The following is a 57671-nucleotide window of genomic DNA, read 5'->3' as shown; positions in this document are numbered from 1 at the left end:
ACCGATGCGGCGCTGCGGTCTTATGGTGAGGTCTGCAAGCGCGCGGGCGTCACCACCGTGACCGATCTGTTTGCCACGCTGGGCGATGAGGATGTCGCGCGTTTGGCCGCTGCGACTGCGCGGTCGGATTTCCCCGTGCGTCTTGTCCCTGCGCTGGGGGCGATGGGCGGCACCCCGGCCGAGATTGCGGCACAGGCGCAAGCGATGCGCGACCGGTCGACCGAGAAGCTGCGGCTGGGCGCGGTTAAACTGATGACGGATGGATCCATTCAGGGGTGGACAGCGCGTGTGCGGGCGCCGGGTTACGTGGGCGGGCAGCCGAACGGGCTGTGGAACACCGCGCCCGACCAGATTTTCCAGCTGTGCGAAGAGATGCAGCGCCAGGGGCTGCAAATGCATATTCATGTCAACGGGGATGAGGCGGCCGAGGTGACGCTGGACGCGTTGGAGGCGGCGGCGCGCAAACATCCGTGGCCGGGTGCGCGCCACGTGTTGCAGCATTGCCAGATGATGGATGCCGCCCTGTTTCGCCGCGCGGCTGAGCTGGGCGTTGCCTGCAACATCTTTGCCAATCACCTGTGGTATTTCGGCGATCAGCACACGGCTCTGACCATCGGCCCGGATCGGGCGCAGTCGATGGATGCGGTGCGTGATTGTCTGGATGCGGGGGTGATCACCGCCATTCACTCGGATGCGCCGGTGACGCCTATGGGGCCGCTGTTTACCGCGTGGTGCGCCGTGAACCGCCGCACCATGAGCGGCCAGACGTTGGGCCCGGCGCAGTGTATCTCGGTCGAGGAGGCGCTTTATGCCATCACTCAGGGCGCGGCGCAGACGTTGAAAATGGATGCCGAGATCGGCTCGATCCAAACCGGAAAGCGCGCTGATTTCGTACTGTTGGGCGCGGATCCGACCGCAGTGAATCCGGACGCGTTGAAGGATATTGCCGTCTTGGGCACGGTGCTGGGCGGTGAGGTGCATCGCCTATGACTCCGCTGCCCATGACGGTGATCGGAGGGTATCTGGGAGCGGGCAAGACAACGCTGATCAACCGGATTCTGTCAGGCGATCACGGGTTGCGCATTCTTGTGCTGGTCAATGATTTTGGTGCGATCAACATTGATGCCGACCTGCTGGTTTCGGCCAAAGAGGACACGATAGAGCTAGCCAATGGCTGTGTGTGCTGCACCATGGGTGCTGATCTGTTTCTGGCGGTTGGCGATGTGCTGGACCGTCGCCCAAGGCCCGATCATCTGATCATCGAGGCCAGCGGCATCGCCGACCCCGCGCGGATTGCAAACGTGGCGCAGGCGGAGCCTGATCTGGACTATGCAGGGATCGTGACGGTTGTGGACGGTCAGCAGGTGCAGGCGCTGTGCGCTGATCCTTTGATTGCACCTCAGGTTCTAGGGCAGATCGCCTGCGGCGATATTATTGCCGTCAGCAAATGTGACCTGTCCCCTGCGTTGCGACAAACCCTGTCGGGCCTGAATACCACAGCGGTGCTGACCCGGACGCAGGACCTGAACATCGCGCAAGTGCTGATCGCACCGCAGGGTCCGATTGATCTGCCGCAGACCCCGCATCCAGCCTATACCAAGTGGTCGTTCACCGGCCCGGATCCGGTTGATCGGACGGCGTTGCAAGCCGCCCTGCGTGCCCGCCCCGAGGGGCTATTCCGGGTCAAAGGGCAGGTGAGGGGCCCGGATGGGGCGGGTCTCTTGGTGCAGGTGGCCGGGCGCGACATTGACATTGGCGATATCGAACAACCGGCGCAAAGCCAGTTGGTCGGGATCGGTCTGGCGACCAAATTGTCAGCGAAGGCATGTGACCTTTGGTGGACGAAATCCGCGTTGCGAAAGCAATAGTCGCAAAGGATTGAATATCTCCTCCGAAATACCCGTTGCACGAAAATAATTTGATGAGACAATGCAGTCACCGGCGAGGTTAGGGTGGTTCAGCCGCAGGGGAGGCGACTGAACAGGGGCTTTGTGCCTGGCCGGCATCATTCACAGTCAAAAAGCGCGGCTGCGCGGGGGGAAATTTTGACTAAAGTTCTTTTGGTGGAAGACAACGAGATGAACCGCGATATGCTGTCGCGCCGTTTGCAGCGCAAGGGCTATGAGGTCGTGGTTGCAAAAGACGGGTTAGAGGGTGTGTCGATGGCGGGTTCGGAAAACCCTGACATCATCCTGATGGATATGAGCTTGCCCGAGATCGACGGCTGGGAAGCGACGCGCCGCATCAAGGCCACGCCCGAGACGGCGGCGATTCCGGTTGTTGCCTTGACGGCGCATGCTATGGCCAGCGACCGGGAAAAGGCGCTGGAGGCCGGGTGCGATGATTTCGACACCAAACCGGTCGAGCTAAGCCGACTGCTGGAAAAAATGGACAAGCTGGTGCCTGCCTCCTGACAAGTCCGGCTATTTCGCTGGGGGTTTGCGCCCGGTGACGAAGTGCGTTCTGACCTGACCCTTGCCCTTGATGCGGGTCTCGATGGGATCCGAGACCTGAAACCTGTGTGCGATCCGCCACGCGGTGTCTTCAGACACCTGCACCCGACCGGGTGCACCGGTTGATTCCAGACGGCTGGCGACATTCACCGTGTCGCCCCAGATGTCATAGAGAAACCGGTGCGAGCCGATAATGCCCGCAACCACCGGCCCGCTGTGGATGCCGATCCTGATATGCATTGGATGATCAACCTCGCGATTCAGCGCCTCGACCTGCGCCAGCATCCTGTGGGCCATCTCGACAATCACCTCGGCGTGGTCATCGCGGTGATCGGGGACACCGGCGGCGACCATATAGGCATCTCCGATAGTCTTGATCTTCTCGACGCCCAGTTCTGTCGCGGTCCGGTCAAAGCCCGAGAAGATGCGGTTCAGGTAAGACACCACATGGGCCGGGGGCAGTTTGGCCGACATCTCGGTAAAGCCCACGATGTCGGAAAACAGGACGGTGACATCGCTGTGTCGGTCGGCGATGGTCGCTTCGCCTTGGTTCAGGCGCGTCACGATTTTCTGGGGTAGGATGCTGTGCAGAAGGTCTTTGTATTTCTGCTTTTCCGCCTCCATCTGATCCAGATAGTGGCGTTCGCGTACGCGCCAGCGTTTCTTCTCCAGCGCGGCGTTGATACGCGCTTGCAGCAGAACAGGGTTGAAGGGTTTGGGCAGATAGTCCTCGGCCCCGGCTTCGATACAGCGGGCGACGCTTTCTATTTCGTCCAGCGCCGAGATCATGATGACCGGGATGTCGTGCAGAGCGTCATCCTCTTTCAATCGGGCCAGCACGTCAAACCCGTTGATGTCAGGCATCATCAGGTCCAACAGGACCAGATCGAAGGGTTGCATGGACGCCATTTGCAGCGCCGAAAAACCGCCATCGGCGGTCCAGACCTGATGACCATCGCGCTGAAGCCGTCGGGCCAGCAGCGCCCGGTTGGCCTCGACGTCATCAACCACAAGGATGTTGCCAGTTAAAAGCTCGGTCTCGGCAATCGGGTCGATCGAGCGCATGCTGTCGGCCAAGTTGGCGAACATCGCGGCAGTGTCCTGCGGCGCGTTGGGGATGTCCGCCGAATTGCCTGCCGGATCATCGGACAGGGCGGCAAGATGGTCGATCTGCTGCAAAAGCGCGTCGGTATGGTCCAAAAGGCCCACCAGGTCACCCTGAAGGTGGCTTGCATCCAGATCGTCCAGATCCTCGAGCAGCATTTCACTGTAGCCTTTGATCGCGTTCATGGGCGTGCGCAGGTCGTGGCGCAAACGCTGCACGCTTTCATCGCCACCTACGGTCAGTTTCAGCGCCGTTTCGGGATGCAAAAGCTGATCCACCTGTGTGTTCAGATCGGCGGTGGCCTTCGAGATCCGGTCGAGATCCGAGGCCACGTCCGACAGCGCCTGCCGGTCGACCTCGGATTGAAGCAGCTCGTTGAATCCCACGATGGCGCTGACCGGTGAGATCAGGCTCTGGCGCAGATTGGCCAACCACGCCGCCTTGGCGCGCTGGGTTTCATTGTCGGGCTCGGGGCGCATGATCTAGCGGTTCCCGGTTCGCGCGTTGGGCAGGATGGCGTTCAACTGGGACAAGATGGTTTCAACCTCGTCCCCGTCCTTGCTGATCAGCGTCTGGACCGAACCATTCAGCCGGGCGCGGTCCTCGTTCGACAGGGTTTTTGCAGTCACCACGATGACTGGAATTTCACCCCAATCGGGGTTCTTGCGCATTCCGGCCAGAAATTCGAACCCGTCCATCTCGGGCATCATCAGGTCCAGCAGGATCACATCCGGGGTGGATTTCGACATCTGGTTCAGCGCGTCCAGCCCGTTTATGGCCTGATCAATCTGCCAGCCCTCTTTGGCCAGAACACGACAGATCATCTCGCGCGTGGCGGCTTCGTCCTCGACCACCAGTACGCGGGTGGAGGGTTGGGCGGAGCAATGCTGTTTCAGGGCGTTAAGCAATTCGACCGTGTCGATCGGCTTGCCCAGATACTCGCTTGCGCCCAGCGACAACCCGCGGGACCGGTCATCAGCGAAGGTCAGCATGATCACCGGAATTTCGGCCAGTTCGGGATCGTCCTTGAGTTTGGACAGCACTGCCCAACCGTCGATTTCGGGCATGAACACGTCCAGCGTGATCGCGTCAGGCCGGGTCTTGCGCGCCAATTCCAGCGCATCCTCACCTCTGGTCGAGGCCAGCACCCGGTATCCTTCGCGGCGCAGACGCCGCCCAAGCAGATCATGCACGGTCGGATCATCGTCGACCAGCAATATCAGCGGCGCGGTCGGATCACTGTTCGGATCGCCCTCGGTATAGCCCGGCCCGTGCAGCAGATTGGCCGCGGGATCGCGGCAGACACCTGGCAGGCGGATGGTGAAGGTCGAGCCTTCGCCTAGTGTGCTGGTGCAGTCGATATCGCCGCCCAATTGTTCGCAGAACACCTTGGTGATCGACAGCCCCAGCCCGGTGCCGCCGTAATTCCGGGTGGTCGAGGAATCAGCTTGGGTGAAAGCCTCGAAAACCTTCTCGACTTGCTCGGGTGTCATGCCGATGCCCTGATCGGTGACGGCAAATTCGATCAGATCGGGATCATCCGTGCGCTGCACAGTCAGAGCGATCTTTGCGTCTTCGGTAAATTTGCAGGCATTGGACAGAAGGTTCAGCAGGGCCTGCCGGACCTTGGTCAGATCGCAGACCATCTCGCCGATATCCTCGGGACACGAGATTTCCAGCGCATTGGCGTTTTTCTCGGCCAAAGGTTGCACCGTCGTGCTCACATCCATGACCATCTGGCAAATGTCAAAGGATTCTAGATTGAACTCCATCTTGCCCGCTTCGATCTTGGACAGGTCCAGAACGTCGTTGATCAGGGCCAACAGGTGCTTCCCGGCGGATTGGATCTTGGTCAGATCGCTGAGGTTGGCCTCATCATTCTGGTCAATGGCGTCTTCCAGCATCAACTCGCTGTAGCCGATGATCGCGTTCAGGGGCGTGCGCAGCTCGTGGCTCATATTGGCTAGGAAGGTGCTTTTGGTCTTGTTTGCCGTCTCAGCGATGTCGCGGGCTACGCGCAATTCGCTTTCCACCTGTTTCTGAGTGGTGATGTCGCGCCCGTAGATATTGGCATAGCCACCATCGGGCACGGGCCACAGAAGCAGGGCGTAAATCAAGCCGCCGGCCTCGTACTCGAAATCCTGGCGTTGATCTTCTTGCAAGCCCTTGGCAACGCGCCTGCGCCATCCGGTGCCGACCCGGTCGCCCACCTTGAGCTGAAGCGCCGAGATCAGCGCCGCACTGGCGCGGTTGGCGTAGATCAGTTTGCCGTCGGCGCTGATGCGCATAACGGGGTTGGGGTTTTCCTCGGGGATGCGGGACAGTTCACGCATCCTGTTCTCGGCCTGTTTCAACTGGGTGACATCGCGGCCGTAGAGGTTGACATGTTTGGCATCGGGCAGGGGCCAGAGCAGCAGGGCATAGACCATCCCGCCCGCCTGACATTCGAAATCCTGTCGTTCGTTCTGGCGCAGGCCTGTCTCGACCCGCTTTAGCCAGTCGGGGCCGACCCGCTGGCCGACTTTAAGGTCCAGCGCGTCCAGCAGCGGGTCGCTGGAGCGGTTGGCATAGATCAGCACCCCGTCATTGCTGATGCACATGACCGGGTTGGGGTTTTCCTCGGGGATCTGCGCCAGTTCGGCGTTGCGGGCCTCGACCTTCTTCAGGTCCGAGACATCGCTGTAGATAGCGACAATCCCGTTGTCGCTTGTCTTGCGCTCGCTGATCTTGATCCACCCGCCCGAGGCGCGGCTTTGCATCTGGGTGCCTTCAGGGTTGAAGTGGCGCTTGAGCCGCTTGGTCAGCCATTCCTCTTCACGACCGGCTGCGTCCTGTATCACGCCCAGCGAAAGGGCTTTGCGGACGACCTGCTCAAACTTCATTCCCGGTTTTATTACATCTTCATGGCCCGGATACAGCATCTGGCGGTATGTCTGATTGGCCAGCACCAACCTGTCATCCGCATCGTAAAGGGCAAACCCCTCAGGGATGGTGTTGATCGCATCCACCAGTCGCGCCAGCGTCTGTTCTGCCGCGCCATTTTCGGAGCTAAGGCTAAGACCTGCGCATTGGGTGGTGAGCTGTTGGGTCAGCGCGATCTCATCTTCGCTGAACCCGGCGGCTTGCAGACGTGTGGTCAGTTCGTCGGCGTCCTGCATCCGGGCCGTCAAATCTGCCAAAACCTGCAAGATCTCGGATCGGGTCATTTATGTGCTCTCCCACGTGGCGAGACCAGAAAGCCGGGAAGCCGTCATATTGGTCGCCTGTCTATTCAGCAGTTCAAAGGAAATGCATGCACAAAACAAGGCGTTTTCCGAGAATGAGAGAAACTGATTGGGCCGGGGAAGGCGCGAAAAGCACAGACATAAACATGTTCAAATACAATCTAAGATTAATCATATCTACATGTCACACAACGCCAAATTGTTGACGCAATTCCTTGGCACTCAACTTTCAAAGTGATTTTTTGCAGGAGATTTTCGATGCCGAAGCCAAACAAGGGCGGGGGTGACAGCAACGTCATCTCAGGGAACAAGCGGGACAACACTCTGACCGGAACCAGCGCGGATGAGGTGCTGGACGGCAAAGGTGGTAACGACCGTCTGACAGGCGGCGGCGGCGATGATACGATCCTAGGTGGCAGCGGGACCGACACAGCCGTCTATGCCCATGCGCGCGATGCTTATGAGGTCATACTGCTGGATGACGGGCGCATTCAGATTTCGGGACCCGAGGGGACAGACACCCTTTCTGATGTCGAGCTGTTCGAGTTTGCGGATATGACCCAAACAGCCTCTGATGTGATATTGCCACGTTTTGCCAATCTGAGCGCGCAGGCGGTGCAAGTCGAGGACACCGTGCTGTCGCCGGGTGAGGTGACGGATGTGAGCGTATCGATCGCTTCTGACGGCGTGCTTGATGCAGCCGCGTCCAGTGTTGACCTTGTGATTGCCGCCGCTCCGGACGAAGGGGCGATCATCGACACAATTGACGCGGCGCAATTGGGTGCTTTGGCGACCGGCAGCAGCGACTCGGTTTCCTTCACGCTTGATCCCGGCGCCTTGCAGCCCGGCACCTATTGGGTTGCGGTGCGCGTGGACAGTGGCGATGCCCTGACCGAAGAGGATGAGACCGACAACCTGACCGAATGGATTCAGATCACTGTCGAGGCTCCCAGCACCGATTTGCAACTGCTTTCGGCCTCGGTTGGCGACGGATCGGACCTTGATTTGGACGGCGGCGCGCGGATCGAGATCGACTATGTCATTCAGGACGCCTCGAACATGGATGTGTCGGGGTATACGGTCGCCACCTATATCTCGACCGATGCAACGATTTCCGAAGATGATCAGCGTATTTCAGTGATCACTGGCGGCACCGATCCCGAGATGACGACAAATGTGACTGGAACGCATTGGCTGCCCGAAGGCTTCGCGCCGGGCACCTATCACCTGATAAGCGTCGTCGAATGGGATGACGGATCGACCGATACGCAGCCTGACAACAACACCATTGTGCATACCGTCACCCTGACCCCTCCGCCCGCGCCCGTGGTGGACCTGTCGGTGGGAATGCTCAGCATCGCCGCGTCCTCGGATCTGGATCTGGGACCCGAGGGATATTTGTCTGGCCCGACAGGCGGGCAGCTTGATTTCAGCTTTGACGTCTCGAACTTGGGCTCTGACCCGGCAATCAATACGGGCTTCACGGCCTATCTGTCGACGGACGGTACTGTGTCAGGCGACGATATTGTGATCTGGAGCGGTTCGGCCACTCTGACGGCTGGAGGTTCGACAACTCTCACGGGATCGGCCAGTTTGGATGCGGGTCTTTCCGCCGGGGACTATCAGGTCATTCTGGTGGCGGATGCCCAGAATGAGGTGGACCCGTCTAACAATAGTGGCACCGCAGACGTCGCCCTGATCGGAGGGTCCGCCGTGGGCACCGAAGGAAATGACGTTTGGGTCGGCACTGCGGGCGGGGATAGTATTGATCTGCTGGGCGGCGACGATATCGCGTTTGCCGGGAGCGGGCTGGACACGGTAGATGGTGGCGACGGGGTCGATACGCTGGACTTCTCGGGCAGGGCACAAGGCGTGCAATTGGCTTATGATTTCGTTTTCGATCCCGAGGACCCTCAGTATCTGGTCGAACAGGGCGCGACCGAGGCGCAATACATCAATTTTGAAACCCTCATATTGACCGCGCAGGACGACCATATTGATCTGTCCGCTGGCGCGGCGGCTACGGTCAAAGCTGGCGCAGGCAACGATCTGATCTTTGGAAGTGCCGGGGATGATATCCTTGAGGGCGGCGCCGGGGACGATTTGATTGCTGGCTATATGGGCAATGACACGATCAGTACCGGTGAAGGTAACGATATGGTTGGCGTTGCGCGCAATGCCTCCGCGGACGGGGTCAGCGGATTTGGTCATGATGTGGTGGATGATTTCGACTTCAACTTTGACGCCGTAGTGATCAATGTGGGGTACCAGGACACCTACGACCCCATGGTCGATTTAATCCAGACCAGCGAGGGTGCGCTTTTGCAATATGCCGATGATTCCAGCCTGTTGCTGGAGGGGGTCGATGTTGCCGATCTGGATGCGAACCACTTTATCGTCGTCGAAGACGAGCCCGCTATGATCGGAATCTAGGGTGACGATCCGGGTGCTTGGGTGTCCAGAACCGCTGCGGTGAACCGGCGCAGGCCGGGGATGTCTTGTGACGCGGACAAGGTCGCAATTCGGGTCGGCCAGCTTAGGGGCGATGTCAGGCGCAACGTCGCAACGCCCGCGGTATCCGAGCTGCGCAGGATATTCGCATCGACAATGGCGCACCCGGCCCCTTGCGCCACCATATGGACCAGAGCGGTCTGTGTCTCGGCCTCGGCCCGGACCTGAAACGAGGTGCCGGCACGGTCGAACATCATCTCGACCGCGCGCCGAAAAGGGCTGTGCGGGGTTAGCATGATCAGCGGTCTTGTCGCCATATCAGCCGCCGAAACCTCGGTTCTGTCGGCCAGCGTATCGGTGCGCGGCACGATTGCGACCGGGTCCAGATCGGTCAGGCGGGTGCAGGCGAGGTTGGGGTCTCCGGGGTCCGAGGAGACGACCGCACAATCCACCCGTCCTTCTCGTAGGGCCGCGAGACCAGCCCTTTCATTCAGAACGACCACATCCACGCGCAAGGCCGGAAACTCGGCCATCAACCGTCCGGCTGCAATGGCCACCCGCGTATCGGCCACGGCCGGAACTGTTGCCACGCGCAAATGCCCTCCGGTCCCAAGGGCGATCTGGGTGGCGGTGTCGCGGATGCGATCCAGCCCTTGATAGTGTTTCTGAACCGCCTGCTGCAAACTATGCGCCGCGGCGGTGGGTTCGAATTTTCGTCCGGCGCGGTCAAACAGGGCCACGCCCATCTCAACCTCGAGCTCGGCCACAACGCGGCTGATTGCAGGTTGCGAGATGTGCAGGGCGTCGGCGGCTTTTCGGGTGGACCTGTGGCGGTAGGCCATCTGAAACAGCTCAATCTGGCGGGCGGTAATGCGCATGCAAGTTGATAACATTTGAGCATCAATAAATACAATAAGATGATTTTTCATCATAGTAGATGAGCGCTAGGGTCATCGCTGCGAACCGCAGAAAGGACCTTGCCCCGTGTCGGCTGATTTGCTGATCTTGCTGATTGCCATCGTTTTAGGGGCCGGGCTTCAGGTTGGGGTCGGGATCGGTTTCAGCATCGTGGTGGCCCCGGTGATGATGGTGTTGCTGGGCACGGCGACGGCGGTGCCGGTGCTGTTGATGCTGAACACGCTTGTGTCGCTTGTGGCCACCGACCCGCAGGTCTGGCGGCGCGACCGGGGGCTTGTGCGGGACGCGGTTCTGGCCTGCCTGGCTGGGATCGCGCTGGGGCTGCTGATCTATCCGCTTTTGTCCGAACGCGCGGTTCTGTTTTTGACCGCCGCGCTGCTGCTGATTGGGGTTGCAACTTCGTTGATCCCATTCGGGCAGAACATCGGACCATCAGGATTCCGCACCATTTCGGGTCTGTCCGGCCTGGCAACTGTCTGGGCGGCCACGCCGGGGCCGTTGATGGTGCTTGGTCTGCTGGCGGTGGGCCGGTCGCCGCAAGCTGCCCGCAAACTGGTGCAACCCGTTGCTCTGGTTGCCTATGGCAGCGCCTTTGCGCTGCATTTGGCGCTGGATTGGACGGCCTTTGCTGGTGCGCCGTGGTTGGTGCCTTTTGCCGCCGCGACGGTATTGGGCAGCGTTTTGGGTCGTTTGATTGGCCCGAAGTTACCGCAACGCGTAGTTGGGCAGGCGATCCGGGTGATCTCGGTTCTGGCCTGCGTGGCCCTCATTCGACGGGCCTGGATGATGGGATGACACAGGATGACCATGCACATGCAGATTGACCGAAAACTGACCGAATTTCCCCGCATCCGGTTGATGACCGAGGTCACTCCGGTCGAGCGGCTGAACCGGATGTCGGACCGGTTGGGCATCGACCTGTGGTTAAAGCGCGACGACCTGACCGGGTTGAGTTTTGGCGGCAACAAGACCCGGCAGCTTGAATTCTACTTTGGCGAAGCCCTGCATCAGAAGGCTGACACGGTTTTGATCACGGGCGCGGTGCAGTCCAATTTTGTGCGCACTGCCGCCGCCGCTGCGGCGCGGTTGGGTATGACGTCGGTGCTGCAACTGGAAGAACGCGTACCGGGGATGGGGCCGGCCTATTACCGCTCGGGCAATGTTCTGCTGGCGCAGATTCTGGGGGCCGAGCATATGCACTTTCCGGTGGGCGAGGACGAGGTCGGAGCGGACAATGCGTTGCACGATCGCGCCGCGCGCCTGAGGGCCGAAGGGCGAACACCTTATGTCATTCATCTTGGCGTCGATCACCCACCGCTGGGGGCCTTAGGCTATGTGCAGGGCGGCGCGGAGCTGGCCGATCAGATGGCGGAATTTGATGTGGCGGTGGTGCCTTCCGGCAGTGGCGCGACCCATGGAGGGTTCCTGACCGGGCTGCGCCTGTCAGGTCATGGCGCGCAAGTCTACGGCATCTGCGTCCGCCGCGACCAAACCCAGCAGAAGGCCCGGATGGAGAAAGTTCTTGGCAAGCTGGCAGCGTTGATGGGTTTTGACCCGGCTTTGGTGAAGGAAGACATCCACGTCTGGGACGGTGCGCTTGCCCCCGGCTATGGTCAAATTGGGGACCGGACCCGCACGGCACTGGAGCTTATGGCCCGGACCGAAGGCATATTTCTGGACCCGGTCTACACCGCCAAGACCTTTGCAGGGCTTTTGGGGCTTCTGGACAGCGGCGCGATCCGCAAGGGCCAGAAGGTCGTGATGCTGCACACGGGCGGTTTGCCCGCGCTGTTCGGCTATCAGGACCAGCTTGAACCAACCTGACCAAACGACACTCAAGACAATCTCAAAGGGAGGAAATTATGAATAAGAAACTGATTTTGGCGTCGACCCTGACGCTTGCGCTTAGCACCGTGGCCGCTGAGGCCGAAGAGTTCGTGACCATTGGAACTGGCGGCGTGACCGGTGTGTACTATCCGACCGGTGGCTCAATCTGCCGTCTGATGAACAAGAATCGCAAGGAAACCGGGGTGCGTTGCACGGTCGAATCCACCGGTGGCTCGGTCTATAACATCAATACGATCCGCGAGGGCGAACTGGAATTTGGCGTGGCCCAGTCCGACTGGCAGTTCCACGCGCTGAACGGCACCTCAAAATTTGAAGAGGCCGGGCCATTCGAAGAGTTGCGCGCGGTATTCTCGGTCCATGCCGAGCCGTTCAACGTGATGGTTCGCGCCGATTCCGGGATTGAGCATTTCGATGATCTGGCAGGCAAGCGGGTTAATATCGGCAATCCGGGATCGGGCCAGCGCGGCACGATGGAGGTGCTGATGGACGCCAAAGGGTGGACAAAGGATACGTTTGCACTGGCGGCCGAGCTGAAATCGGCGGAACAGTCCAGGGCCCTGTGCGACAACCAGATTGACGCGTTCATCATCACTGCGGGCCACCCGTCCGGCAACCTGACCGAAGCCGCGACGACCTGCGATGCCAAACTGGTTCCGGTGACCGGTGACGCCGTGACCGGGTTGATCGACAACAACGCCTATTACCGGGCCGCGACCATTCCCGGAGGCATGTATCGCGGCACCGACGGGGATGTGGACACGTTCGGGGTCGGCGCGACGCTTGTGACCTCGGCCAAGGTCTCGGACGAGGCGGTCTATGCGCTGGTGTCGTCGATCTTTGAGAATTTCGACGACTTCCGTACGTTCCACCCGGCATTCGCAAATCTGACCAAAGAAGAAATGGTTTCAGCGGGCCTGTCCGCGCCCATTCATCCCGGAGCGCTCAAATATTACCGCGAGCAGGGTCTGTTGGAATAACGAAAGCGCAATCGCGTGCTTATCTCAGGTGAGGCCCAGGAGGGCCTCACCTTGTTGCAGGACTGCCTGCGCCGGTTGTTTTAGGATCTTCCCGGTCGGGCGGATGCGTCAGGTTTTCGGCAAGAAGGCATCCAGGGTTCATGATGCCTTTTGGGTCGAGCGTGAATTTCAACTGAGCCAACAGATCATGACGTGCAGGAAGAGTTTTTCGGAACCACCCGGCCTTGGTGCGGCCAATGCCATGCTCTGCTGAAAATGAGCCGCCGAGCTCTGTGACAATGTCAAATATGCGCGCTTCGATGGTCTTTCCGACGGCGCGCGCCTCTTCCTCGGACTTGGACTCCGGGGGTAGGGCATTAAAGTGAAGGTTGCCGTCGCCCAAATGGCCGTAGGTCTGCGGTATCCAGCCCGGAAACTCCTCAGCCAGCATGGTTTCGAGCGCGACCGCGGCTTGGGGCACATGCCCCAAGCGAACCGACACATCGCTGCGCACGTGGTAGCCGCGCTTGATCTGTCCTTCGACCAGCCCTTCGCGGATGGACCAGAACCGGGCGGCCTGAGATTGCGATTGCGCGATGACGGCGTCCTGCACCACCCCTTGCTCAAATGCTGAGGCCAGAAGTGTCTCCAGATGGTCTTGCAGCGGTAGGTCCATCGCGGATGAAAACGCGATCAGCACATGGACGGGCGCATCGACCGGCAGGATCATCGAGGGGTCAACGGATTGGGCCAATGGCATACAGCTTTGGGACATCACTTCAAAGGCCGACAGGACCTCGTGCCCGTTGCTGCGAATATGCCGCAGCAGGTCCAGCGCGCCCTGCATCGAGGTGCAGCCGGCATATGCGGTGGCGCTATGTGTCTGGCGGGGAAGAATGCGCAGGCAGGCACGGGTGACCAAGCCAAATACCCCTTCGGCGCCGATAGCAAGCCGCAACGGGTCCGGCCCCCGGTTGTCTTTGTGCAATCCTGTGATCGACGATAGGATCTGCCCTTGGGGCAGCACCATTTCCAACCCCAGAACCTGAGCACCCATCATGCCGTGGCGCAGGACATTCACTCCGCCCGCATTCGTGGATATCAGCCCCCCGATCTGAGCGCTGCCCTGAGAGCCGATGGCAACACCGAACTGGAAACCCTGCTCGCCTAGGGTCGTTTGCACTGTTTCAAGGACGGCGCCCGCCTGCACCGTGCATGTCATGCCGTCGGCGTCGATCTCTTCGATTGCGGTCATGCGTTGGGTGGAAATCAGAATGCAATCGCCCCGATTGCGCTGCGCGCCCCCGACCAGACCGGTATGCCCCCCTTGCGGGATGATACCGATGCCTGTGGCGTGGCTGAGGGCACAGACCTGCGACACCTCGGCTGAAGTGGTGGGTTTGACAACGGCCAGGCATTGTCCGTGCCGGTCTCGGGTCCAGTCTCGGGTGTAGGTCTCGGAAATATCTGAACCGGTCAGGACGGCGGCTTCGCCCAGCGTCGCCCTAAGCGCAGACAGATACGAATGAGTTGTGGCCTGGTCGTGCGAATCTGTTGGGGATGATGGTGTCATGTCGGACCTTTGTCACATCCGCCCCGCAAGTAAACCATTATCGGTCCTTGCGCGTTTGCCTTTTGCCATAGCGTCAGGATCGGCTGGCAAGGATGCTGTTGTGCGGAGCCAAAGGGAAGACGTGATCGGGGTAGCGGGTCAACATGCCAGCAATACGCTCGGATTTGGCCATCCCCTGTTGGGCCAGTCCAAGGCCGCGGTTTCAATGAATGTCAAAGACTGTGCTGCGCTTGCGACAATTGCTTGTGGAAACTGTGGCCCCAGAAATTGCAGGCCCAGATAGTGGTCGGGATGCGGGTGCGTGATCACGATATGGGTCAAAGGTTTGCCGGTTTCGCGGACCAGACGCGCCAGATCCTGCGCCTCGCTCACGTTCAGATTTGCGTCGACCAACACACAGCTCTGAGGGCCTTCGATCAGACAGGCATTGGCGAAAAAGCCGACCTCTGGGGCCGGGTGACGGTCGAGTTGCGGCGCATCGGCCTGCGCCGGACGGGCCAGTGCCGACAGCATGGCACAGCCCGCAACCCGCATCCATTGGCGGCGCGAGATCATGGCGGTCTGTTTACTTGCAACTGCCAACGGACCCAACGGCGCATTGTCGCGCGTCGTTGTAATAGGCCCCGTCAAATCTGGCACCTTCGAAATTGTTGCCCCCCAATTGGGCTTTGGTCATGAAGGCGCCGCGCAGGTCCGCGCCCGCGAAATTGACTTGTTGCAAATCCGCGCCAATCAGGATGGTGCCGGTCAGATCGGCATGGGACAGGTTGGTCCCGCGCAGCTTGGCTGCAGTCAGTTTTGCGCCGCTGAGGTTGGCGTGGCTGAGATCCAAGCCCGAGAAATCCTGACGCGCCAGATCACAGCCGTGCCAGTCCATACGCGGCGCTGGTTGGGCATCGCAGTGATCGACCGCAGCCCCCATCTGCGCCAGAGCGGGGCAGGCTGCAAAACAGGCGACGAGAAAGAGCTTATGTGACACGTGAAGATCCAGAGAGGTTTTTGGGGTGCGAATGTATTGGCCACCTATTGGCCACTGCGCCGACCTGACGCGATGGCATTCAGAGGTCGATCCGCTTAGTTCGCGCTGAGGATCGCGTAAAAGCGGGTGAAAACCATATCCTCGTCTGCATTGTCGATATGGCACGAGGCACAGGCCTCGATTGGGGCGGCGGCGGCGGTTTCCGCATAGGGTGGGGCATGGTGGCCAAAGTTGAAATAGCCCCAGTTGTTACTTTCCGCAAAGCGCGAGGAATCCTTGACCGCGATGTCGATGCCGTTGAACCCGGCCGGGAAATAACCCTGTCCCGACACCTCAAGCCGCGATCCGTCCGCTTCCTCGCCGGGTTGGGTCAGTTGCAGCTCTTTCAACAAGATAGTGCCTTCGGGAAATTCCCCGGTTTCCTTGTACTGAGCATAGGCCGTCGGATGCATGTAAACATTGTGGTATTCCGGGAACCCGGCCTGCCCGCCGTTTAGTGCGTTCGGCGTCAGGGGTGAGCCCAGGAACACCCATTCCCTGTAGCCTGTCGGTAGAACCAGTTGACCATCCTCGGTCCATTGAGGCTGCCAGTCGTCGGACACTTGCGCGTTGACCGATGTGCTGAACTGACTGATCCCAAGCGCTGCAACACCCATCGCTGCGCCCAATGTAAGGATTTTCAATACTCTCATGGCTGATGTCCTCTTGCTTGGAAATTTACGTCGCCCGGAAATTTGGGGCGGGTTTATGTGACACCAGCCTATCCAAGCCGGCCCGGCGTCAAATTGCGTATCATCCGGAAAAAGATGCAGATCGTTCAGCATCACGAGCTTATCAGCAAAAACAGCGGTGATTTGACTGCCCGTGCGCATATTGGCCGCTCGCATTTTTAAGATGCCCGCGTCCATTTGCCCTGACTTGGTTTGAGTGAAAAATATTGCAACCACAAAATTTATCGATAAAAAATGACCGCAATCTCGGGTTACATGAAAGATTATAGATAAAATGCAGAACCAAACTAACTCATGGACTCGTGACGCGGCTCAGGCGCTGTATGATCTGCCGCTGATGGATCTTCTGTTTCGCGCCCAGACAGTGCATCGCGCCAATTTCGATCCCAATAAGGTCCAGACCTCGAAACTTTTGTCGATCAAGACCGGAGGCTGCGCCGAGGACTGCGCCTATTGCTCGCAATCGGCGCGCAATGGGTCCAAGCTGTCGGCCTCGAAACTGATCGAGGTCGAGCGGGTTCTGTCCGAGGCCCGCAAGGCGAAAGAGGGCGGCGCGACCCGGTTCTGCATGGGGGCCGCGTGGCGCGAGCCCAAAGACCGCGACATGGCTGCGCTGGTTGCCATGGTCGAAGGCGTGCGCGACATGGGGATGGAATCCTGCATGACGCTTGGCATGCTGAGTGACACGCAGGTGGTGCAACTGCGTGATGCGGGGCTGGATTACTACAACCACAATATCGACACGTCCGAGCGTTATTATTCCGAAGTGATCACCACCCGGACCTTTGCCGACCGGATCGACACGATGAACCGGGTGCAAGAGGCGGGGATCAAGGTGTGTTCGGGTGGCATTCTGGGCATGGGCGAGGGCGTTCAGGACCGTATGGATATGCTGGTGACGCTGGCCAACATGGCGCCTGCGCCGGATTCGGTTCCGATCAACATGCTGATGCCGCAGCAGGATACACCGCTGGCCGATGCCAAGCCGATTGATCCGATTGACTTTGTGCGGGTGATCGCGGTGGCACGGATCATGATGCCGCAATCCTATGTCCGCTTGTCTGCCGGGCGCAGCGACATGAGCGATGAGCTGCAGGCGATGTGTTTCTTTGCCGGTGCGAACTCGATCTTTGTGGGCGAAACGCTGCTGACGGCGGAAAACCCTGAGGAAGACACAGACGCGGTTCTTTTTGCCAAGCTGGGGCTTCAGGCCGAGGTCGCGGCACAGGACAGCCGGGCTGACGCGGCCGAATGACGGTTACGGCGCGATTGTCCTCGATGCTTGAGGTGCTGGGCAACCGGCATCGTCGGCGGGTGTTGTCACCGCGCCGGGGGTTGGATTTCGCGTCGAACGACTATCTGGGGCTGGCGCCGTCGCCCGAATTGGCCGAGGCCGCGCAGCACGCGCTGTCGCGCGGGGTACCGCTAGGGTCGGGCGGGTCGCGCCTGTTGCGCGGCAACCACCCCGAGCACGAGGCTTTGGAACAGTTCGCCGCAAGTTTTTTCGGGGCCGAGGCCGCGCTTTTCATGGGTGGCGGGTTTCAGGCCAATCAGGCCATCTTTTCCAGCCTCCCCGCCGCGGGGGATCTGATCCTGCATGACGCTTTGGTCCATGCCAGCGCGTTCGAAGGGATGCGCACCGGGCGTGCCGACACACGGGGCTTTGCTCATAATGACTTGGCCGATGCGCGCCGGGTTCTGACGCAATGGCGCACCGAGGGTGGTTCGGGTCAAGTTTGGGTTGCGGTCGAAAGTGTCTATTCGATGGAAGGCGATCTGGCCCCGTTGGTCGATTTCGCAACGCTGGCGCGGGACCACGATGCGGTGCTGGTGGTGGATGAGGCCCACGCAACGGGCGTCTTTGGTCCACAGGGCCGGGGGCTGGCGCATGGGCTGGACGCGGATGTGCTGACCTTGCACACCTGCGGCAAGGGTCTGGGTGTTGCGGGCGGATTGATCTGCGGTCCGCGTGTGATAATCGACACTTTGATAAATCGCGCGCGCCCGTTCATTTTTGCCACCGCCCCGTCGCCCTTTAATGCAGCCCTCGTGCGGGCCGCGCTTGAGCTGCTGAGCAACGACCCGATTTGGACGCAGCAGGCGCAGGACCGGATCGCGCATGCCCATTCGGTGGCGCATAGTGCTGGGATCGCGCCGCAAGCTCTGACCAGTCAGATTATCCCCGTCATTCTAGGTGATGACGCCAGCACCATGGCAACGGCGGCGCGCTTGCAGGAACAAGGTTTTGATATCCGCGGCATCCGCCCGCCGACCGTGCCGAAGGGCACGTCGCGGTTGCGAATCTCGATCACCGGGAATGTCACCAAATCCGAGATCAGCGCCTTGTTCGAAACACTGTCGCGCTACCGGAAGGAGGCCGCATGAGCACTCTGGTCGTCACCGGCACCGATACCGGTGTGGGCAAGACCGTCCTGTCCGCCGGGCTGGCCGCTGCCCTTGGGGCCAGCTATTGGAAGCCGGTCCAGTCCGGGTTGGAAGAGGCGACGGATACCGAAACCGTGCAGGCCCTGTCTGGCGCGCCGATCCTGCCCGAGGCGTATCGGCTGAACCTGCCCGCCTCGCCGCATCTGTCGGCCGAGGATATGGGGGTTGAGATCGACCTTGAGCGACTGACTTTGCCTCAGGTTCCCGGCCCGTTGGTTGTGGAAGGGGCGGGTGGCGTGATGGTGCCTCTGACCCGGCAGCATTTCTTTCTGGACCTGTTTGCCCGTTGGCAGGCGCCGGTCGTTCTGGCGGCGCGCACGGCTTTGGGCACAATCAACCACACCGCGCTGTCCTTGCGCGCCTTGCGCGGCGCGGGTGTCGACGTGGTCGGCGTGGCATTCATCGGAGACGCCGAGCCGGATGTCGAACAAACTATTGTCGAGATGTGCGAGACGCGCCATCTGGGACGGCTGCCGATTCTGGACACCGTGACGCGTGCCAATGTGGCCGATGCGATGGCGGGGGTGGATCTGACCACGATACGGGGTGCGCTGTGACCCCTTTGGATTTTGACGCGCGCCATTTGTGGCATCCTTATACGAATGTTCTGGATCCGGGGCCGATGCACCTGATCTCTTCGGCCGAAGGCGTCTGGCTGACGCGCGAGGACGGCGGTAAGATGATCGACGCCATGTCATCTTGGTGGTGTGCGGTGCACGGCCATCGTCACCCGGCCATCATCGCAGCGATGCAGGCGCAGTTGGATCACTTGCCCCATGTCATGTTCGGCGGCCTGACCCATACGCCTGCGATTGAGCTGGGCAAGCGGCTGACCGACATGCTGCCCGATGGGCTCGATCGGATTTTCTACAGCGACAGCGGCTCGGTCGCGATCGAGGTCGCGTTGAAGATGGCGGTGCAATACCAGATGGCCAAAGGGCATTCGGGTCGGACTGAATTTGCCACGATCCGGGGTGGGTATCACGGCGATACATGGAAAGCGATGAGCGTCTGCGACCCAGTCAATGGAATGCATGGGCTGTTCCGGGGGGCGATGTCGATCCAGCATTTCCTGCCCCGGCCCTCTGTAGCGTTGGGACAGGACTGGCCGGAGGATCCGGCGTTGAATGGGCTTGGCGCTCTGGAAGAGATGCTGGACCGTCAGGGCGACCGGATCGCCGCGCTGATCCTTGAGCCGGTGGTACAGGGTGCGGGCGGGATGTATTTCTATCACCCGTCCTGGCTGAAAGGCGCGCGCGAGCTGTGTTCGGCCCATGGGGTGTTGCTGATCTTTGACGAGATCGCCACCGGGTTTGGGCGGACGGGTCAGCTTTTTGCCATGCAACACGCGGATGTGGTGCCGGATATCCTGTGCGTGGGCAAGGCGCTGACGGGGGGTCATATCACTCTGGCCGCTACAATCGCGACCGAAGCCGTTGCGCGCGGGATTGGTGAAAGCGAGGCCAGCGTGTTGATGCACGGGCCGACCTATATGGCCAACCCGCTGGCGTGCGCGGCGGCCATCGCCAGCCTCGACCAACTGAAACAGCGTGACTGGCATCATGAGGTCAGCGCAATTGCCAAGCAGATGGAGCATGAGCTTGCGCCCGCGTGCGACATACCGGGCGTAGCCGATGTGCGGGTTCTGGGGGCAATTGGCGTGATCGAGATGGAGAGCGTGGTTGACCCTCGGATCGCGCATGCACAAGCGCCAAAGACCGGTGTCTGGCTGCGCCCCTTTGCGCGCAATATCTACTGTATGCCGCCTTTCGTGATCTCGGGCGATGAGTTGAGCCAGGTGACGGCGGCGATGGTTAATCTGGCGCGGGGCGAGGCATGAAGGCGGTCTGGCTGTCCCGCTCTGGTGTTGAAAACCTGACACTGGTGTTCGGTGGTTGGGCGCTGGGGCCTGCCCCGTTTGCCGGGCTGGAGGGCGGTGGGGATGTTCTGTTTGTCGACGACTATACCCAGCTTGATGCTGAACTGCCCGAACTGGCCGATTATGATCGGCTCGATGTGCTGGCGTTTTCCTTCGGTGTCGCCTCGGCTGTGCATTGGTTAGAGGGGGCGGGGGTCAACCCGGATCGTCTGGTGGCGGTCAGCGGTACCTTGTTTCCAGCGGATGCCGAAAAAGGCATCGCGCCTGATATGATCAACGCCACTGCCGACAATCTGAGTGCGGCCAGCTTTGCCAAATTCTGTCGCCGCGCCGGGTTCGAAGGGCCAGTCCCGCAGATCGACATCCACGCGGCGCAAGCGGAACTGCGTGCGATCCTTCAGCGCGGCCCCGCTCCGGCGTGTCGGTTTGACAGAGTGTGGATTCCGCACCAAGACCGGATCATCCCCACCAAGGCGCAAGAGGCGGCGTGGCAGAGCTCGGCCATTCGGCGCATTGACGGCCCGCATGTTCCGTTTCGAGCGGGTCAAAACTGGGCAGAGTGGTTGGCATGAACGCATTGATCACAGACCGGGTACAACGCAGTTTTAGCCGCAGCTTCGGGAGCTACCACGACGCGGCGGGCCAGCAAGCGCAGATTGCGGCGGATTTGGTCGATGCCCTGCGAATCCATGGCGCGCCCGACAAGTTTACCCATGGGTTAGAGTTGGGGTGCGGCACAGGCCACCTGACCCAACGGTTGAAGGAAACTTTCCGGTTTCAGTCGCTGACGCTCAATGACCTTGCGCCTGAGGCTGAAAAAACGGCAACAGACGCAGATGCATCTTTCCTGTGTGGTGACGCCCAGCAGATCATGTGGCCAAATGAAGTCGATCTGATCTGCTCGGCCTCGATGATCCAGTGGTTTGAGGACCCGGCGATTCTGATGCAACGCATAGCAAATTGGCTGCAACCCGGAGGGTGGATGGCTGTTTCGGGCTTTGGTCCGAGGCAGTTTCAAGAGCTGGCCCAAGTCGGCTCCAACGCTGGTGCGCCGGGCCTGTGCCAGCTCGAAGAGCTGTCCGCTGCCGTCCGCGATGAACTGGAGGTGGTTGCAACCGGTCATTCTATCCGGACACTACGGTTTGACTCGCCTCATGAGGTATTACGCCATTTGCGGAGCACCGGGGTGAACGGCCGCGCGCGGGCAACCTGGACCCGGTCGGATTTGCGGCGGTTTTCGGATGACTATGTCGCGCGTCACGGCAGCGACGGGACTGTGCCGCTGACCTATCACCCGATCTGGATCATCGCCCGCAAGCCGGACTGATCGCCCACCGGGATCACAGCGCTGTCACACAGGATTGACCCGTTGGTTACACGCCTCCGTGCTAGGCAGGGCAGGCGCGCGTGTTTCCACCTGAATCTTCCGAACACAAAGGTCCCCAAATGATCAGAGCCGTCCTCATCTCCGCCAGCTTGCTACTCATCGCCGCCTGCGACATCGGCCCAAGTGGCGGCAGCGCTGAAAATCAAACTCAGGACTTCGAAGAGAGCTTCCGCAATCGCGGCAGCTGATGCCTAATGGCTGGGCCAGGTGGTTTCGGCCCAGCTTTTCCTGACCGTCTGTCCAAGACGGGATAGGGCATTCTGGTCGGTTTGCGTCCTGCGCGCGGCAGGTATGCGTGCCTCATTTCCGCTCTATACATCCCCGCCGTCTCTGGTTATGAGCGGCGCTTCGATGATGATCCGTATGTTGGACGCTCTGAGGGTGACAGCATCACCAGAGCGAGCCGATCTATGAAACAGACATTGCAAGATGCGCTGACGCGCAAAGGATATGAAACCCTGACCCCGGTGCAACAGGCCGTGACTGCGCCCGAGTTGCAGGGGCGCGACTTGTTGGTTTCCGCGCAAACGGGTTCGGGTAAGACCATCGGGTTCGGATTGGCCATCGCGCCGACGCTTTTGGGTGAGCGCGATGTCTTTGACGCGGCCGCAGCACCTTTGGCGCTGGTGATTGCGCCCACGCGCGAGCTGGCGATGCAGGTCAAGCGCGAGCTGGCGTGGCTTTATGCTGATGCGGGGGCGTTTCTTGCCTCTTGCGTGGGCGGAATGGACATGCGCGACGAACGCCGCGCCTTGGCCCGAGGCGCGCATATCGTTGTCGCAACGCCGGGCCGGTTGCGCGATCATATCATGCGCGGTTCGATCGATCTGACTGATGTGCGGGCGGTGGTGCTGGACGAAGCTGACGAGATGCTGGATCTGGGCTTCCGCGAGGATCTGGAGTTCATTCTGGAACAAACGCCCGAGACGCGTCAGACGCTGCTGTTTTCGGCCACGGTGCCGCGCGCGATTGTCAGCCTTGCGGCGCGCTATCAACAGGATGCTGAACGGGTCAGCACGGTCAGCGAACGCACGCAGCACGCGGATATCGAATACCGTGCACTGAATGTGGCGCCGCGCGATGGCGAGAACGCGATCATCAACGTGTTGCGCTATTACGAAGCCCCGAACGCCATCGTCTTTTGCAACACGCGCGCCATGGTCAGCCGGTTGACGGCACGCTTGTCCAACCGGGGGTTCCCGGTTGTCGCTTTGTCGGGAGAGTTGACGCAGAGCGAACGCTCCAACGCGCTGCAAGCGATGCGCGATGGTCGTGCCCGTGTCTGTGTGGCCACCGATGTCGCGGCGCGGGGGATCGACCTGCCGAACCTTGATCTGGTCGTTCACGCCGAACTGCCCAACAGTCACGAAACCCTGCTGCACCGCTCGGGCCGGACCGGTCGGGCAGGCCGCAAAGGGGTCAGTGCGCTGATCGTGCCCCCGGCGGCGTTCAAAAAGGCACAGCGCCTTTTGAAATTCGCCAAACTCAACGCCGAATGGGGGGCTGCGCCCTCGGCCGAAGAGGTCAACGCGCAGGACTTGCAACGGATGTTTGCGTCCGACGACTGGCAGTCCGAGGTCCCCGAGACCGAGCGCGCCTCGGTCGAGCGACTGGTTGCGCGGTTCTCGGCAGAACAACTGGCCGCAGCTTACGTTCGCCAGTACACGCGCCAACATTCCGCGCCCGAAGAACTGGGCGAAGTCAGCGCGGCAACCAAACCCAGCGCCCCCTTTGGCCCCAGCGTCTGGTTTTCCCTGTCTGAGGGGCGCAATCAACATGCGTCACCGCGCTATGTTCTGCCGATGATCTGCAAGGCCGGGAACATCACGAAATCCGATATAGGCGCGATCCGTATTGCTGACGAAGTGACTTATATCGAGATCCGCGAAAGCAGCGTACCCGGTTTCATCGAAGCCATTGGGCCCGACTTGAAGGTCGAAGGCACGAAAGAGATCGAACGACTGGACACGGCCCCGGACCTGTCGCGCCCCGCAAAACCCGGCCCCAAACGTGGGATGAAGGGCAAGAAACGCGAAAAACCTGAGCGTCCGGAGCGTCTGATCGAACCGCAACCTGCAAAGACGCGGAAGAAGGACGCGCCCAAACCTGCGGACAACGGAAAAGCCGATCCCAAATCCAAGCGCAGCAAGGCCGGGGACGCCTGGGCAGGCAAGACACCGGATCGCCGCCCCAAAGGTCCTCCGCCGCCCAAGGGCAAGCCAAGCAGCAAGAAGAACCGCGCGCGGGCTGCGGCGGCCAAGGGCGGCAATGCGGTTCCGAAACGCCGGACGTAAACTAGGGCGTTAATCGCGCTGCGAAACCCCTTTGCAGAGGTCGTGCCTCGGTTCCGAGGCAGCCGCAGTCCGCTGCGCCGTACTCTCCCTGTGCGCGGCGATAGGGATGGACAATTAGCTGAAGCTCTAGGCAGCTTGCAAAAAACAATTGAGAGCGGGTCTGGGAAATCTATCAATGATGAACTAACAATCGTATTGGATCAGTCAGATAAGGCTGCTCTGTGTGTTACTTGGACACAAGTTTTTGTTATGAAGTATGACCCGTTAAAAATTAGACCATTTACCGCAGCAGAACTCTACGAAGCCCGATGGGAAACTCCCGATCATGCTGTGTTTGTCGAATTGGCGGATATGATACCTTTCCTGGAGGGGCAGAGAGACCAATGGTTATGGATCGGATTGATTAGGTCTCTAAATCCTGACATCAAAGGTTACATCGATGTTGTAACTTGGATTTTAGATCATGATGACTGTGACGTTGCAGTTGCAATGTACGCTTATGGTTGCCTACAGGGACCATATGCATGTGGTAGGCCGACATCCCGAGGAAACTCGTCTGACTCAGGTGGACTGATCCCTCTTCGCGTGATCGAAGCGCGAAACAAGTCGCGACCGTATACACAGAATAACCTCCTAGTTGAGCAAAATGACTTTCAGCGCGGTGATCCAGATCAACTGCTTCAACAGAGTTATGAATACGCTGACAAAATGCTCGAGAAAGCGAAGAAGGAAGCGGAAATCAAAGGCGAGACCTTGAGGGAGGAAGACTTTCCCAAGCCGTGTATTTCTCCCCCAGTGGAATTGCTAGAAACTCCCTTAACCGGACATCAAAGACGCGTCGACTACGTTATCGATGAGAACTACGCGGTTTTTGTGCCTGTTTGAAGCTTGCTGCATTAGAGTTGAACATCTATGGCCTTAGAACCCTGGCAGAGCTGCCAATGCTTTAGAGTTCGAATAATGCTCAGGTTCAATGGACCTCGGATTGCAGTCTTACAAACGACAAAGGCGCCCTTGGGCGCCTTGTTTTATTGGTCGGAGTGAGAGGATTCGAACCTCCGACCCCTGCCTCCCGAAGACAGTGCTCTACCAGGCTGAGCTACACTCCGACCGTGGCGGCGGGTCTATACCCGGCAATTTGGATGTGCAAGAGGGATTTTGCGGTTTCAAACCCCGCGCTCATTGTCGCGATTGGTGTCAGGGCAGGGCGTCCGTGCGGTAGAGGCGGATTTTGGTGCCGCCGTGGTCAACCACCGGTCCGGGCGGCAGCAAAGGCAGGCGAGTTGCGCGGGCAAGCCCTGCATTGCTGGTCACGATCCCCGCGCGCCAGCCGCTGAATCGGGAGGCAAGCACTTTGCCCAACGCCCCGTAGAGAGAGCGCAGGCGTTTTTCATCGCCGATTCGTGCACCATAGGGCGGGTTAACGATGACCAGACCGGCGTCGCCGGGTGGGGGCTTGATGTCGCTGACGGCGCGGGTTTGGAACTTTGTCACGTCAGCCACTCCGGCCTGCGTCGCATTGGCTTGGGCGGCTTCAACAGCGCCCGAGTTGCGGTCGGAACCGGAGAAAACAAGATCGGTTTCGGACATATACCCGTTGGCGCGTAGGTCACCCCACGCAGTGGGGTCGAACCCGGCAAGGTCTTCGAAAGCAAAACTGCGGCCGCGACCGGGGTTCAGCCCCAAGGCGATCTCGGCGGCTTCGATGACGAAGGTGCCGGAGCCACACATCGGGTCCAGGACCGGTTCGGATCCGGTGTATCCGCACTCGCGCAGGAACATGGCGGCCATGGTCTCGCGCATTGGGGCTTTGGCAACTACCGGTTTGTGGCCGCGTTTGTGCAGCGGCTCGCCGGATGTATCGACTGAAAAAGTGCAGATATCCTTTTCAATGCGTAGCAGGACCCGCAGGGTGGCATCGCCCGAGATTGGCGCGCCGAGAGTTTCGGTAATTGCGTGCTCGATCCGCTGCTTTGCGGCGCCTGCATGGTAGATACGGGATTTGCGGCTGGTCGCCTCGACTTTGACCGGCACATCGGGGCGCAGAAAATCTGACCATGGAAACTTGCGGGCACGTTTGTCGAGCTGGGCCAGGTGAACGGCAGGAAAGCTACCGATGCGCAGCAAGACCTTGTTGGCACCCCGCAGACACAGATTGGCGCGCCAGACATCGGTCCATCCGCCGCGCAGGCTGACACCACCGGGTACGATTCTGGCGTTTTCGAATCCGTTTTCGACAGTCTCGGCCAGCAAAGGGGCCTCGAGGCCGGGCGTGGCCACCAGAAATATCTCGAATTTGTCGCTTTGTTCCATTTTGGGTGCTTACACCGGATGCGATCCGGGTGCGACATGCATTTTCCACGCATCGAAACTGCGCAACATGATAGGAATGTGACAATTACTTGCGGCTTTGAGCGGTAACAGGTTTGCGTTTATGACCATCCCCGCGTAAAGGGTCCATGATCGAAAATATGCCTGCGGATTTTGGACCGTTTTCGGCGCTTTTGCGACGGAGATCCCGAAAAACCGTGCTATTGCAGGATTCCGAAAGGACGTCGGCAGAGTTGGCGCAGACAAAGAGGCTTGGAAGACCGTAGCGACATGCAAACTTTCAAACTGAAAAAAGGGTTCGAGCTGCCGGTGCTGGGTGCGCCGGATCAGACGATTCATCCTGGACCCGAGTTTTCGACCGTCGGGGTTCTGGGCGGCGACTATATTGGCCTGAAACCCAAGATGCTGGTACAAGAGGGTGACGACGTCCAGCGCGGCACGCCCCTGTTTAGTCACAAAGACGCGCCCGATGCGATGATGGTAGCGCCAATGACCGGCAAGGTCGTCGCAGTCAATCGCGGTGCTCGGCGCGTGCTGCAAAGCGTCGTGATCGAGGTGTCAGACCCCAATGACACCGGGGTTGATTTCTCGGGCACCGGGAATGCCGACAGCGCCGAGGGCGTGACGGCCAAGCTGTGTGCTGCGGGTCTTTGGACGGCCTTCCGAACGCGGCCCTATTCCAAAATGCCGACACCCGGCACCACACCTGCAGCGATTTTCGTGACGGCGATGGACAGTGAGCCTCTGGCGGGTGATGCAGCCGTGATCATCGCTGACGCAGGGGATGCTTTCGCTGCGGGTCTGGCGGCGGTCGCGAACCTGACCGAAGGCAAGACCTATCTGTGCCACAAAGAGGGTGACTCGGTACCGGGCGCCGATGTGCCGGGAATTGAAGCCGCCGCATTCGCAGGTCCGCACCCGTCGGGGCTGGCGGGGACGCATATTCATTTCCTTGAGCCGCTGGCAGGGGACAAGCAGGTCTGGACCATCGGGTATCAGGACGTCATCGCCATTGGTCGCCTGATGCAGGCCGGCCATCTGGACCCCAATATCGTGATCGCTCTAACCGGTCCGGGCGCGCGTCAGCCACGCTTAATCCGCACGGTCATGGGCGCGTCGACCGACGATCTGACCCGCGATGAGGTTGATGTGGACGGGACGCCCCGGATTATCTCGGGCTCGATCCTGTCAGGTGCACAGGCTGAAGGCCCGACCGCTTATCTGGGCCGCTTTGCGCGGCAGGTTTCGATCATCCGTGAAGATCACGATCAACACACGATGGGTTGGATTCTTCCGATGCCGTCGAAATTCGCCGTACAGCCCGTGTTGGGCTCGGCCTTTGCGAAAAAGCTGTATGCGTTCACTTCAAACCTGAATGGCGGCCGTCGTGCGATGGTGCCGACTGGCGTGTTCGAAGAGCTGATGCCGCAGGACTATTTGCCAACGCAACTGCTGCGCGCATTGCTTGTCATGGACACGGACACGGCGCAGGCGTTGGGTGCGTTGGAGCTGGATGAAGAGGATTTGGGCCTTGTGGGCTTTGCCTGTCCGGCAAAATATGAATACGGGCTGGCGCTGCGCGACTGCCTGACCAAGATTGAAAAGGAGGGCTGATCCACATGGGTTTGCGCAGCTTCTTCGATCGGATTGAGCCGAACTTTACCAAGGGCGGCAAGTACGAGAAGTATTTCCCCATCTACGAGATGGTCGAAAGCTTCATCTACACTCCGAAAACCGTCACCACCGTTGCCCCGCACGCACGATCCTACGTGGATATGAAGCGGATTATGACTTATGTCGTGATCGCCACGATCCCCTGTATCCTGTGGGGGATGTGGAATACGGGCTATCAGGCGAACTCGGCCATTGCGACGCTTGGTCCGGATGCCGCGACCGGTTGGCGTATTGCTTTGCTGCAGATGTTCGGCATCTCGCTGGATCCGTCCAGCCTGTTTGCCAATGTGTTGCACGGGTTACTTTATTTCCTGCCGATCTACATCACGACGCTGGTCGCGGGTGGTATTTTCGAGGTCATCTTTGCCACCGTGCGCGGGCATGAGGTGAACGAGGGCTTTCTTGTCACATCGATGCTCTACACGCTGATCCTGCCGGCATCGACACCGCTGTGGCAGGTCGCTTTGGGCATCATCTTTGGCGTTGTCATCGGCAAAGAAGTATTTGGCGGCACCGGCAAGAACTTCCTCAACCCGGCATTGGTGGGGCGGGCGTTCTTGTATTTCGCTTATCCCGCGCAAATGTCGGGGGACTCGGTCTGGACTCCTGTGGATGGGTTCTCGGGCGCGACCGCGTTGGGGATCACCGCAGCCGAGGGCGTTCAGGCGCTGGCGGCCGACGGGATCACCTGGGCCAATGCGTTCTTCGGCACCATTCAGGGCAGTTTTGGTGAGACATCGGCGCTGGCCTGCATGATCGGCCTGGCCTTCCTGCTGACAACGAAAATTGCCAACTACCGCCTGATCCTGGGCTGTTTGGCGGGGACCATCGGCTTTAGCCTGTTGCTGAACCTGATCGGGTCGGACACCAACCCGATGTTTGCGATGCCTTGGTACTGGCACATCGTACTGGGCGGCTACGCCTTTGGTCTGGCTTTCATGGTCACCGAGCCGGTTTCCGCCAGCCACACTAACATGGGCCGCTATATCTACGGTGCGCTGATCGGTGTCATGGTTGTGATGATCCGCGTCATTAACCCTGCTTTCCCCGAAGGCATGATGCTGGCTATCCTCTTCGGAAACGTCTTTGCGCCGCTAATCGACTATTTCGTCGTGCAAGCCAACATCAAACGGAGGGCGCGTCGCCATGTCTGATACGCAGTCCCAAGAACCAAAGGGCGCTATTGCAAAATTTCTGGCCGCCTCGCCGGATTCTGTCGGCAAAACGATCATCGTCGCGGTCGCTGTCTGCCTTGTGGCCTCGATGGTCGTATCCGCCGCAGCCGTCAGCCTGCGCCCTGTGCAAGAAGCCAACGCGCTGAAGGACAAGCAGGTCAACGTTTTGCAAGTCGCCGGTGTCTATGAGCCGGGCGTAGATGTCACCGAGGCATTCGCCGCGTTCGAACCGCATGTACTTGAACTGTCGACGGGCGCTTTCGTCGACGATCGGTTCGACGCTGCCACGTTTGATGACATCGCTGCGGCCAGCGACCCGGACTTCAGCGTTGCGCTGGACAATGACCCGGCGGGTATCGGGCGTCAGTCTAAGTACCGTGTCATCTACCTGTTGCGCGATGATGCGGGCGAGTTAGACAAGGTGATCCTACCGCTGCATGGCTATGGCCTGTGGTCCACGCTCTATGGCTTCATCGCGCTGGAGAACAACGGCAACGATATCTTCGGTCTGCAATTCTATCAGCATGGTGAGACGCCGGGCCTTGGGGCCGAGGTGGACAACCCCCGCTGGAAGGCACTGTGGAACGGTAAAAAGCTGCGCGATGACGCGGGTGAGCTTCAGATCACCGTGGCCAAATCGCAGCCCGCCGCTGGCCCGGACTTTTATGTCGACGCGCTGGCCGGTGCCACGCTGACTTCGGTCGGTGTCGATAACCTGGTGAAATTCTGGATGGGGGATGCGGGTTACGCTCCGTTCCTGGCCAAACTGCAAGCAGGAGAAATCTGATGTCTCAGAGCAAGAAAGAGATGCTGGTCGACCCGCTTGTCGACAATAACCCGATCACTCTGCAGGTGCTGGGCATCTGTTCGGCGCTGGCGGTGACCTCGTCGCTGCAAGTGTCGATGGTGATGGCGCTGGCGGTGATCTTCGTGACCTCGTTCTCGTCCTTCTTTATCTCGTGCCTGCGCAACCAGATTCCGGGCTCGATCCGGATCATCGTACAGATGGTGATCATCGCTTCGCTGGTGATCCTGGTGGACCAGATCCTTAAGGCCTATGCGTTTGAGATCTCGAAAACCCTGTCGGTTTTTGTCGGCTTGATCATCACCAACTGTATCGTGATGGGCCGGGCTGAGGCGTTTGCGATGAAGAACCCGCCCGTCGCGTCGTTCATCGACGGCATGGGCAACGGTATGGGCTACGGCCTGATCCTGCTGCTGGTGGGCTTCATCCGCGAGCTGTTCGGGGCCGGGTCGCTGTTTGGCATCACCATTCTGGAGACCGTCAACAACGGTGGCTGGTACGTGCCCAACGGGATGCTGCTGCTACCTCCGTCAGCGTTCTTCATCATCGGTCTGATCATCTGGGCCTTCCGCACATGGAAGCCGAACCAGGTGGAAGAGCGTGAATACAAAATTCAGCAGGTAGAGGCCCACTGATGGAAGGTCTGATTTCATTGGCCGTAAAGGCTATCTTTGTCGAAAACCTTGCGCTCAGCTTCTTTCTCGGGATGTGTACCTTCATCGCCGTGTCCAAGAAGATTTCGACCGCGCTGGGTCTGGGCATCTCGGTCATGGTTGTGCAGGCCATCACTGTGCCTGCCAACAACCTGTTGCTGAACTACCTGCTGAAACCGGGCGCGCTGGCCTGGGCCGGTTTCCCGGATGTGGACCTGACCTTCCTTGGCCTGATCTCGTATATCGGTGTGATCGCGGCGATGGTTCAGATCCTTGAGATGGTTTTGGATAAGTATTTCCCGCCGCTCTACAACGCGCTGGGGATTTTCTTGCCGCTGATCACGGTGAACTGCGCGATCTTGGGTGGTTCACTGTTCATGGTGGAGCGCGACTATAACTTTGCCGAGGCCGCGACTTATGGTCTGTCTTCCGGTTTTGGCTGGGCGTTGGCGATCACTGCGATGGCGGGTGTGCGCGAAAAGCTGAAATATTCGGATATCCCCGACGGCCTGCAAGGGCTTGGGATCACCTTCATCACCGCGGGTCTGATGGCGATGGCCTTCATGTCCTTCTCAGGCGTGAAACTGTAAGGAGGGGCGCATGGAAACTTTTAGCTTAGGCGTCGTTCTTTTTACCCTGATCGTGTTGGGGCTGGTGGCCATCATCATGGCTGCGCGGTCCAAGCTGGTGTCGACCGGGAACGTGAACATCACCATCAACGGTGAGAAAACCATCTCGGTCCCAGCAGGTGGCAAACTGCTGCAAACGCTGGCGGCCGAGAAGCTATTTGTTCCGTCCGCCTGTGGCGGCGGCGGTACCTGCGCGCAATGCCGGGTGCGGGTGCATTCGGGCGGTGGCTCGATCCTGCCAACCGAGGAAAGCCATATCACCAAGCGTGAGGCTTCGTGCGGTGACCGTCTGTCCTGTCAGGTCGCGGTCAAGCAGGACATGGACATCGAAGTCCCCGAAGAGGTCTTTGGCGTCAAGAAATGGGAATGCACCGTCCGATCCAACGACAACGTGGCGACCTTCATCAAGGCCCTGACCCTGGACCTGCCGGAAGGCGAGGACGTGAACTTCCGTGCCGGTGGCTATATCCAGATCGAGGCCCCCGCGCACGCGTTGAAATACACCGATTTCGACGTTCAGGACGAGTATCGCGAAGATTGGGACAAGTTCAATCTGTGGCAATACGAATCCGTCGTGGCCGAACCGATTGAGCGTGCCTATTCCATGGCCAACTATCCGGACGAAAAAGGCATGATCATGCTGAACGTCCGAGTGGCTTCGCCGCCTCCGGGTTCGGATGGTATCCCCCCGGGTCAGATGTCGTCGTATATCTTCAACCTGAAACCGGGTGACAAAGTCACGATTTCGGGTCCGTTTGGTGAGTTTTTTGCCCGCGACACGCAGAAAGAGATGGTCTTTATCGGTGGTGGTGCGGGCATGGCCCCTATGCGCAGCCACATCTTCGATCAGCTCAAGCGTCTGGAAAACCGCGATCGCAAGATCAGCTTCTGGTACGGCGCGCGGTCGAAGAAAGAGATGTTCTTTGTCGAGGATTTCGACCAACTGGCCGAAGAGTTCGACAATTTCGAATGGCATGTCGCCCTGTCGGATGCGCAGCCCGAGGACGATTGGAAAGGCTATACCGGCTTCATCCACAACGTTCTGTTCGAGGAATACCTCAAGAACCACCCCGCGCCCGAGGATTGCGAGTTCTACATGTGTGGACCGCCGATCATGAACCAGTCGGTCATCAACATGCTGCTGGACTTGGGCGTGGACCGCGAAGACATCATGCTGGACGATTTCGGCGGATAAGACAGGATAAACCGGCGCAGCACAGCGCCGGTTTTTTTACAACCGGAGGTCGCTGGCCTCTGGCGGTAGACAGGATTTGACGTCGAACAACACGTTTTGATCCTTGCCAAAGGCGCGTATCTCGGCTGGGGCGAGCGCCAGAAATTCCTGATGCGCAACTGCCAGAACGATACCGTCATAGGCACCGGTTTCAGGCTGCGAAGTCAATGAAATCCCGTATTCCTTCTGCGCGGCAACTGCATCCGCATGGGGGTCGTGGACATCGACTGTGACGCCATAATCCTGCAACTCGTCAATGATATCCACCACGCGCGTGTTGCGCAGGTCGGGGCAGTTTTCCTTGAAGGTCAGACCCATCACCAGCACGCGGGCGGCGGCCACATTGATCCCGTCGCGCATCATCCGCTTGACCAGTTGCGAAACCACATAGCCGCCCATACTGTCATTCAACCGACGCCCGGCGAGAATGATCTGAGGGTGATGGCCCACGGCTTCGGCCTTGTGGGTCAGGTAATACGGGTCGACGCCGATACAATGACCGCCCACCAGACCGGGGCGGAAGGGTAGGAAGTTCCACTTGGTTCCCGCGGCGCGCAGAACCGCATCGGTGTCGATATCCATCCGGCCAAAGATCATCGCCAACTCGTTCACCAGCGCGATGTTCAGGTCGCGCTGGGTGTTCTCAATCACCTTTGCGGCCTCGGCCACATGGATGCTTTCCGCCTTGTGGGTGCCTGCCGTGATGATCCGCGCGTAAAGCGCATCCACCAGATCGGCCACCTCGGGGGTCGAGCCGGAAGTAACCTTGCAGATATCCGCGATCCGATGGGTCTTGTCGCCGGGGTTGATCCGCTCGGGGCTGTAGCCTGCAAAGAAATCGCGGTTGAACACCAGGCCCGAGGCGCGTTCCAACACTGGCACACAGTCTTCCTCGGTCGCGCCGGGGTAAACGGTGGATTCGTAGATAACCAGATCACCGGGTTTCAGCACGCGTCCAACGGTTTCAGACGCGCTGAGCAGCGGTGTTAAGTCAGGCTGCTTGCCTGCCGTGATCGGGGTGGGGACGGTTACGATATAGGTGTCGCATCCGGCGATTTCTGCCGGATCGGTGGTGAAGGACAGGCCGGTTGCGGCGCGCAGGTCCTCGGGCTCGACCTCATGGGTTGCATCCCAACCGGCACGCAGCGCGTCGATCCGCGCAGTGTTGATGTCAAAGCCGATTACGGGGCCGATTTTGCCAAAGGCCACAGCCAGCGGCAGGCCGACATAGCCCAGTCCGATCACGGCGATCTTGCGCGCGTTGGGGTCTGCTTCAAACATCGCCGTCATTTACCATGATAGTCGCGGAACCACGCGACGAACCGGGCTATGCCCTCTTTGAAATCGGTCTGCGGGCGGTACCCTGTTAGGGATTGCAGGAGGTCATTATCGGCCCATGTCGCAGGCACATCGCCCATCTGCATGGGCATGTAGTTACGGATCGCCTTTTTGCCCAAGGCATCCTCGATGGCCTCGATGAAGTCCATCAGCCGCACCTTGTCGCCATTGCCGATATTCACCACACGCCAAGGTGCTGCCGGAGACAGGCTGTCGCCCTCGGCAATCTGATCCGCGCTGTCTGGGCGCTCGGGCGGCACGTCGATCAGCAGGCGGATACCCCGCACCAGATCCTCGACATAGGTGAAGTCGCGGTACATGTCGCCGTGGTTATAGATGTCGATCGGGCGGTCATCCAGAATGGCGTCCACAAACTTATAGAGCGCCAGATCGGGGCGGCCCCAACTGCCGTAGACAGTGAAAAAGCGAAACATCGTCGTCGGCAGGTTCCACAGATGAGCGTAGGAATGGCCCATCGCCTCATTCGCTTTCTTGGTAGCTGCGTAGATGGTCAGGGGGGTGTCGGCTTTTTCGACCTCGGTAAAGGGCATCTCTTCATTGGCGCCGTAAACGGATGAGGTCGAGGCCATCAGCAGATGCGCAACTTTGTGTTCGCGGGCGACCTCCATAACGTTGAACGTGCCCACGACGTTCGAGTTGATATAGCTGCGCGGGTCTTCCAGGCTGTAGCGAACCCCGGCTTGTGCGGCGAGGTGGACGATAACCTCGGGCTTGAAGTCATCGGCGACCTGTTTCAGGCGGTCGTGATTTTCCAGTAAGTCCTCTGTTGCGGAAAAGCCCGGGTTTTGCAGCAGCATCTGGTGGCGGCGCTGTTTGAGGGTGACATCGTAATAGTCGGTCATCCCGTCATAGCCGTGCACACGAAAGCCTTCGGCCAGCAAAAGCTTGGCCAGATGGAACCCGATGAACCCGGCCGTTCCGGTGACAAGAACCCGTTTCATGCAACCCTCTGTTTCATCGCCGTTTGATGCTGCATCAGGGATACTGTCACCGGCCCGAGGTCAAGCGGTTTTCGCACTTTGGAGCGTCAACCGACGATCATCTGTTTCATGCGAAGGGCTTCGTATTCCAGCTCTTTCAGGCGGAAATGCACGACGTCGCCAATGGTGATCACGCCGCGCAGGGCGCCGTCGGCGAGAACCGGCATATGGCGGAACCGCCCCTCGGTCATGGTTTTCAGAACGTCGTTCAGCGGGTCATCAGGTGCGCACGTTTTGACCTCACGCGTCATCAGGTCCTCGACCGATTGGGGAAGCGTCTGACCGGGGGTGTCGGCCATGCGGCGCACGATATCGCGTTCCGACAGAATGCCCTGCAGTGCGCCGTTTTGATCGGTCACCAGAACCGCCCCGATTTTCTTTTCCTTCAGCGTGTTCACCACCGAGTGAATCGTGTCGTTTGGACGCACCGAGAACACCGCATTTCCCTTGCCCTCAAGCAGTTTCGCCACGGTCGTCTGCGAGTGTGACAGGTTCGAGTCGACCGACTGGCTGCGCGTGCTGGTCTCGGCCTTGTCGCCGCGGGTCGGTGGCTGGTAAGAGCTTGGGGCCATGGGCAATCTCCTTCTGCTTTGTTATTTACCTTAGCGCAGCCAAACGACCTGTATAGGGTGCAATTGCCCGTTCCGGGGAAAACTGCCGAAAACCAAGGATATCCGAACTTTTGTCCGACCTTTCTCTGACCCCGCCTGTTGCAGCGCTGATCTTTTTCGCCGTGGTTGTATGCGGGCACAATTTTCGCATGGCATGGAAACAACAAGCGCCGGGGTGGCAGAAAAAGGCGTGGCTGTTTGGGGTGCCTGCCGGAATTGGTCTGCTGGTTTTGGGCTTCATGCCGCTGAAACTCTGACGCAGGTTTGACTCTGATCCGGGGCGCTGGCATATGCCGGGCACGTTTTCCTAAGAGGGTGCTGTGATGCGTCTTGTCCCCGTTTTGGCTGTTGCCGCGCTGGTGTCTGGCTGTTTGTTCGACAAAGAACCAGAGGTCGTGCGCCTGTCTGGCGAAACCATGGGGACGACCTTCAACATCACCGCCATCGGCGTGGACCTTGACGAAGAGGCGCTGGCAGGTGCAGTCGATCAGACGCTGGCCGAGGTCAACGCCAAGATGTCCAACTGGGATCCGAATTCCGAGGTGTCCACCTTTTCTGCGTCGGACAGCACCGATGCCGTGGCAGTATCTGACGAATTTGCGTTGGTGATTGATGCGGCAAATGACGTGCACGAGAAAACGGGCGGCACGTTTGACGTCACCCTTGGCCCGCTGATTGAGCTGTGGGGCTTTGGCCCGCGCAAACCCGAAGATCCTGTGCCATCGGATGCCGAAATTCAGGCCGCGCTGGACAGCGTCGGTCAGTCCCGCCTGTTGACGCTGGACCGCGAGGCCGGGACGTTGGCCAAATCAGAAGCGGGTGTAGGCATCAACTTGTCGGCCATCGCCAAAGGCTATGGCATTGATGCAGTGGCCGAAACGCTGCGCGACGCCGGGATCGAGAATTACATGGTCGAGATCGGCGGCGATCTGGTCACTATGGGTCAGAATGACAAGAACGAGGCCTGGCGGATCGGGATCGAAAAACCTGAAACCGGCGTGCAGGCCATTCAGTTGATCGTTCAGCTTGACGATCTGGGGATGGCGACCTCGGGCGATTACAAGAACTTCTTCGAACAGGACGGCGTGCGCTATTCGCATATTATCGACCCGGTGACAGGCCGCCCGATCACGCATCGGACCACCTCGGTCACGGTGCTGGCGGAAAACGCGATGATGGCCGATGCTTGGGCCACGGCCATGTTGGCGCTGGGGCAGGAAAAAGGGCTGGAACTGGCCGAAAAGCATAAACTTGCCGTGTATTTCATCTCGCGGGATGTGACAGGGGGCGAAGATGCCTATATCACGGTTCATAGCAGCGCGTTCAAAGACGCCTTGGGCAGCAACTGACGGATACGGATCATGAGCACCTTTATTCTGGCTTTCATACTGCTGGCTCTTGTGATGGTGGGCATGTCGTTGGGCGTGATGCTGATGGGCAAGACCATCAAGGGCAGCTGTGGCGGTCTGAACGCGATCTCGGGTGCGGATAAATGCGTGGTCTGTCAGAAAGATGTCGACCCGAACAGCCCGCTGCGTGATCAGTTGCAGTGCAAGCGCGCCAAGAAGATGCTGGAACAGATGGAACGCGAAGCGCAGGTGTAAATTCCGCTTCGCCGCTGACGCCGAATTGGTTAGCCTAAGCCCCGGACGATCAAAGGGGCGCATCCGTGGCAAAAGCCAAAAACATCCTGTTCATCATGTTCGACCAGCTGCGCTGGGATTACCTGAGCTGCTACGGCCATCCGCATCTTCACACGCCGAATATTGACCGCTTGGCGGCGCGGGGTGTGCGATTTGACAGGGCTTATATCCAATCACCCATTTGCGGCAGCTCTCGCATGTCGACCTATACCGGACGCTATGTGCATTCGCACGGCGCCTCGTGGAACGGCATCCCACTGAAGGTCGGCGAGATGACGATGGGCGATCACCTGCGCAGTGCCGGAATGGAGTGCTGGCTGGTCGGCAAAACTCATATGCGCGCGGATGCCGAGGGGATGGCCCGACTGGGTCTGGAGCCTGACAGCCTGATTGGGGCCCGTGTGGCCGAATGCGGTTTTGACGTGTTCGAACGCGATGACGGGATGCTGCCCGAGGGACCGGATGGCTATTATGATCCGGACGGCGCGAAAGAGTACAACAAGTACCTCGCGGCCAAAGGGTATGAGAGTGACAACCCGTGGCACGATTTTGCCAATTCTGGTCTTGATGCAGATGGCAACGTTTTGTCCGGCTGGTTCCTGAAGCATTCGACCGAGCCCGCAAATATCGCCGAGGAAGACAGCGAAACCCCATACCTGACCGGGCGCGGGATCGAGTTCATGGATACTCATGACGGCCCCTGGTGTTGCCATCTGAGCTTCATCAAGCCCCATTGGCCTTACATCGTGCCCGAGCCCTATGCCTCGATGTACGGCCCCGATGACGTGCTGCCGGTCAACCGGTCGAAGGCCGAGCGTGACAACGCGCACCCCGTACTGCGCGCCTTCATGGACACAAAGATTGGCCAGACATTCTCGCGGCAGGATGTGCGCGAGGCGGTGATCCCCGCCTATATGGGTTTGATCAAACAGGCGGATGACCAGATGGGCCGCCTGTTCGACTGGATGGAAAAAACCGGCCGGATGGAGGACACGATGATCCTGCTGACTTCGGATCACGGCGATTTTCTGGGCGATCACTGGATGGGGGAGAAAACATTCTTCCACGACGCTTCGACCAAAGTGCCGCTGATCATCTATGATCCATCGTCCGCCGCTGACGCCACGCGCGGCACGGCCTGTGATGCGTTGGTGGAAGCCATCGATCTTGCCCCGACCTTTCTGAATGTGGCCGGTGGCGCAGATGCCTCGCATATCCTCGAAGGGCATTCCCTGTTGCCGATCCTGCATGGGACACAGGCGGAAACTCCGCGGGATGTGGTGATTTGCGAATATGATTATTCGGCCTCGCCGCTAGCGGAGAAACTTAATGCCTCGGTCCGCGATGCGGTGATGTTCATGGTCGCCGACAAGAAGTGGAAGCTGATCCATTGCGAGGGTGGCCATCGTCCTTTGTTGTTTGATCTGGAAAACGATCCACAGGAATTGACCGATCTTGGCGATAGCGCCGACCACGCCGACATCATCGCGCAGATGTATGAGCATCTGTTTACGTGGACCCGCAGGCAATCTCAGCGCACCACGCGGTCCGAGGCGCAACTGATCGAGATGCGGACCAAAAGCCGGGGCCGGGGGGTTGTTGTTGGCATCTATGATGAAAACGACATGCCGTTGGAGTTGACGGTGAAATACCGGGGCCGCAAAGCGCGCCCGTATCGGGATATTGTCGGCAAGGATTAAATTCACCGCGTCTGCGCCAAAAGGCGGTTCACCCGGCGTCGGCCAAGGGGTAAAAGGTCAGGCAAGAGCAGCAATCCCGGAGAGTCCGAATGACCGCCCCCAAACCTGTCGTCCTGTGCATTCTTGATGGTTGGGGTCTGTCCGCGGAGACCAAGGCCAACGCCCCCTATCTGGCGCAGACCCCGACATTTGACGCGATCATGGCGCAGGGGCCGCACGCCCAGCTGATCACACACGGGCCTGACGTGGGTCTTCCTAGCGGCCAGATGGGCAATTCTGAGGTTGGCCATACCAATATTGGCGCAGGCCGCGTGGTGGCGATGGATCTGGGGCAGATTGATCTGGCAATTGAGGATGAGTCATTTTTCGAAAATCAGGCGTTGCAGGCCTTCATCGCCAAGGTGAAGGCGGCGGGCGGCACGGCGCATCTGATGGGTCTGGTCTCGGATGGCGGCGTGCATGGTCACCTGAACCACATCGTGGCGTCGGCCAAGGCGATCACGGATGCGGGTGTATCGGTGGCGTTGCACGCGGTGACGGATGGGCGGGACGTGGCCCCGAAATCAGCCGCGCCCTTTGTTGCTGAACTGGAAGAGCGACTACCTGACGGCGCGCAGATCGTCACTGTTAGCGGGCGCTACTATGCCATGGACCGCGACAATCGATGGGAAAGGGTCAGTCAGGCCTATGACGCCATGATCAAAGCTAAGGGCCGTGCGGCGGCTTCTGCGCGTGCAGCCGTTGAACACGCCTATGACCAATCCGAAACCGATGAGTTCATTCTGCCCACGGTGCTGAGCGGATTTGAGGGCATCAAGGACGGCGACGGCTTCTTCTGCCTGAACTTCCGCGCCGACCGCGCCCGCGAAATCCTGCGCGCGATTGGCGAGCCGGGTTTTGCCGATTTCGACACCGGGCCGCGTCCGCATCTGTCGGCTTTGCTGGGAATGGTGGAATACTCAGACGGCCACAACGCCTATATGACCACTGTATTCCCCAAGCGAGACATCGTGAACACCCTCGGTGAATGGGTGGCCAAACAAGGTCTGCGTCAGTTCCGTTTGGCCGAGACCGAGAAATACCCCCATGTCACCTTCTTCCTCAACGGTGGCAAGGAAACCCCCGAGGCGGGCGAAGACCGCTATATGCCCAAATCGCCAAAAGTGGCGACCTATGATTTGCAGCCCGAGATGTCGTCGGCCGAGGTGACGGCCAAATTCGTTGAGGCGATTGAAGAGGGCTATGACCTGATCGTCACCAACTATGCCAACCCCGATATGGTCGGCCATACCGGTGATCTTCATGCAGCTATCAAGGCGTGCGAGGCGGTGGATCAGGGCTTGGCGCAAGTTGTTGCGGCGCTGACCAAAGCAGGGGGCGCGATGATCGTGACGGCGGATCACGGCAACTGCGAGGTGATGGTCGACCCTGAAACCGGTGGGCCGCATACAGCGCATACGCTGAACCCGGTGCCCGTGGCTTTGGTCGGCGGACCCGAGGGCGCTACGCTGCGCGAGGGGCGGCTGTCGGATCTGGCACCGACACTGTTGGACCTGATGGGACTGGAGCAGCCTCAGGAAATGACCGGGCGCAGCTTGCTGTCATGAGGGCGCTTCCTGTTCTGCTCGCAGCCCTTCTGGCAGCCCCGCTTTACGCGCAGACGGACCCGTCCACTGCGGCGCTGAACGCGGCGCGCCAGCTCGAGGCGGCCTCGATCGCGCTGACCGAAGCCGACAGCGCGCGGGATCGGGTGCGGGCGTTGACCACCACGGTGCAGGCTTATGAGGCCGGGTTGACGGCGATGCGCGAAGGCTTGCGCAAGGCCGCTACGCGCGAGGCGCAGCTGACCGCCGAATTGCACGCACGGGAAAAGGATGTGGCGCAGCTGTTGGGTGTGTTGCAAACGATCGAGACCACAGCGCCGCCGGTTTTGATGCTGCACCCGTCGGGCCCGTTGGGGTCCGCGAGGGCGGGCATGATGTTGTCCGAGGTCACGCCGGGCCTGAACGCCCGCGCTCAGGCGCTGGCCAGTGACCTGCGAGAGGTTCAGACACTGCGCCAATTGCAGCAAAGTGCGACCGAAACCCTGACCGAAGGTCTGGTGGGTGTGCAAACCGCCCGAACCCAACTAAGCGCCGCGATTGCCGACCGTACAGACCTGCCGCGCCGCTTTGTCGAAGACCCTATTCGTACCGCCATCTTGATTTCCTCGACCGAGACTTTGGAAGGCTTCGCAAGCGGTCTGTCCGAGATTTCCGAGGGTGAGATTGCCGCCGCCAATGCCGATGTATCCGACCGCAAGGGTCAGATCGACCTGCCGACGCAGGGGATCATCCTGCATCGCGCGGGCGAGACCGATGCCGCAGGCGTGACCCGCCCCGGCATTGTGATGGGCACCCGGCCCCGCGCGATTGTTACATCGCCCACGGCCGCGACGATCCGCTATCGCGGGCCGCTGCTGGATTTGGGCAATCTGGTGATATTGGAGCCGCAACCGGGTCTTTTGTTCGTCTTTTCCGGCTTGCAAGAGGTGTATGGAGAGACGGGTCAGGTGATCCCGCAAGGCTCACCAGTTGGGTTGATGCCAGGTGAAACGCCGGAAATCGGCGCTATTTTGTCAACAAGCAGTGATGGCACTGGAACTGGCCGCTCAGAAACGCTCTATATAGAGGTAAGACAAGAAAACAGCCCCGTGGACCCGGAATCGTGGTTTCGGACCGACAAGGATGGATAACCGAGTATGAAGAAATTTGTGATGGCCGGTTTGGCCGGAACCGTGGCAGGCATTATCGCAACCACTCAGATTGCAGGCCCCTTGCTGGCGCAAGAGGCCGAGAACAAGGCGAGCGTCTATCAGCAGCTCGACCTGTTTGGGGACATTTTCGAGCGTATCCGTTCGCAATATGTCGAAGAGGTTGAGCCCGAAGATCTGATCGAAGCCGCGATTGACGGAATGCTGACCTCGCTTGATCCCCATTCCAGTTACCTGTCGCCCAGCGATGCGGAACAGATGCGCGTGCAGACGCGTGGTGAGTTTGGCGGGCTGGGGATCGAGGTTACGCAGGAAGAAGGCTATGTCAAAGTGGTCTCACCCATCGACGACACTCCGGCGGATGAGGCCGGGATCGAAGCGGGCGATTTCATCACCCATGTGGATGGCGAAAGCATTCTGGGCCTGACGCTGGACAAGGCGGTCGATCTGATGCGCGGGCCGGTGGGCTCGGAAATCGTGATCACCGTAGTTCGTGAGGGCGAGCAGGAGCCTTTTGACATCACCATTGTCCGCGACACGATCAAGCTGACTGCCGTGCGCGCCCGGACCGAAGGTACCAGTGTCGTTCTGCGTGTGACGACGTTCAACGACCAAACCTTCCCCAACCTGCAAGAGGGCCTGAACGAGCAGATCGAAGAGATCGGCGGCATCGACAAAGTCAACGGCGTTGTTCTGGACCTGCGCAACAACCCCGGTGGTCTGCTGACGCAGGCGATCAAGGTTTCAGACGCATTCCTGAACGAGGGCGAAATCGTTTCAACCCGTGGCCGCGATCCGGGCGAGGGTGAGCGGTTCAACGCCACCGCCGGTGATCTGGCCGAAGGCAAGCCGATCGTGGTGCTGATCAATGGCGGTTCAGCGTCGGCCTCGGAAATCGTGGCGGGTGCGCTGCAAGACCATCGCCGGGCGATTGTCGTGGGCACAAAGAGCTTTGGCAAAGGCTCGGTCCAGACGGTCATGCCGCTGCGCGGGGATGGTGCGATGCGTCTGACGACGTCACGCTATTACACGCCGTCGGGACGCTCGATCCAGGCGCTTGGGGTCAGCCCGGACATTATTGTTGAACAACCGCGTCGTACAGCGGATACCGAGGAAGAGGAAACCAACCCCCGCACCCGGTCCGAGGCCGATCTGCGTGGCAGCCTGAACAATGACAGCCTCAGCGAGGATGAGATCCGTCAGATCGAGGAAGACCGCGCCAAGGCTGAAGAAACCGCCGAATTGCGGGAAGAGGATTACCAATTGGCCTATGCCATCGACATCCTCAAAGGTCTGTCGGCCTTCCGGCCCAACGGCCCGTCCCAGTAAATCGAAGGGCCGCTCCAGGGCGGCCCTTTTCTTATGAACTTAGCTTTCGACCTTCCGCAGCTTCTCTTCATCCAGCATCGTCGCAAGGATCATACCGACCGAGACCGAGATTGCGGCGAAGACAAAGGCCATGTTCATGCCACTGTCGAACGCCGATGCGATGGCGGTTTTCACCTGTTCGGTCTCTGCCGGGGTCAGTTTTGCCATCACGGCTTTGGCGGAATCGGTGGTCAGCGTGCCGCCGTTGATGGCCCTTTGATCCGCTTCGGACATTTTGATGCCATCCACCGCAAGCTGTTTGCCAAGGCTGGAGAGGCTGGTGGCATACATGATCGCGGTGGCGAACGCGACTGAGATGGCACCATAGACGAGATGGGTCATGAAGCTTAATCCGCCAACAAGCCCGGCGCGTTCGGGTTTGACCGCACTGACCGCAGCCGTACCCGATGGCCCCACTGTCAGTGTAGCGCCCAGCCCGATCATGGCCATGCCGGGCAGGATCTGGAAATAGCCCAGCCCTGCAGGCATCACCACGATGCTGAGCGCCCCTACGGTGGCAATCAGGTAGCCCCAGAACAACAGCCGCTTCGGCCCGAAGTCGTTATAAAGCGTCCCAGAAACGATCGACCCGATCGCCAACAGTAAAGTCAGCGGGGCCAGCCCAAGCGCTGAATGAAAGACCGACCAGCCCAGAACCTTCTGCATATATTGCGGGAAATACAGCAGCCCGACAAAGGCGGCTGAGACGTTGAACATGTTCAGACCCAGCGTGATCAGAAACTCTCGGTTCTGCATCATTTGGGGCAGCAGCAGCGGCTCTTTCACACGCTTTTCGATTATGGGGAAAGACAGGAACAGCACGGCGCTGACGAAGAACACCATCAGCAGTGGCGGCGAGGCCCAACCCCAATCCGCGCCCACATCCAGTCCGTAAAGCAGCAGCAGGACCGCCAAGGACAACAGAACCATTCCGGCGATGTCCAGATGCTCACCCTGTTTGTGCTGTTTTTCACGCTCCATCAGGATCAGTGCCGTAATCATCGAGATGGTCGAGAATATGACATTGGCCAGGAAGAACAGCCTCCAATCACCGAAACTGACCGCTGCGCCGCTGATCAAGGGACCAAACACATTGCCACTGGTGACACCCGCCAAGATCATTCCCATGACCAAGGCCCGCTGTTCAGGCTTGGCGATCTTGGTGGCGCCAAAGGCCAGCGCGCAAGGCCAAACACAACCTGCGCCGATACCTTGCAAGGCGCGCGAGAGGATCAGGAAATCGAGGCAGGGGGACAGAAAACACATGACCGAAGAAAACAGAAAGATCGACAGCCCGATCAGCATCATTTTGCGGTGGCCGAACATGTCCCCCATCCGGCCTCCGGCCACCATGGTCATGGCAAAGAACAGGGCGTAGATGTTTAATACCCATTGGGTCGAGGTGATGTCCGCGTCAAAGCTGTTTTCGATCGCGGGGACCAGTATCAAGGCGCCGGTAAAGTCGATCCCGATGCCAAACCCTGTCACCATCAGGGCGATGACCTTGATAATACTCGTCCGGTCCATACCAATACTCCACCAATCGCCTATCGGTTCATGATGCACGGAAAACGCTGGAAAGATAGGGGCTTGGGTCGCAGGCGTCAGGTATCGGACTGTTGCGACCGGCGAAAGGCGCGTTTCAGAAGGTCCAGTTCCGCGCGCAGCAGGTCAATCTCGGCCCGCAGATCGTCCGCCGCAGGAACCCCTGCAATGATGGTGAAATCGCCCAGTTTTTCCGAACTGTCCCGATCTAGGATGACAAAGCTGTGCACCCCGTCCGACAGAGCCGAGTTCGGGACGGGAATAGCCAGCGCCCAGCCATCGGGCGAGGCGGTCAGAGTTACGCCGTCCAACACCTCATCCCGGTAGTGAACTGAGACGTGCGGCTCGGCTGAGGATGTGATCAGCCCTTGCCAGATTCCGTTTTCCAGTCTGAGCGGCGTCAGGATGGGGTGCGTCATGATATGGGCCTCATAAATCGGCGCGATGGTGGCGGCAGAAGGTCAGTTCGCGCACAAAAATGCGGTTCATCGTCGGGGCGTCAAAGATGAGATCTAGCCAGATCTTGTCGATCCGCCGCTCGTTCAAGGGGAGGTGGGCCAAATCGAAATCGACCCCGCCTGTTCGGTTTGGGTCTAACTCCCTGAGAACCTGTTCGGTATTGGGGCCGTGCTGGATGTTCAAACGGGCCATTCCGTGTGTATCGCGTTCCGCCTCGATCTGCGCATCGACCCGTATCAGGTGCTGCTTGGTCAGACCCTGCGCGGCATCTGCGGGCAACGCGACGGACAGGGACAGAAAGGAGCCTGCGAATTCGAACACCTCGAGACTGAGCCCAAAGGGTGCCAGATCATTGTCGCGCCGGTTGCGCGTCTGGCGCAGGCTGATTTCCGCCAGCGCGCAGTCGTGAAACAAGGTAGTCTGACCGTCCAACGGTGTTCTGCGCGGGGCCGAGGCCAGCCCGCTGCGCGACAGCGGTTCGCGCCAGAGGTCGGGGCGCCAGCTCCAATCTGTGCCAAGGGGTTTGGCGAATTGGTTTGATCCGATCAGGGGCCGCGTCAAACGGCCATCCGCCGCATGGATCAACCGGTCCAGATCGGCGCGCAGCTTGCGCGCTTCGTCTCGCTGGTGGCGCAACTGGGCGGGGGGTGTGTGCCCGGCCATCTGTGCGGCCTGCCGCCAACGGGCCTGCACCTTGCGGAAAATATAGCGATCCAGAAATTTGCCCATGGTCCCCGTCATCTTTTGTTGACCACTGTTTAGTCAATGACGGTGGTTAGGTTAAAGCCGAAACCCGGAAATATCGCGTTAATTCCGGCGGAACAGCCGGGTTTCGGCTGGGCAGGCGGGTTGCGATCTGATACCCGCAGGGCCGTTCTTGCAATCGCGTGGACCAATGCGTACCGTCCGGCACCTGATTGCTGTAGATCATCCGAAAAAGCGCGTATCACAAAACTTGAGGCAAGGCCGGGGTATGGAACCCACTCTTTTTTCGTTCATTTGGAAGTATTCGAAGAAACAACAGATTGTGCTGTTGGTGCTGACGGTTCTGTCCTTCCCGTTTCTCTACGCCTCGTTGGAGTTGCCCAAGCAGATCATCAACGATGCCATCGGTGCGCCCAGCGATACGGTGACGGTGCTGGGGATCTCGTTCACACAGGTCCAGTATCTCTTGATTCTGTGCTGCGCGTTCTTGCTGACGGTGATCATCAGCGGGCTGATGAAGATGCGCATCAACACGATGAAGGGCGTTCTGGCCGAACGGATGCTGCGTCGGCTGCGGTTTACACTGATCCACCGTACCATGCGCTTCCCAAAATCCTATTTCCAGACCACCAGCCAGGGTGAGCTGGTGTCGATGATCACCTCCGAGGCAGAGCCGATGGGCGGGTTGATGGGCGATGCGATTGCCCAGCCGGTGTTCCAGTTCGGGCAGATGATGACCATCGTCACCTTTCTGTTTATGCAAAGCGTTTGGTTCGGATTGGCCAGCATCGCGCTGATCCCGCTGCAAGCGTGGATCATTCCCAAGCTGCAACGGCAGATCAACCTGCTGAACAAGGACCGCATCCAGGAGGTGCGTCATCTGAGTTCGGAAATCGGCGAAAGTGCCGCGGGCATCAGTGATCTACGCACCAATGGGGGCTGGCGATATCGTCTGGCGCTATTCAGTCATCGGTTGGGCACCTTGTTCGAGATCCGGTTCAAGATCTACAACAAGAAATTCTTCATGAAATTTCTCAACAATATGATCACTCAGATGACGCCGTTCCTGTTCTATTCGGTTGGCGGCTATCTGGCGATCAAGGGAGAGGTTACGGTGGGCGCGCTGGTTGCGGCGCTGGGGGCCTACAAGGATCTGAGCGGCCCGTGGAAGGATTTGCTGACCTATTACAATCAGGTGCAGGATATGTCTCTGCGCTGGGAAATCGTGACCGAGCGGTTTGCGCCGGACAATATGATTCCAGAAAACCTGTTCGTGGGCGAGCCAGAGACGATTCCACACCTTACGGGCGCAATTCAGTTGCGCAACGTGACAGTCCGCGACGATGACGGCAAAACGATCCTTGAAGATATTGACCTGACGATCCCCAAGGGCGCGCGGGTTGCGATCCAATCCTCGAACGCGGCCGAGCGCAGTGCGTTGGCACAGGTCCTCACGCGCGAGTTGCTTCCGGTGCAAGGCGATGTGACCATTGGCGGGCACGATCTGCAAGGGTTGCATCAGGCGGTGATCGCGGCCCGGATAGGCTATGCCTATTCGCGGCCCTATCTGTTCGACGGGACCTTGGGGGACAATCTGCTGATGCCCCTGCGCACCCGTCCGAAACATGCAGAAGAGGCCAAAAAAGCGCCGACACGTTGGCAGATCGAAGCGGAACGCGCCGGAAACCCGGTGGATTCCCTGTCGGACGAGTGGATCGATCCCGCGCTGGCCGGGTTAGAGGATATCGACGACATCCGGGACTGGTGGTTCCAGCTGGTCGAATCCATGGGCATTGACGAGTTCATGTTCCGTCGGACGTTGCGGTCTCAGTTCGATCCGGTGCAGCACCCGTCGTTGGCGCGTGAAATTGTCGATCTGCGCGGCCGCGTGGCCGAGCGGTTACAGGAAAAGGGGCTGGACCGGTATGTCTACCGCTTCGACCCGGATCTGTTCAACCCGGCGGTTCCATTGGGGGGCAACCTGCTTTACGCCGCGCCGTCGCATGATATTTCGCCCGATATTCTGGCGGGCGACCGGCGGTTCATGTCGATGTTGCGGGCACATGATTTGGATGACGACGCGATGGGGATCTCCAGCGCGGTGCTGAAGACACTGAACCGAACTTTCGGACGGGATGGCACCGATCACCCGCTATTCCTGCGGTTGGGCATGACCAAGGACATGTATTACCGCCTGCTGGATATCGAGGAACGGCGCAAGCTGAAGGGTGAGGCCGGGATCACCGATCAGGAACGCGCGCTGCTGTTGACCGTTCCTTTCCTGTTGACGGCGGAACAGATTGGTCCCGATTTCCCCGACGAATACAAGGAGAAAATTCTGGCCATCCGCAGCGGACAGGCGGACCGTCTGCGCGCGCATCTGAAGGGCATGTTCATCCCCGTCACGCCTGACGCCTATATCGAGCGTATGACGGTCATTGAGAATGCGCTCTTTGGCCGTATCTCGTTGATGGCGGGCGCGCATGCGGATGAGATCGAGGATGTGGTGGCCGATATCTTGAACGAGGCCGGTCTGCGCCGTCGTGCGGCGGCGATCATCTATGACTTGCCCTCGGGGCTGGGCGGAAACAACCTGCCGACGGTGTTTCAAGAGCGCGCCGCCTTTTCGCGCGCTGGAATCAAGCGGCCCGATGTCTTAATCTTGGACAAGGCGCTGGCCAGCCACGATTCCGAAAGCCGACTGCGGACGCGGTTGAAACTGCGAGAGCTGTTGCCCGACTCGATCATGATCTTCATGGAAGATCACTTTGCCCATCCCGAGGCTTACGACCTGTTTGTCGAGATCAAGGATGGCCGTATCGACGGCGTCTCCAAGACGCGAACCCTGGACGAGGTGGACACGACTGAGGATCTCAGCCGCAAGCTCAAGATCATATCCTCGACCGAGCTGTTCGCCGGCATGGATGGCCGCAACCAGCGCCTGCTGGCTTTTTCGGCGCAATGGTACCATGCCACGGCTGGTCAGGTCATCTTTTCATGCGGTCAGGCACCGGATGCGGCCTATCTTTGCATCTCGGGCCGAGCCAGCCTGGAATGGCCCATCGAGGGCGGCACCTCGCGGCAGGTTTCGGTTATTGAACCGGGCCGTCTGATCGGGGATTTGTCCATCATCACTCGGGACCCTCGTCAGTTGGACCTTGTGGCGCTGGAGGAGTGTTCCTTCCTGCGCATTGGTGCCGAAGAGTTCCGCGCCGTGGTCGACAGCGACGCGGGTGTTGCCGTTCAGTTGCTTGAAACTGTTGCCGGGTATCTGACCTCACTGGCCAACCGGGTGAACGAGACCAAGGACCCAACCATCTTCCTGGAAGATCCCGGCCAGCCCGAGAGCGTAAATGAACGTGCCTGAGATCAGCTCGCCCCGCTACGGGTCGCATGAACAGCTTGTGGCCCCGGCTCGGGCGCGCGCTGAGATTTGGCGTCTGTTGGCGGGGTTGGGCATCGTCGCAGCCGTTGTCATTGCCCTGAATCTGGCGCTTCTGATCGTCATTTCAGCTATAGGGTCCTACGAATGGGCCGAGGCGTTTTTGTCCGGTTCCTCACCGTTGTCCATGTTGGTTCTGCTGAGCAGTTTCGCCTTTGTGACATTGGGCGTTCGACTGGCGGTCCGCCGTCTTCACCAAAGGTCGCTCGCGTCTGTTTTGGGCCCACTAGGTCAAAGTGTTGCACAGTTCTGGGTCGTCTTGCGCGCATTGGTGGTGCTTGGTGTCGTCATCACGGTGTTGCCGCCATATGATATGGGGGCCGCTTTCGTTCCGAATCTGGCCTTGTCGACATGGCTGTTGTTTCTGCCCCTGTCTTTAGGTGCAGTTCTGATTCAAACCAGCGCAGAAGAGTTTTTGTTTCGCGGCTATATGCAACAAGCCCTCGCTGCGCGATTCCGGTCGCCTGCGGTGTGGATACTCGTCCCATCTTTGCTGTTCGGAATAGGCCACTACGCCCCCGGTACCGCCGAAGGGAACGCCGGGCTGATTGCGCTTTGGTCTATCATGTTTGGCGTTTTCGCGGCTGATCTCACCGCGCGCTCAGGCACGTTGGGCCCTGCGATAGCACTCCATTTCTTCAACAATACCGTGGCGTTGCTGTTCATATCGTTGCCCGACAGCCTAAGCGGCCTTGCCCTTTTCCACCTGCCTTACGACATGTCCGATACCGGTATATTGCGGCAATGGCTTTACGTGGATTTCGCCATCATGACCGTCAGTTGGCTGACCGCGCGCCTGGCACTCAGGCGTTGATTGCATTTCTTTCCGTTGCGTCTTATTTGACGTCAAAGCCGCATTAGCAAGGTTCCGACATGAACTGGATCACAAACTACGTCCGCCCCCGGATCAACTCGATCTTTTCGCGCCGCGAGGTTCCCGAAAACCTTTGGCACAAATGCGATGAATGCGGAACGATGTTGTTTCACCGCGAACTGGCGGCAAACCAGAATGTTTGCACCCAATGCGATCATCACATGGCGATCACCCCACGGGAACGCTTTGCTCACCTGTTCGACGGCGGTATCTTTACCGAGGTAGAGGTCCCTGCGCCCAAAGACGACCCGTTGCAGTTCCGCGATCAGAAGAAATACCCCGACCGCATGAAGGCGGCGCAGAAAAAGACCGGCGAGAAAGAGGCGATGCTGGTCGCTGCTGGTGAAATCGGCCGTACTCCGATCATCGCTGCGGCGCAGAACTTTTCCTTCATGGGCGGTTCGATGGGCATGTATGTTGGCAACGCCATCATCGCCGCCGCGCAAGAGGCTGTGAAGCTGAAACGCCCGTTGATCCTGTTTTCTGCTGCTGGGGGTGCGCGGATGCAGGAAGGCATCCTCAGCCTGATGCAAATGCCGCGCACGACTGTGGCGGTCGAGATGCTGAAAGAGGCGGGTCTGCCTTATATCGTCGTCCTAACTCACCCGACCACCGGTGGCGTCACCGCGTCCTATGCAATGTTGGGTGACGTGCACATTTCCGAACCCAACGCACTGATCTGTTTTGCCGGGCCGCGCGTGATCGAACAAACCATCCGTGAAAAACTGCCAGAAGGCTTTCAGCGCGCTGAGTATCTGCTGGATCACGGTATGCTGGACCGCGTCACCAAGCGCACCGAAATGCGGGACGAGTTGATCACCATCACCCGGATGCTGCTGAACCAGCCGCCGGCAGTGAAAGGCGATCTGCCCGCGCCAGCTCCGGAAAAAGCACAGCCCGAAGCACTGGCTGAACCTGCGGACGAAAAATGACCTCACCGTCTTCTGACGTCATCCTCGACCGGATGATGGCACTGCATCCCAAGATCATTGACCTGACCTTGGATCGGGTGTGGCGTCTGCTGGCCGCGCTGGATAACCCGCAAGAGATGCTGCCCCCGGTGATCCATATCGCAGGGACCAATGGCAAAGGCTCGACCCAGGCGATGATCCGCGCAGGGCTAGAAGGGGCAGGGCTGTCAACCCATGCCTATACCTCGCCGCATCTGGCCCGGTTCCACGAACGCATCCGATTGGCCGGAGAGTTGATCTCGGAACCCGCCCTGACCGAGGTGCTGGACGAATGCTACGCTGCCAATAACGGCGAAAACATCACCTATTTCGAGATCACGACCTGCGCCGCCCTTCTGGCTTTTGCGCGCACACGGGCCCATTACACTTTGCTCGAAGTGGGTCTTGGCGGGCGTCTAGACGCCACCAATGTGATCCACGAACCCGCAGTTACGGTGATCACGCCCGTGTCCATCGACCACGAACAGTTCCTTGGCGATACACTGGGAAAGATCGCCGCGGAAAAGGCCGGGATCATCAAACCCGGCGTGCCCTGCATCGTCGGACCCCAACCGGACGAGGCGCTCGAGGTCATCGAGTACACCGCCGCCCGTCTTGGCGCACCGCTGTTGGTTCACGGCCAGCACTGGCATGTGCACGAGGAAAACGGACGCCTGATCTATCAGGACGAAACGGGTCTGCGCGACCTGCCTCTGCCAAACCTGTTGGGCGCACATCAGATCCAGAACGCAGGTGCCGCGCTGGCGGTCCTGCGCCACCTGAACCTGGGCGATGACGCCTATGAGGCCGCCGTCACCCGCGCCGAATGGCCAGCTCGGATGCAACGCCTGAAAACCGGCCCGCTCGTTGATGCCGCTCCCCAAGCCGAGCTATGGCTGGACGGAGGCCACAACGCCGCCGCCGGGATCGCCTTGGGCGATGTGCTGGCGAAACTGCCTAAACGCCCCACCCATATGATCTGCGGGATGCTCAACACCAAGGACGTCACCGGATATCTAGCTCCGCTGGCCGCGCAGGCCGAAAGCCTGACTGCCGTTTCCATACCGGGAGAAGCCGCCACGCTTAGCGCCGAAGACACCGCATCCGCGGCCGCCAAAGTCAATCTGCCGGCCACTACTGCAAACAGTGTCATGGATGCTTTGACCGCCATCGTCACTGTTGACCCGCAAGCCCGCGTCCTGATCTGCGGCTCGCTCTATCTGGCTGGTCACATCCTGCGCGAAAACGGCTAACCCCAATCCGCGCAGCTTCATCTGGCCAAAAATATCCCGGGGGAGGCGCGCAAAGCGCGTCGGGGGCAGAGCCCCCTAGGTCCCCCAATCCTGTGCCTGCATTTCCCGCAGACGTGATGCGGTGCGTTCAAATTCAAACGTCCCTTCACCCTCGACATACAGCATCTCAGGTGCTGCGGCCGCCGAACAAATCAACCGCACCCTCGCCTCGTAAAGCGCGTCAATCAACGTCACAAAGCGTTTCGCCTCGTTAAAATTGTTGCGCGACAGGCGCGGAATATCCTCTAACACAAGCACTTTGATGGCTTCTGCAATGGCCAGGTAATCCGCAGGCCCCAACATCCGCCCGCACAGATCATAGAAGCTGGCGCGCGCCACCCCATTCCGAAACGCCGGTAGCTCGACCGTGCGACCATTGACCTGCAAAACCAACGGATCGGCCTGCCCCCCGGACAAGTCCTGCCACACAGCCCGAACGCTCTGCCGCGCCTCAGGTCCAATCGGGGTGAAATAGACCGGCGCTCCTTGCAGACGGTTCTGGCGATAGTCGGTGGGCGAGACCAACTCCCAAACCTGCAGCTGTTCCTTGATATGCGCGATGAATGGCAGGAACAGCTGCCGGTTCAGGCCATCCTTGTACAAATCGTCCGGGTGCCTGTTCGAGGTCGTGATAACCGCCACACCGCCTGCATGCAGCAGGTCGAACAGTCGGCCCACAATCATCGCATCGGTGATATCGGTGATCTGCATCTCATCAAAAGCCAGCAGGCGGACGGATTTCACAACCGCATCGGCCACCGGGGCCAACGCATCCTCGACCCCATCGGCGCGGGCTTTGTGCATCCCGGCGTGGATTTCCTGCATGAAGGCATGAAAATGAACGCGTCGTGCGGGAATATCCTCGAGCGCATCGACAAACATGTCCATCAGCATCGACTTGCCGCGCCCAACGCCGCCCCACAGATACAACCCCTGCGGTGCAGGTGGGGCCTTGCGGAAAAATCCGCGTTTAACCGGGGCGGCCAGAGCCTGACGGATACGTTCGAAATGAGGAAGAACAGCCTCTTGCGCATCGTCTCGGGTCAGGCTGCCATCGGCAATGCGTGCCTCGTAAAGCGAAATCAAATCCGTCATATTCCGAGGCATACCCGCCGCGCAGCCCGTTGAAAAGCGGCCATTCCCGCGACGCATCAATTTTGCTGATCCGAAGTCCCAAAACTCCTGAATTGACCACGTCAAGATTTCCTCTACCGTCCTTGGACCGAACCGTCCGAGGGCCCAATGCCGCAATACGAACGCCTGCTGAACCCGATCCTGATCGTTGGCTGCATCATCATCACGGTTAGCTTTGCCGTACGCGCGTCGTTCGGGGTGTTCCAGATTCCGATCGCCGACGAATTCGGCTGGCTGCGCACCGACTTCTCGATGGCGATTGCGATTCAGAACCTGGCCTGGGGGATCGGCCAGCCGATCTTTGGTGCGCTTGCGGAAAAAATTGGTGACAGGCGCGCGATTGTTCTTGGAGCGCTGACTTATGCCGCGGGCATGGTCCTGACCGCGTGGTCGGTGACACCGTTCGAACATCAACTATACGCTTGGCTTGTAGGTTTTGGCATTGCCGGAACCGGGTTTGGTGTAATCCTGGCTGTTGTCGGGCGGGCGTCTTCGGATCAGAACCGCTCGATGTCTCTGGCTATCGTGACGGCAGCGGGCAGCTTTGGACAGGTCCTTGGCGCCCCCGCAGCCGAATGGATGCTGAGCTTTCTGCCCTGGCAGCAGGTTTTCATCATCTTTGCGCTGCTTATTCTGGCCCTTGTCCTGACCTTGCCTTTCATGCGCGCGCCGCAAGCGGCCACCAAGGCCGAGTTGCAGGACAGCATGGGTGAAATCCTGGCGCGCGCTTTCCGAGACCCATCTTACGCGCTCATTTTTCTAGGCTTTTTTAGCTGTGGCTACCAATTGGGTTTCATCACCGCCCATTTCCCCGCCTTCGTGACTGAGATGTGTGGGCCGATCCAACCAGGAGGAGTACTGCACGCCGTCGGGATCACGACAACATCGGCGCTGGGGGCTGTGTCGATTTCTCTGATCGGTCTGGCTAATATAGGCGGCACACTGGTAGCGGGTTGGGCGGGTAGCCGCTTTCCCAAGAAATATCTGTTGGCCGGGGTCTACACGGCGCGGACACTTGCGGCCGCTGTCTTCATCGTCTTTCCGATTACACCGATCTCTGTCATCGTCTTTTCTCTGGTCATGGGGTCGCTATGGCTGGCCACAATCCCGCTGACATCAGGGCTGGTCGCTCATCTTTTTGGGTTGCGGTATATGGGTACGCTCTACGGGATCATCTTTTTCAGTCACCAGATTGGTAGTTTTTTGGGCATTTGGTTGGGGGGCCGCATGTATGACGCTTATGGCGACTACACGATGGTCTGGTGGATCGGCGTTGCCATCGGTGCTTTCAGCGCAATCGTTCACCTGCCCATCCGCGAAAACCGTACCCCTGTTCCAGCGTGACCATGGCCTTAAAAACCGCAGCGCGACACGCGCTGCCCGGCCCAACCGGAGGTGACGCATCTTTGATGCGGCTTCGACGGGCGGGAGCGTTACGCCCTTTGTGCCGCGCGTAACTCCCGTTCCAAAGCGTCCAGAAACCGGGATCGGTCGGCCCTGTTGAACGGTTTCCCTCCGCCACCAGCGCCCAGCGGATTGGCCGCGCGCAGGTCGGCCATCAGATCGCGCATCGCCAGTTGCTGGCCGATATTGGCGGCGGTGAAGGCCTCGCCATTGGGGCGGAGAACCCGAGCACCGGCTTCGACGCATTTCGCGGCCAGCGGGATGTCGGACGTCACCACCACATCGCCGACACCGCAGCGCTCGGCTATCCACTTGTCCGCCTCGTCCGCGCCCTCAGATACGACCACAACCTGTACCAAAGGATTGGCCGAGGGGCGCAAACCCCCGTTTGACACCAGTGCCATCGGTACCTTGTGCCGGGTCGCCACACGTTCGGCCTCGGCTTTTACCGGGCAGGCATCGGCATCGACATAAAGCGTGGTCACGCCTTTTTCGCCTGTTTCGCTGCGGGTTTTTTCTTGACCTTGAACTCTTCGGGAATGGGCATTCGGTTGAACGCATCCAGCCCGGCGATTTTATAGGCTTCGGCCAGTGTCGGATAGTTGAACGTGTTCTGCACAAAATAGTCCACGGTGCCCTTCAGGTTCAGCACGGCCTGCGCGATGTGGATCAGCTCGGTTGCGCCTTCACCAACGATCTGCACCCCCAGCACCCGGCGGGTCTTCAGCGAGAACAGCATCTTCAGCATCCCGTGCTCCAGTCCCATGATGTGCCCGCGCGAGGTTTCGCGGAACCGCGCCACGCCGACCTCATAGGGGATACCGCGTTCTTGAAGCTCTTCTTCGGACATGCCGCAGGTGGAAATCTCGGGGACGGAGTAGATGCCGTAGGGGTACCACGGGCTTTCCGGCAGGGTTGGGGTCTCCAGCGCATGACAGGCCGCGACGCGACCTTGCTGTAGGGATGTGGATGCCAGAGAGGGATGCCCGATCACGTCGCCCGTCGCATATATATGCGGCACAGCGGTTTGATAAGTCTTGCGATCCACCGTGATCCGGTTGCGGTGATCTGTCTCCAGACCCACCGCCGACAGGTTCAGGGCCGATGTCGCGCCCATGCGCCCGGCGGCAAACAACAGCATCTCTGCCCGCACGTGGCGGCCATTGTCCAGCGTGACTTCCACATGGCCGCCGGCATCCTCGATCTTTTCGACCGCCGAACCCAACCGCAAGTCCACGCCGTTTTCGCGGATCTGATGGGTGAAATCGTGGATCAACCGGCTGTCGATGAAGTCCAGAAAGGTCTCGCGCGGCTCGATCAACGTGACCCGCACATCCAGCGCCGAGAACATGGTGGCATATTCCACCCCGATCACGCCCGCGCCGATCACGCAGAGCGACCGGGGGATCTCGTCCATTTCAAGAAAATCGTCGCCGTCCACCACGGTCTTGCCGTTGAAGGGCACATAATCGGGCCGGTAGGTCTTGGTTCCGGTGGCGATCAGGAACTTGGCGGCTGTCAGCCGGGTCGTCTTGCCCGCATCCGTTGCAACCTCGATCTCATGCGGGCCGACGAATTTCGCCAGACCGTTCAGCGTTTCCACGTGGTTGCGGTTGAACTGGTGTTCCAGAACATCGACCTCGTGATCCAGCGTCATGTGCAACCGGGCCTTGAGGTCCTCGGCCCGGATTTGGTCTTTCACCCGATAGGACCGCCCATAGAAACTGCGCTCGCGCCAGCCCGAGAGGTTCAGCACGGTTTCCCGCAGGGTCTTCGACGGGATCGTACCGGTGTGAACCGAAACGCCGCCCAAGCGGTCTTTGCGGTCGATCACCAGCACCCGGCGTTGCAGTTTGCCTGCCTGAATCGCAGCCGCCCGCCCCGAAGGGCCAGACCCGATGATGATCAGGTCGTAGTCGAAATCGCTCATGCGTTAGTCTCCGTACAGCGCCTCGGCGTGGAAGGTGATATGATTTTCCATGAAGGTCGACACAAAGAAATACGAATGGTCATAACCCGGTTGTAGCCGGAAGGTTGCCTGTTGGCGACGCTCAGCAATCGCCTGCGCCAGCGCCTCGGGGCGCAGCAGGTCCATGAATTGATCGCTGGCCCCGGTGTCGATCAGGATGGGGCCGTCAAAGCCTTTTTCCTTCATCATCAGCGAGGCGTCATGTTTGGTCCATGCGGCCTCATCATCACCCAGATAGGCGCTCAACTGCTTGCGACCCCAATCGGCCCCCGTCGGGTTCGAGATCGGCGCAAAAGCCGAGACTGAGCGATAGCGCCCCGGCAGGTTCATTGCCAGCGTCAGCGCGCCATGACCGCCCATCGAATGGCCGGAGATGGCCTGACGCTCCATGTCGATGGCAAAGTTTTCAGCCAGCAGGGCTGGCAGTTCCTCGGCCACGTAATCCCACATGTTGAAATGTGGGGCCCAAGGGGTTTGGGTCGCGTTCACGTAAAAGCCCGCACCTTGGCCCAGATCGTAGTCCTCGTGATCGGCCACGCCCTCACCACGCGGAGAGGTGTCGGGAAACACAACCGCAATCCCTTGTTCTGCCGCCCACGCCTGCGCGCCCGCTTTGGTCATCGCGTTTTCATGGGTGCAGGTCAGGCCCGAAAGATACCACAGGACCGGAACTGGGCCGTCCTTGGCCTCGGCAGGCAGAAACAGGCCAAAGGTCATGTCGCATTGGCAAGCGGTCGAGG

The 57671-nt window shown here is 59.6% G+C and carries 52 protein-coding genes and 1 tRNA gene (2 of these 53 cut by a window edge); 34 read left to right on the top strand and 19 right to left on the bottom strand.

Going from position 1 to position 57671, the window contains the following annotated elements:
- The 3 genes from GOV80_RS14125 to GOV80_RS14115 all read left to right on the top strand — a co-directional run.
- Positions 1–990, top strand: the 3' portion of a protein-coding gene (locus GOV80_RS14125) for an amidohydrolase (protein WP_170785669.1). 639 nt of this gene lie to the left of the window's left edge; 990 of the gene's 1629 nt are visible here — the last part of the coding sequence; its start codon lies off the left edge, out of view; the stop codon is at positions 988–990.
- Positions 987–1868: a CobW family GTP-binding protein gene (locus GOV80_RS14120; protein WP_170785667.1), complete on the top strand. Its 882-nt coding sequence runs from the start codon at positions 987–989 to the stop codon at positions 1866–1868. The genes GOV80_RS14125 and GOV80_RS14120 overlap by 4 nt, the downstream gene beginning before the upstream one ends.
- A 177-nt stretch (positions 1869–2045) precedes the next feature.
- A complete protein-coding gene (locus tag GOV80_RS14115) occupies positions 2046–2414 on the top strand; it encodes a response regulator (protein WP_170773197.1) in 369 nt (122 codons plus the stop codon).
- 9 nt (positions 2415–2423) lie between these two features.
- Here the strand turns inward: GOV80_RS14115 and GOV80_RS14110 are convergent, their stop codons facing one another.
- Together GOV80_RS14110 and GOV80_RS14105 are read right to left on the bottom strand one after the other, a co-directional pair.
- Positions 2424–4037, bottom strand: a complete 1614-nt coding sequence (locus GOV80_RS14110; protein ID WP_214646825.1) for an adenylate/guanylate cyclase domain-containing protein — start codon at positions 4035–4037, stop codon at positions 2424–2426.
- A gap of 3 nt (positions 4038–4040) precedes the next feature.
- On the bottom strand, positions 4041–6764 hold the full coding sequence (locus GOV80_RS14105) for a response regulator (RefSeq protein ID WP_170785665.1): 2724 nt from the start codon (positions 6762–6764) through the stop codon (positions 4041–4043).
- Positions 6765–7040: 276 nt separating this feature from the next.
- On the opposite strand from GOV80_RS14105, the gene GOV80_RS14100 reads away from it, so the two are divergent.
- Positions 7041–9215 carry a CARDB domain-containing protein gene (locus tag GOV80_RS14100; RefSeq protein ID WP_170785663.1) on the top strand — a complete coding sequence of 725 codons (2175 nt, stop codon included), beginning with the start codon at positions 7041–7043 and terminating at the stop codon, positions 9213–9215.
- Here the strand turns inward: GOV80_RS14100 and GOV80_RS14095 are convergent.
- Positions 9212–10111: a LysR family transcriptional regulator gene (locus GOV80_RS14095; RefSeq protein WP_170773192.1), complete on the bottom strand. Its 900-nt coding sequence runs from the start codon at positions 10109–10111 to the stop codon at positions 9212–9214. The two genes, GOV80_RS14100 and GOV80_RS14095, sit on opposite strands and share 4 nt — an antisense overlap.
- Before the next feature lie 106 nt (positions 10112–10217).
- Here GOV80_RS14095 and GOV80_RS14090 point away from each other — a divergent pair, with 106 nt between their 5' ends.
- Genes GOV80_RS14090 through GOV80_RS14080 form a run of 3 tightly spaced genes read left to right on the top strand, consistent with a single transcriptional unit; the run spans position 10218 to position 12976 of the window.
- A complete protein-coding gene (locus tag GOV80_RS14090) occupies positions 10218–10946 on the top strand; it encodes a TSUP family transporter (protein ID WP_170785661.1) in 729 nt (242 codons plus the stop codon).
- 6 nt (positions 10947–10952) lie between these two features.
- The gene (locus tag GOV80_RS14085; protein ID WP_237215844.1) at positions 10953–11975 is read left to right on the top strand and encodes a D-cysteine desulfhydrase family protein; all 1023 of its coding nucleotides are present in this window, start codon (positions 10953–10955) and stop codon (positions 11973–11975) included.
- Positions 11976–12013: 38 nt separating this feature from the next.
- Complete coding sequence (locus GOV80_RS14080; protein WP_170785659.1) at positions 12014–12976, top strand: TAXI family TRAP transporter solute-binding subunit; 963 nt, start codon at positions 12014–12016, stop codon at positions 12974–12976.
- A 46-nt stretch (positions 12977–13022) separates the two neighbouring features.
- Here the strand turns inward: GOV80_RS14080 and GOV80_RS14075 are convergent, their stop codons facing one another.
- The 4 genes from GOV80_RS14075 to GOV80_RS14060 form a co-directional block, all read right to left on the bottom strand.
- Complete coding sequence (locus GOV80_RS14075) at positions 13023–14528, bottom strand: FAD-binding oxidoreductase (protein ID WP_170785657.1); 1506 nt, start codon at positions 14526–14528, stop codon at positions 13023–13025.
- 138 nt (positions 14529–14666) lie between these two features.
- Positions 14667–15083 (bottom strand): MBL fold metallo-hydrolase, encoded by a 417-nt coding sequence (locus GOV80_RS14070; RefSeq protein ID WP_170785655.1) that lies wholly within the window; start codon positions 15081–15083, stop codon positions 14667–14669.
- A gap of 10 nt (positions 15084–15093) precedes the next feature.
- Positions 15094–15507 carry a pentapeptide repeat-containing protein gene (locus GOV80_RS14065; RefSeq protein ID WP_170785652.1) on the bottom strand — a complete coding sequence of 138 codons (414 nt, stop codon included), beginning with the start codon at positions 15505–15507 and terminating at the stop codon, positions 15094–15096.
- A gap of 95 nt (positions 15508–15602) precedes the next feature.
- Entirely contained in the window at positions 15603–16199 is a 597-nt protein-coding gene (locus GOV80_RS14060; protein ID WP_170785650.1) for a cytochrome P460 family protein, read from the bottom strand.
- Positions 16200–16512: 313 nt separating this feature from the next.
- Here GOV80_RS14060 and bioB point away from each other — a divergent pair, with 313 nt between their 5' ends.
- The 9 genes from bioB (at position 16513) to GOV80_RS14020 (ending at position 25128) form a co-directional block, all read left to right on the top strand.
- Positions 16513–17493: a biotin synthase BioB gene (gene bioB, locus GOV80_RS14055; RefSeq protein ID WP_170785648.1), complete on the top strand. Its 981-nt coding sequence runs from the start codon at positions 16513–16515 to the stop codon at positions 17491–17493.
- The gene (locus GOV80_RS14050; RefSeq protein WP_170785646.1) at positions 17490–18623 is read left to right on the top strand and encodes an 8-amino-7-oxononanoate synthase; all 1134 of its coding nucleotides are present in this window, start codon (positions 17490–17492) and stop codon (positions 18621–18623) included. Before bioB ends, GOV80_RS14050 begins: the two co-directional genes overlap by 4 nt.
- Positions 18620–19240 (top strand): dethiobiotin synthase, encoded by a 621-nt coding sequence (gene bioD / locus GOV80_RS14045; RefSeq protein WP_170785644.1) that lies wholly within the window; start codon positions 18620–18622, stop codon positions 19238–19240. Before GOV80_RS14050 ends, bioD begins: the two co-directional genes overlap by 4 nt.
- Complete coding sequence (gene bioA, locus GOV80_RS14040; protein WP_170785642.1) at positions 19237–20523, top strand: adenosylmethionine--8-amino-7-oxononanoate transaminase; 1287 nt, start codon at positions 19237–19239, stop codon at positions 20521–20523. The genes bioD and bioA overlap by 4 nt, the downstream gene beginning before the upstream one ends.
- Positions 20520–21134 carry a pimeloyl-ACP methyl esterase BioG family protein gene (locus tag GOV80_RS14035; RefSeq protein ID WP_170785640.1) on the top strand — a complete coding sequence of 205 codons (615 nt, stop codon included), beginning with the start codon at positions 20520–20522 and terminating at the stop codon, positions 21132–21134. Before bioA ends, GOV80_RS14035 begins: the two co-directional genes overlap by 4 nt.
- Positions 21131–21889, top strand: coding sequence for a methyltransferase domain-containing protein (locus GOV80_RS14030; RefSeq protein ID WP_170785638.1), 759 nt, complete (start codon positions 21131–21133; stop codon positions 21887–21889). Before GOV80_RS14035 ends, GOV80_RS14030 begins: the two co-directional genes overlap by 4 nt.
- A gap of 119 nt (positions 21890–22008) precedes the next feature.
- Positions 22009–22137 (top strand): hypothetical protein, encoded by a 129-nt coding sequence (locus tag GOV80_RS22555; protein ID WP_272871058.1) that lies wholly within the window; start codon positions 22009–22011, stop codon positions 22135–22137.
- A 222-nt stretch (positions 22138–22359) separates the two neighbouring features.
- Positions 22360–24243 carry a DEAD/DEAH box helicase gene (locus GOV80_RS14025; protein WP_170785636.1) on the top strand — a complete coding sequence of 628 codons (1884 nt, stop codon included), beginning with the start codon at positions 22360–22362 and terminating at the stop codon, positions 24241–24243.
- Between the two features lie 42 nt (positions 24244–24285).
- A complete protein-coding gene (locus GOV80_RS14020) occupies positions 24286–25128 on the top strand; it encodes a hypothetical protein (protein WP_214648025.1) in 843 nt (280 codons plus the stop codon).
- 147 nt (positions 25129–25275) lie between these two features.
- On the opposite strand, the gene GOV80_RS14015 is transcribed toward GOV80_RS14020, so the two are convergent.
- Both GOV80_RS14015 and GOV80_RS14010 read right to left on the bottom strand, forming a co-directional pair.
- A tRNA-Pro gene (locus tag GOV80_RS14015) sits at positions 25276–25352 on the bottom strand.
- An 88-nt stretch (positions 25353–25440) separates the two neighbouring features.
- On the bottom strand, positions 25441–26556 hold the full coding sequence (locus GOV80_RS14010; RefSeq protein ID WP_170785632.1) for a THUMP domain-containing class I SAM-dependent RNA methyltransferase: 1116 nt from the start codon (positions 26554–26556) through the stop codon (positions 25441–25443).
- Positions 26557–26844: 288 nt separating this feature from the next.
- Between GOV80_RS14010 and GOV80_RS14005 the strand changes: the two genes are divergently transcribed.
- Genes GOV80_RS14005 through nqrF form a run of 6 tightly spaced genes read left to right on the top strand, consistent with a single transcriptional unit; the run spans position 26845 to position 32705 of the window.
- The gene (locus tag GOV80_RS14005; protein ID WP_170785630.1) at positions 26845–28188 is read left to right on the top strand and encodes a Na(+)-translocating NADH-quinone reductase subunit A; all 1344 of its coding nucleotides are present in this window, start codon (positions 26845–26847) and stop codon (positions 28186–28188) included.
- 5 nt (positions 28189–28193) lie between these two features.
- Positions 28194–29402, top strand: a complete 1209-nt coding sequence (locus GOV80_RS14000) for an NADH:ubiquinone reductase (Na(+)-transporting) subunit B (RefSeq protein ID WP_170785628.1) — start codon at positions 28194–28196, stop codon at positions 29400–29402.
- Positions 29395–30210: a Na(+)-translocating NADH-quinone reductase subunit C gene (locus GOV80_RS13995; RefSeq protein WP_170785626.1), complete on the top strand. Its 816-nt coding sequence runs from the start codon at positions 29395–29397 to the stop codon at positions 30208–30210. Before GOV80_RS14000 ends, GOV80_RS13995 begins: the two co-directional genes overlap by 8 nt.
- A complete protein-coding gene (locus GOV80_RS13990; protein ID WP_170785624.1) occupies positions 30210–30863 on the top strand; it encodes an NADH:ubiquinone reductase (Na(+)-transporting) subunit D in 654 nt (217 codons plus the stop codon). Before GOV80_RS13995 ends, GOV80_RS13990 begins: the two co-directional genes overlap by 1 nt.
- Positions 30863–31471: an NADH:ubiquinone reductase (Na(+)-transporting) subunit E gene (gene nqrE / locus GOV80_RS13985; RefSeq protein ID WP_050603817.1), complete on the top strand. Its 609-nt coding sequence runs from the start codon at positions 30863–30865 to the stop codon at positions 31469–31471. Before GOV80_RS13990 ends, nqrE begins: the two co-directional genes overlap by 1 nt.
- Positions 31472–31481: 10 nt before the next feature.
- Positions 31482–32705 (top strand): NADH:ubiquinone reductase (Na(+)-transporting) subunit F, encoded by a 1224-nt coding sequence (gene nqrF / locus GOV80_RS13980; RefSeq protein WP_170785622.1) that lies wholly within the window; start codon positions 31482–31484, stop codon positions 32703–32705.
- A 36-nt stretch (positions 32706–32741) separates the two neighbouring features.
- On the opposite strand, the gene tviB is transcribed toward nqrF, so the two are convergent.
- The 3 genes from tviB to GOV80_RS13965 all read right to left on the bottom strand — a co-directional run bounded on the left by tviB (position 32742) and on the right by GOV80_RS13965 (position 35655).
- Complete coding sequence (tviB, locus tag GOV80_RS13975; protein WP_170785620.1) at positions 32742–34025, bottom strand: Vi polysaccharide biosynthesis UDP-N-acetylglucosamine C-6 dehydrogenase TviB; 1284 nt, start codon at positions 34023–34025, stop codon at positions 32742–32744.
- Positions 34026–34030: 5 nt separating this feature from the next.
- Positions 34031–35044 carry a GDP-mannose 4,6-dehydratase gene (locus GOV80_RS13970; protein WP_170785618.1) on the bottom strand — a complete coding sequence of 338 codons (1014 nt, stop codon included), beginning with the start codon at positions 35042–35044 and terminating at the stop codon, positions 34031–34033.
- Between the two features lie 86 nt (positions 35045–35130).
- Positions 35131–35655, bottom strand: coding sequence for a CBS domain-containing protein (locus tag GOV80_RS13965; protein WP_170773146.1), 525 nt, complete (start codon positions 35653–35655; stop codon positions 35131–35133).
- A 110-nt stretch (positions 35656–35765) separates the two neighbouring features.
- Between GOV80_RS13965 and GOV80_RS13960 the strand changes: the two genes are divergently transcribed.
- The 7 genes from GOV80_RS13960 to GOV80_RS13930 all read left to right on the top strand — a co-directional run bounded on the left by GOV80_RS13960 (position 35766) and on the right by GOV80_RS13930 (position 43118).
- Positions 35766–35951: a hypothetical protein gene (locus GOV80_RS13960; protein WP_170773143.1), complete on the top strand. Its 186-nt coding sequence runs from the start codon at positions 35766–35768 to the stop codon at positions 35949–35951.
- A 66-nt stretch (positions 35952–36017) separates the two neighbouring features.
- Entirely contained in the window at positions 36018–37043 is a 1026-nt protein-coding gene (locus GOV80_RS13955; protein ID WP_170785616.1) for an FAD:protein FMN transferase, read from the top strand.
- A 12-nt stretch (positions 37044–37055) separates the two neighbouring features.
- Positions 37056–37298, top strand: a complete 243-nt coding sequence (gene nqrM, locus GOV80_RS13950) for a (Na+)-NQR maturation NqrM (RefSeq protein WP_170356551.1) — start codon at positions 37056–37058, stop codon at positions 37296–37298.
- A 65-nt stretch (positions 37299–37363) separates the two neighbouring features.
- Positions 37364–39037 carry a sulfatase-like hydrolase/transferase gene (locus GOV80_RS13945; RefSeq protein WP_170785614.1) on the top strand — a complete coding sequence of 558 codons (1674 nt, stop codon included), beginning with the start codon at positions 37364–37366 and terminating at the stop codon, positions 39035–39037.
- A gap of 89 nt (positions 39038–39126) precedes the next feature.
- The gene (gene gpmI, locus GOV80_RS13940; protein ID WP_170785612.1) at positions 39127–40644 is read left to right on the top strand and encodes a 2,3-bisphosphoglycerate-independent phosphoglycerate mutase; all 1518 of its coding nucleotides are present in this window, start codon (positions 39127–39129) and stop codon (positions 40642–40644) included.
- The gene (locus GOV80_RS13935; RefSeq protein WP_170785610.1) at positions 40641–41771 is read left to right on the top strand and encodes a murein hydrolase activator EnvC family protein; all 1131 of its coding nucleotides are present in this window, start codon (positions 40641–40643) and stop codon (positions 41769–41771) included. The genes gpmI and GOV80_RS13935 overlap by 4 nt, the downstream gene beginning before the upstream one ends.
- 6 nt (positions 41772–41777) lie before the next feature.
- The gene (locus GOV80_RS13930; RefSeq protein WP_170773133.1) at positions 41778–43118 is read left to right on the top strand and encodes a S41 family peptidase; all 1341 of its coding nucleotides are present in this window, start codon (positions 41778–41780) and stop codon (positions 43116–43118) included.
- Positions 43119–43157: 39 nt separating this feature from the next.
- Here GOV80_RS13930 and GOV80_RS13925 read toward each other — a convergent pair whose 3' ends face one another.
- From GOV80_RS13925 to GOV80_RS13915, 3 genes are all read right to left on the bottom strand, one after another.
- On the bottom strand, positions 43158–44684 hold the full coding sequence (locus tag GOV80_RS13925; RefSeq protein ID WP_170785608.1) for an MFS transporter: 1527 nt from the start codon (positions 44682–44684) through the stop codon (positions 43158–43160).
- Positions 44685–44761: 77 nt separating this feature from the next.
- Entirely contained in the window at positions 44762–45121 is a 360-nt protein-coding gene (locus tag GOV80_RS13920) for a hypothetical protein (protein ID WP_170785606.1), read from the bottom strand.
- 10 nt (positions 45122–45131) lie between these two features.
- Positions 45132–45890: a DUF6478 family protein gene (locus GOV80_RS13915; protein WP_170785604.1), complete on the bottom strand. Its 759-nt coding sequence runs from the start codon at positions 45888–45890 to the stop codon at positions 45132–45134.
- 244 nt (positions 45891–46134) lie between these two features.
- Between GOV80_RS13915 and GOV80_RS13910 the strand changes: the two genes are divergently transcribed.
- Genes GOV80_RS13910 through GOV80_RS13895 form a run of 4 tightly spaced genes read left to right on the top strand, consistent with a single transcriptional unit; the run spans position 46135 to position 52385 of the window.
- Positions 46135–49233 carry an ABC transporter transmembrane domain-containing protein gene (locus tag GOV80_RS13910; protein WP_170785602.1) on the top strand — a complete coding sequence of 1033 codons (3099 nt, stop codon included), beginning with the start codon at positions 46135–46137 and terminating at the stop codon, positions 49231–49233.
- Complete coding sequence (locus tag GOV80_RS13905) at positions 49220–50122, top strand: CPBP family intramembrane glutamic endopeptidase (protein ID WP_170773123.1); 903 nt, start codon at positions 49220–49222, stop codon at positions 50120–50122. Before GOV80_RS13910 ends, GOV80_RS13905 begins: the two co-directional genes overlap by 14 nt.
- 59 nt (positions 50123–50181) lie before the next feature.
- Positions 50182–51114, top strand: coding sequence for an acetyl-CoA carboxylase, carboxyltransferase subunit beta (gene accD / locus GOV80_RS13900; RefSeq protein ID WP_170785600.1), 933 nt, complete (start codon positions 50182–50184; stop codon positions 51112–51114).
- On the top strand, positions 51111–52385 hold the full coding sequence (locus tag GOV80_RS13895) for a bifunctional folylpolyglutamate synthase/dihydrofolate synthase (RefSeq protein WP_170785598.1): 1275 nt from the start codon (positions 51111–51113) through the stop codon (positions 52383–52385). Before accD ends, GOV80_RS13895 begins: the two co-directional genes overlap by 4 nt.
- Positions 52386–52460: 75 nt before the next feature.
- Here the strand turns inward: GOV80_RS13895 and zapE are convergent, their stop codons facing one another.
- Positions 52461–53519, bottom strand: a complete 1059-nt coding sequence (gene zapE / locus GOV80_RS13890) for a cell division protein ZapE (RefSeq protein WP_170785596.1) — start codon at positions 53517–53519, stop codon at positions 52461–52463.
- A gap of 147 nt (positions 53520–53666) precedes the next feature.
- On the opposite strand from zapE, the gene GOV80_RS13885 reads away from it, so the two are divergent.
- Positions 53667–54902 (top strand): MFS transporter, encoded by a 1236-nt coding sequence (locus GOV80_RS13885; protein ID WP_170785594.1) that lies wholly within the window; start codon positions 53667–53669, stop codon positions 54900–54902.
- A gap of 89 nt (positions 54903–54991) precedes the next feature.
- Here GOV80_RS13885 and GOV80_RS13880 read toward each other — a convergent pair whose 3' ends face one another.
- The 3 genes in view from GOV80_RS13880 to fghA are tightly spaced (at most 3 nt apart) and all read right to left on the bottom strand, a layout consistent with a single transcriptional unit that may run on beyond the window.
- Entirely contained in the window at positions 54992–55447 is a 456-nt protein-coding gene (locus GOV80_RS13880; RefSeq protein WP_170785592.1) for a YaiI/YqxD family protein, read from the bottom strand.
- Positions 55444–56892, bottom strand: a complete 1449-nt coding sequence (sthA, locus tag GOV80_RS13875; RefSeq protein WP_170785590.1) for a Si-specific NAD(P)(+) transhydrogenase — start codon at positions 56890–56892, stop codon at positions 55444–55446. The genes GOV80_RS13880 and sthA overlap by 4 nt, the downstream gene beginning before the upstream one ends.
- Before the next feature lie 3 nt (positions 56893–56895).
- Positions 56896–57671 carry the 3' portion of an S-formylglutathione hydrolase gene (gene fghA / locus GOV80_RS13870; protein WP_170785588.1) on the bottom strand. It continues 58 nt past the right edge of the window, so the window shows 776 of its 834 coding nt (coding positions 59–834); its start codon lies beyond the right edge, outside the window — the gene reads right to left on this strand; the stop codon is at positions 56896–56898.

The sequence above is a fragment of the Ruegeria lacuscaerulensis genome (genome assembly GCF_013034685.1).
GTDB lineage: Bacteria > Pseudomonadota > Alphaproteobacteria > Rhodobacterales > Rhodobacteraceae > Ruegeria > Ruegeria lacuscaerulensis_B.
Note: the sequence above shows the minus strand (reverse complement) of the source record. Positions and strands in the feature narration are given on the sequence as shown.

Coding starts and splice junctions, on each gene's coding strand:
- GOV80_RS13920 (WP_170785606.1), bottom strand. CDS start 45,121: ATGACGCACCCCATCCTGACGCCGCTCAGACTGGAAAACGGAATCTGG.
- GOV80_RS13895 (WP_170785598.1), top strand. CDS start 51,111: ATGACCTCACCGTCTTCTGACGTCATCCTCGACCGGATGATGGCACTG.
- GOV80_RS14120 (WP_170785667.1), top strand. CDS start 987: ATGACTCCGCTGCCCATGACGGTGATCGGAGGGTATCTGGGAGCGGGC.
- GOV80_RS14030 (WP_170785638.1), top strand. CDS start 21,131: ATGAACGCATTGATCACAGACCGGGTACAACGCAGTTTTAGCCGCAGC.
- GOV80_RS14085 (WP_237215844.1), top strand. CDS start 10,953: ATGACCATGCACATGCAGATTGACCGAAAACTGACCGAATTTCCCCGC.
- GOV80_RS14105 (WP_170785665.1), bottom strand. CDS start 6,764: ATGACCCGATCCGAGATCTTGCAGGTTTTGGCAGATTTGACGGCCCGG.
- GOV80_RS14095 (WP_170773192.1), bottom strand. CDS start 10,111: ATGCGCATTACCGCCCGCCAGATTGAGCTGTTTCAGATGGCCTACCGC.
- sthA (WP_170785590.1), bottom strand. CDS start 56,892: ATGAGCGATTTCGACTACGACCTGATCATCATCGGGTCTGGCCCTTCG.
- GOV80_RS13955 (WP_170785616.1), top strand. CDS start 36,018: ATGCGTCTTGTCCCCGTTTTGGCTGTTGCCGCGCTGGTGTCTGGCTGT.
- GOV80_RS13915 (WP_170785604.1), bottom strand. CDS start 45,890: ATGGGCAAATTTCTGGATCGCTATATTTTCCGCAAGGTGCAGGCCCGT.
- GOV80_RS13910 (WP_170785602.1), top strand. CDS start 46,135: ATGGAACCCACTCTTTTTTCGTTCATTTGGAAGTATTCGAAGAAACAA.
- tviB (WP_170785620.1), bottom strand. CDS start 34,025: ATGTTTGAAGCAGACCCCAACGCGCGCAAGATCGCCGTGATCGGACTG.
- gpmI (WP_170785612.1), top strand. CDS start 39,127: ATGACCGCCCCCAAACCTGTCGTCCTGTGCATTCTTGATGGTTGGGGT.
- GOV80_RS13935 (WP_170785610.1), top strand. CDS start 40,641: ATGAGGGCGCTTCCTGTTCTGCTCGCAGCCCTTCTGGCAGCCCCGCTT.
- GOV80_RS14110 (WP_214646825.1), bottom strand. CDS start 4,037: ATGCGCCCCGAGCCCGACAATGAAACCCAGCGCGCCAAGGCGGCGTGG.
- bioB (WP_170785648.1), top strand. CDS start 16,513: ATGCAGAACCAAACTAACTCATGGACTCGTGACGCGGCTCAGGCGCTG.
- GOV80_RS13925 (WP_170785608.1), bottom strand. CDS start 44,684: ATGGACCGGACGAGTATTATCAAGGTCATCGCCCTGATGGTGACAGGG.
- GOV80_RS14075 (WP_170785657.1), bottom strand. CDS start 14,528: ATGACACCATCATCCCCAACAGATTCGCACGACCAGGCCACAACTCAT.
- GOV80_RS13995 (WP_170785626.1), top strand. CDS start 29,395: ATGTCTGATACGCAGTCCCAAGAACCAAAGGGCGCTATTGCAAAATTT.
- bioD (WP_170785644.1), top strand. CDS start 18,620: ATGAGCACTCTGGTCGTCACCGGCACCGATACCGGTGTGGGCAAGACC.
- GOV80_RS14050 (WP_170785646.1), top strand. CDS start 17,490: ATGACGGTTACGGCGCGATTGTCCTCGATGCTTGAGGTGCTGGGCAAC.
- nqrM (WP_170356551.1), top strand. CDS start 37,056: ATGAGCACCTTTATTCTGGCTTTCATACTGCTGGCTCTTGTGATGGTG.
- GOV80_RS14060 (WP_170785650.1), bottom strand. CDS start 16,199: ATGAGAGTATTGAAAATCCTTACATTGGGCGCAGCGATGGGTGTTGCA.
- GOV80_RS13885 (WP_170785594.1), top strand. CDS start 53,667: ATGCCGCAATACGAACGCCTGCTGAACCCGATCCTGATCGTTGGCTGC.
- GOV80_RS14070 (WP_170785655.1), bottom strand. CDS start 15,083: ATGATCTCGCGCCGCCAATGGATGCGGGTTGCGGGCTGTGCCATGCTG.
- GOV80_RS13965 (WP_170773146.1), bottom strand. CDS start 35,655: ATGGCCCCAAGCTCTTACCAGCCACCGACCCGCGGCGACAAGGCCGAG.
- GOV80_RS14000 (WP_170785628.1), top strand. CDS start 28,194: ATGGGTTTGCGCAGCTTCTTCGATCGGATTGAGCCGAACTTTACCAAG.
- nqrE (WP_050603817.1), top strand. CDS start 30,863: ATGGAAGGTCTGATTTCATTGGCCGTAAAGGCTATCTTTGTCGAAAAC.
- zapE (WP_170785596.1), bottom strand. CDS start 53,519: ATGACGGATTTGATTTCGCTTTACGAGGCACGCATTGCCGATGGCAGC.
- GOV80_RS13930 (WP_170773133.1), top strand. CDS start 41,778: ATGAAGAAATTTGTGATGGCCGGTTTGGCCGGAACCGTGGCAGGCATT.
- GOV80_RS14025 (WP_170785636.1), top strand. CDS start 22,360: ATGAAACAGACATTGCAAGATGCGCTGACGCGCAAAGGATATGAAACC.
- GOV80_RS22555 (WP_272871058.1), top strand. CDS start 22,009: ATGATCAGAGCCGTCCTCATCTCCGCCAGCTTGCTACTCATCGCCGCC.
- accD (WP_170785600.1), top strand. CDS start 50,182: ATGAACTGGATCACAAACTACGTCCGCCCCCGGATCAACTCGATCTTT.
- GOV80_RS14080 (WP_170785659.1), top strand. CDS start 12,014: ATGAATAAGAAACTGATTTTGGCGTCGACCCTGACGCTTGCGCTTAGC.
- GOV80_RS14100 (WP_170785663.1), top strand. CDS start 7,041: ATGCCGAAGCCAAACAAGGGCGGGGGTGACAGCAACGTCATCTCAGGG.
- GOV80_RS14035 (WP_170785640.1), top strand. CDS start 20,520: ATGAAGGCGGTCTGGCTGTCCCGCTCTGGTGTTGAAAACCTGACACTG.
- nqrF (WP_170785622.1), top strand. CDS start 31,482: ATGGAAACTTTTAGCTTAGGCGTCGTTCTTTTTACCCTGATCGTGTTG.
- GOV80_RS14005 (WP_170785630.1), top strand. CDS start 26,845: ATGCAAACTTTCAAACTGAAAAAAGGGTTCGAGCTGCCGGTGCTGGGT.
- GOV80_RS13905 (WP_170773123.1), top strand. CDS start 49,220: ATGAACGTGCCTGAGATCAGCTCGCCCCGCTACGGGTCGCATGAACAG.
- GOV80_RS13970 (WP_170785618.1), bottom strand. CDS start 35,044: ATGAAACGGGTTCTTGTCACCGGAACGGCCGGGTTCATCGGGTTCCAT.
- GOV80_RS13990 (WP_170785624.1), top strand. CDS start 30,210: ATGTCTCAGAGCAAGAAAGAGATGCTGGTCGACCCGCTTGTCGACAAT.
- GOV80_RS14010 (WP_170785632.1), bottom strand. CDS start 26,556: ATGGAACAAAGCGACAAATTCGAGATATTTCTGGTGGCCACGCCCGGC.